Here is a 56910-nt window from a genome sequence, read left to right on the forward strand (position 1 = left end):
TCCTGCAATTTGCGCAGCAGGGTGATCGCCTTCAGCTTTGGCGCAGCGCGTAGCAATGGGACCACTTCGCTCTCCCAGACATCGGCGAACGGATCAGGGCGCGAGCGCCAGTAGCGCCGGGGCTGCTGTGACGGTAGCCCCGCTTCGTGTTCGACACGCCGCGCCGTGCGCTCGCTCATGCCTGACTTCGCCGCAGCGAGCTTCTGCGGATGGTGTTTGCGATGGTTCATGTAGAGGCGGACCTGCTGGTCGGTGATGCGGCTTCCAGACATGGGCTGACCGCCTCTTTTTAGGTTCAGTCAGCCATCCTAAGCCTCGCCGATCCGGCGCCGCCGGCAGTTCGTCGTCTCCGGCGGCTACGCCGCCTCCGACTCCTCACTACCGGCCAAGATGAATGTCGGTACACCGGACGAAATCATTGTCGCCCCCCAGCTGGACAAGACGCCTGATGCGATGACCGTGCGCAGGCGAACCGTCGAACATGTCTTTGGAACGTTCAAGCATTGGATGGGCTACACGCACTTCCTGACGCACAGGCTGCCCAATGTAGGTACCGAGATGAGTTTGAACGTACTCGCCTACAATCTCGCGCGAGTGCTGAGAATCCTGGGGTTCAAGAAAACAATGAAGGCAATGCGGCTGGTGGGTGCGTGAGCACCCCGTAGGTCCTGAAACAAAGCCCTTAAACTCGCCTATAACGCATCAGAGGGGTTCACCTTCTTGTCGGCGCCGTGATAGCCGCAAAGGCAGTCAAACGCGCCGCCGGGGTCAGGGTCACGCGTCGCATTGTTATGCCATCGGGTTTCCACACGACCTGGACCCATTTGCGCCATTCAGACAAGACTCACGACCGTCCGCTTCCCGGCCGATACGAGCCAATCGTCGGTGACGCTTTGACCTGCCGCTCGCCGGCCATCGCGCGCGGAAAACTAAGCGGCGCGTTTCGGCACGGTGGAAGAGAGCGGCGGCTCTGGCGTCCTTAAACGAGATGTGTTGATTTGCCAGCAAATCAACACTCAATGGTTTATGCACTCTCTGCTTGCGAACTCCGGCGCTTACGTGTCGGGACATTTGCTTGTGGCGAACACTGCAATAGAACGCGAACGACGTTTTGCGCGTTCAGCAGGATCGTCTCCTCTGTGCCTGGATCAGGGGCGAGTCGGGACAGCGTCACCGCACCCACCAACGTCGAAACAATCGCATTGGCCACGTCTGCATGCCCCGCGATACCTAGCTGCTGCGTTTGCTGGGCGATCTGTCGGACCAGGCGCTCGTAGCCGTCTACGGTCGTCGCCTTGACCTGTTCGTCGGAGTGCCGAAGTTCACTGCCCAGATTAGCCAAAGGACACAAATACACCGGGTCTTTGCCCTGAAGTTGGTGAAGATAGAGAGAAACGATGGTACCGAGCGCTTCCCTTGGCGGCTTGCCGGCGATGGCACGCTCGAACATGTCCATCAGTTGCCCGAACGCTGCGCCGTTGGCTTCGGCAACCAGTTGCCCCTTCGATCGGAAATGCCGAAAGAAGCCGCCTTGCGTCAGGCCAGCGGCAACCATGATGTCGGCGATGCCTGTTGCGGCGAGACCCCTGGTTAGGAATACCCTGGAAGCCGTTGCGACGATACGCTTCCTCGTTTCGGCCGTTTCAATTCTCGACTTTCTCATTTTGCTGACCCTGGTTCCAGAAAAACGCCTTGCGGTTTTTAGAGTTCTAGTCTACTCTAAATTTAGCGGTCGAGAATGCTCTAAATTCCGACGAACTCGATGTCCCACCTTTAGAATCCGAAATGACACAGCCAGCCATCCAGGCGTTGCCCCTAGTACCGACCGCCAGGATCCTGGCGATCGGCCAGTTCACGTCGGCACCATCGTTAGACCAGCTCAACGCCCATCTACCGTTGGAAGTCCCTCAAACGATACGCCTCTATCTCGACGGCAAGATCGCCCAGTGGTACGCCCGGCAGGATCGCCCCGGCGTTGTCTTCCTGCTCGACGTTACGAGTGTCGAGGAGGCGCATGCACTTCTCGAGGAGTTGCCCCTTGGTCAGGCTGGTCTCATGACGTTTGAGTTCATTCCCCTTGGACCTCTCAAGCAGTTACAAGTCTTGCTTCCGAACTCTTCGTCAACAAGCGGCAGTTGAGCAAATGCCCCGCTAACGGCATCGCCGAACTTCAGTGAACTCCTTGTCCACGGAATACCATCAGGATAACAAAATGAGTAGCGATCTCTATTTGATCACCGGTGCCACCGGCAAAACCGGCAGCACCGCCATTGAGGAACTGCTGTCGCGCGGCGCCAGGGTAAGGGCCTTTGTTCACCGCGACGACGAGCGGGCCGCGGCATTGCGTGCCAGGGGCGTTCAGGTTGTCTGCGGCGAGTTGCTTGACAGCCATGCAGTACGCCATGCATTGCGGGGGGTGACCGGCGCCTACTTCGTCTATCCGGTCATGCAACCGCAACTCGTTGATGCGACCGCGTATTTCGCGGATGCCGCCAGGGACGCAGGTCTTCGCTCGATCGTCAATATGTCGCAGATTTCAGCACGTCCACAGGCCAAGAGTCGCGCATCGCTGTCTCACTGGTACGGTGAGCGGGTGCTCGACTGGGCGGGAACGCCGGTGACGCATCTGCGCCCCACCTTTTTCATGGAATGGCTGACGTATAGATTTCAACTACCGCAGATCGCCAATCATGACCTTCTTAAAGTGCCGGCAGGAAACGGCCGCCACGCCCCCATTGCGGCGTCGGATCAAGGACGCGTCATTGCCAACCTCCTGTTGAATCCGACGCCGCATGCGGGGAAGAGTTATCCGCTGTACGGCGCTGTCGAGATGAGCCACGCCGAACTTGCCAGGACGTTGAGTGAGGTGCTGGGCAGGGAGATCCGCTACGAGGACGAGAGCTTCTCTGCGTGCGAGCAACGCCTGTCGCAGATGGGTCTTTCTGAGCATTTCATCCAGCATGTCGTTTCGGTGTATCGCGACTATCACGACGGCGTCTTTGCCGGCACCAACGACCTGGTTGAAACCATTACGGGTAGAAAGCCAATCACAGTTGGCGAATACGTCAAAGCCAATATCGAGCTCTTTCGGCCGAACACGAAGTAGATCCAGAGTCGCCCCGCCATCGACCACACATTCGGTTAGCGCATCGGATTTGGAACCAGCTACGGGCGTGTTCTTTCAGCGCGAAATCACGTAGCGACCGCGAGCCGCGCGAAAGTTTGGCGTCTCAGTAGCCCCAACCGTCGTGCGCACATCCCAATCGGCGGATTGCGAAAGCACTTCTGGACGGATCCCGACGGGTGATCAAACAGCGTCTTTCACCGGAAATGTGAGCGCAACCAGAATGCTGCCGTGTCACGACGCTGCGGCAGTCGGTCCTCCGCAAATTGCGAGGTAACAACTATGCACCCCTTAGACAATCCAGTATGGCAAGCACTCACAGGCCCTCAACGGCATTTCGGCATCGGCGAGGGTCGAGCGAGGCGCTATCAGCCAGACATTTCGCCAATAGCAGCACTGGAAAATCCTCTGGCCAGCGAGTCGTGGACAGCACTTGCCGATATCGTGGAGGTTGGCGAAACGATCGGTCTGTTCGGCACCAGGAGCGAATCAGTGCCGGACGGCTGGGAAACCGAGTGGCGCGATCCGTTTCTGCAGATGACCTGCACGCAGACGAGTTTCCGCGCACCGATCAGGGGTACGACGGCGCTTGTGATTAGGGAGCTTCATCTGTCCGATGGCGCTGCGATGGTGGCCCTGGCAGGCTTGACGCAGCCCGGACCGATGGAGGAGCGCACGGTAACACTCGGGCGCTATCTCGGCATCTTCGACGGTAACGCTTCCCTCATTGCGATGGCCGGCGAACGCGTTCGCCTTGACGGGTTCACGGAAGTCAGCGGCGTCTGCACGCACCCGGACCATCGGGGTAAAGGCTATGCCAATGTCCTTGTCGCCGCGCTCACGAAGCAGATCGTCGAACGCGGCGATACGGCTTTTCTTCACGTCAAGGACGGAAATAGCGGCGCCGCTAGAGTGTACGAAAAACTTGGATTCTCGGTCCGTGCCGTGCGCGACATCGCTGCATTGAAAAAAGTGGAAGAGATGCAGGCCTGAACTTTCGACCCGATCGCCGCTCATTGAGGAAGCCCGGCGCGATTTGCCCGTCTCGACCAGGATCCTGGCGATCGACCAGTTCACGTCGGCACCAGCGGCAGACCAGCTCAAGGCCCACCTGCCGTTGGAAGTGCCCCAAACGGTACGCCTCTCGTGGCTGCCGTTCTGATTTGCTGTCTCGTATGTTGGAGTGCCGCATGACCCAACACGATACGTTTATCGGCCACGTTTGGCGGCGCGCTTCGGGCAGCGCCGCAAACCTCCAGCCTCGAGGCGGCCGGAGCCGCGCGCACCAGCCGCAGTGCAGTGCCGGCGCGGATGCTTCACTTTTGTAACAGTCGTCGGCCTCCCTTACGCATCCTTGCTTTGCCCCTTTCGATACAGACTGGGTGAATTTCCAGTCCACTTCCTGAACGACCTGCGGAAGCTCGCTGCATCAGAAAATCCGATGCGCTCGGCGACCTGATCAATGGGAAGCCTTGTATTTTCAAGAAACTCGATAGCGAGTGAACGACGAACGTCGTTCAGCACCGTTTGATACGAATAGTGATCATCGGCCAATCGTCGATGCAAGGTTCGGAGTGACATACCTAGCTGGGCAGCCATCTTCTCGGCCGAAGGGAACACGCCCGGCGAGTTTAAGCAGGCCATCCGTATTTGCCGGGGAAGCTCGGGGATTCCGTCCCGTTCCTCAAGAATGCGATCACAAAGTTGCTGACAGATTTGCGCAGTGATCGGATTTGCATTTGGACACGGGCGATCCAGCACGCGAACGTCAAAATGCCATTCCATCGAGTCGGCACCGAACTCCACTGGACAATTAAACATCCTTTCGTAGTTTCGCCAATGCGGAGGCGCCGGATACGCCATGACCATCCGCTTCGACGGAAATGGCGCTTCCAGCACCCGGCTGAATAGAACCGTCATTGAGCTCCGCCAGAATTCCGCGACAAACGGCAACATGTCGCGGAGCGACGCGAGCCCATGGCTCCTCAAGATTCCGGTGTCCCCCTCGGTCGAATAGCTGATTTGCAGAACTGCCCCGGCCATCGTGACATTTTCAACGCTAAATTTCAGGGCGTCTCCAAAGGTCGTACTGCTGACCATGGCATAGCCATATATGCCGAAGTCACTGATCCTCTGACGCGCCCCTGCAAGCAATCCCACATCGGCCCGTGTCGCAAGCCGTTGGGCGTTTCGATAGATTGCGAGGCGTTGCCGGTGTGAGATTCTCGCCTGATGATCCTCCAGCTGTCTCGCATGGACGCCGGTATTCGCGAACAGTTTGTTCACGGAAACCCCTTCTGCCGCCAGCTCGGCCGCGAGCGCGGCCAGCCCCAGAAGACTCTGCGTCGGAGCGTCGAGATCCGGATACAGGGGCGTAATTATTTTCGGTGGTCGCACGATACGTCTCGCTCCAATATGCGGATATGCTCGCACAATTTTCAGGTGCCTGTCGAGGGCGCTTTGGCACACTTTGACGCGGCAATTGGCGTGGTTTGACGTTGCTGCCTATCGATGTCGCTGAGATAGTAACCATCAACGGCACATGCCGAAATTTTAGATGGAGACGAGTCAGTGAAGCCCTATCTGACACTGGTGACAACCCTGATTAGCGCCCGTCGGAAATCCATGGATGGCGCAATCGGCCCCCAGCCGTATTCGCAATTCCCCCATGGCGATATGTCGGAAGCGGGCTGGACAGCGGGTTGCGGATGGCTCGCAAAACCGCGCGCACGTCCGTTCCGCGACGCAACACGCTTCACCCCTTTCAACCCATCGCGGCGGCGTCCGTTTTCGGCGTACCCAATCGGTAACGGACACGCAGGCCGAAATCCCGACCCATTAGCAACGCCGCGGATGCCGCCCAGGCCAGCGGCCTTTCTCCGTCTAACGAACACTGTAGAGAGAACCATGACTACTGTAAAAATTGAAATGGATGGTGCCGTAGGAGTCGTTTCACTGGCAAAGCCACCGCACAACCTGATCGACGACGCGATGATTGCAGATTTACTCGCCGCGTATCGAGACGTAGTGGCCAAAGGCGCCCGCGCGATTGTGCTCAACAGTGAGATGCGTCACTTTTCCGCGGGTGCGGAAATGAGCTCGTTTTCTGACGGCAAGACGGTGATCCAGCATAACCCGGATCAATTCTTCGAGTTCCTCGATGTGCTGGAGAACGCACCGGTCCCGACCCTCGCTGCTGTTCATGGAGCCGCGCTTGGCGGTGGCCTTGAACTGGCGCTCACCTGCGACCTGATCATCGCCGCAGACACGGCCTACTTTGGACAGGTCGAGAACATCGTGGGCCTGATCCCGTTGCTCGGGGGCACTCAACGACTCGTTCAGCGAGCGGGCGTCGTGCGGGCCAAAGAAATTGCGCTGATCGGGCGCCGGCACTCAGCGGAAGCATTTGAACGCTGGGGCATCATCAATCACGTTGTGCTGGAAGCCGAACTCCAGACTGCAGCCAAGTCGCTGGGCAAACAGCTGGCAGCAGGCCCGACCGCAGTCCTCAACGGCATCAAGCAGCAGGCCAATCTCTCGGCCAATGGCGGCGTCCGTAGCGCGGACCTGGAACAGGTCAACCTCAACAACATGATCTGGAAGACGGCCGACCGGGAACGAGGTTTCGCATCGTTCTTTTCGACAGGGCCCGCAACAGCCGAATTCAAGGGAGACTGATCATGTCAGCACCACTCGAAGGCATTCGCGTGATCGATTTCACGCGGGTGCTAGCCGGACCGCATTGCACCAAAACCCTACTGGACCTCGGCGCGACCGTTACCAAGATCGAGCCGCCTTCCGGCGATATCGGCCGCGTGAGCATGCCGCATATCGGAGACATGTCTCTGTACTACGTTCAGCAGAATGCCGGAAAGCGGAACGTCAGCCTCGACCTCAACTTCCCAGAGGCACGGGCGATCGTGATCGACCTGTGCCGGGACGCAGACATCATCGTCGAAAATTTTCGTCCGGGAACGTTGAATCGGTTTGGACTCGGCTATGAGCAGGTACGCGCCTTCAACCCGTCCGTGATTTATGCGTCTTTGAGTGGGTACGGGCAAGCGACGTCCTGGCGAAACCGTCCGGCGTTCGCGCCGACCGTGCAGGCCGAGTCGGGACTGACCGACATCGTCCAGAACCATTTCGGCGATGCGCTCACTGAAGTGCGTAACGACGCGTGCAGCCACGCCGACATGTACACCGGACTTCACGGCGTCATCGGAATCCTGGCTGCCCTCCAGCATCGGTCCCGGACCGGAGAAGGGCAACACGTCGACGTCTCGATGGCCGCCACCATGCTGTCAGTTAACGAACGTTTGGGGGCACAACTTTCGGAGATCGATACAGAAGGCGAGCCGATCATTCTATCGGCGCCTGATTCGCACATCTTCGATCTGCCGGATGGCCGCCGGCTCACCATCGCGGGCAGCCCGATATACACGCCAATGTTTACGCGTTACTGCGCGATGATGCGCCGCAACGATTTGCTAAGTGACCCTCGCTTCGGCACGGCGCTGTCGCGGCGACAAAACATTGCTTATCTGCTGGCCGAGGTCCGCGCGTGGATTGTCACATTCAACGATCTGGATCTACTCCAGACGCAGGTTAGCGAAGCCGGACTGGCGATTGGCGTAGTCCGAAGCGTCAACGAGTTCGCCGACTCCGAGTGGGTACAGGAATGGGGTGCGCTAGTCGATGTGGACGACAGGTCCGGCGGCACGATACGCATGCCAGGTGCGCCGTGGCATTTTAGCCAGTCCGAGTTGCCGCAGCCAGGCAGTCCGGCTTTCCAGGGCGAGCATAACGTCGAGGTGCTCTCAGAGCGCAACCTCAGCGCAGCGCTCATTCAGGATCTGCAGGAGCGCCGAATCCTCCTGAGCAGGCGCAACCCTGCGGGCACGTTCGACTGAGCGCAAGGGTCGCTACCCGTGAATGCGCAGGTTGAACGATCCTGGGCGAATGGTGAAGTCTATCCCGTCGATTTCACATCTTCAGATTCACGGGGCCGGTCGAGCGGCCTCGCCACGTCGTCACCTGCGAGACAGGCTTGCGAGGATCGACGTACTGAACGAGCGGGTCATCTGGCGACCGGCTCGGGCCTCCACCTGATTGAAGCGAGACGAACATGCAACAGACTCTGAATCAGACTCACGATCCCGCTGCGCGCAGCTGGGTTGAGTCTGCCAACGCACAGGCCGGCGACTTTCCCATTCAAAACCTGCCGTTTTCAGTTTTCCGCAGAAAGAATTCCGATGAGGCGTTTCGGGGCGGAGTCGCGATCGGTGATCAGGTCATTGACATGTCCGCGTGGGCGTCTTATGCCGGTCTGAACGAGACGGCGAGAGAAGCTGCGAAGGCGTGCGCGCAGCCCGTTCTCAATATGTTTTTTTCGATGGGTCCGTCTTCGTGGAGCGCATTGCGACACGCACTATTCGAGGCGCTTCACGAGCACGCCAGTTCCGACGATCGCGCAGCGATCAAGGCGTGTCTCGTCCCGCTTTCCGAAGTGGAGTACGGTCTGCCCGCACAGATCGGTGATTACACGGATTTCTACACCTCGATTCACCACGCGACAAACATCAGCAAGCTACTCGGCTTGAGCGGCGTGGGTCCCAACTTCAAATCGATACCCATTGGATACCATGGCCGAGCTTCGAGCATCGGGCTAAGCGGCCAGCAGTTTCGGCGTCCAGCGGGCCAGATCATGCTTCCGGGCGAGGAGACCCCGACCTTCTCGCCATCGCTCAAGCTGGACTACGAACTTGAACTTGGCATTTACATCGGACAAGGCAATGCGGCTGGCGAGTCGATTGAACTGGATCGGGCTGACAGTCATGTGTTTGGGTTATGCCTGCTCAACGACTGGTCTGCCCGCGATATTCAGGCATGGGAGATGCAGCCGCTAGGACCGTTTCTGGCAAAGAATTTTGCCACCACCGTCTCGCCGTGGATCGTGACCCTGGACGCACTGGCTCCGTTCAGACTTGCCCTGCCACGCCCGGACACAGATGGAAGACCGTTGCCTTATCTGGATTCGCACGAGAACAGCGCCACGGGGGCAATCGATATCCAGCTGGAAGTCTGGATGGAGACTGCGCGTCACAGAGCCGGGAACCTCCCGGCGTCGCAACTCTCGCTCACCAGCTTTAAGCATCAGTACTGGACCATCGCTCAGATGGTCGCCCATCACACCGTCGGCGGCTGCAATCTGCGCCCGGGAGACCTGCTTGGAAGCGGCACGATTTCGGGTCCAGAGAAATCAGAAGCCGGGGCCTTGATGGAGCTTGCACGCAACGCAAGCGACCCGGTCACGCTCAGTACGGGTGAGAAGCGCAGCTACGTCGAGGATGGAGACGCGATTATCCTTCGCGGCTACTGTCAGAAACCTGGCTTCGCCCGGATTGGATTTGGAGAGAGCCGCGGCGAGGTCTTGCCGGCGAAGGTCTAGCGAGATTACGTATCAAGACGTCCACCATGGGCATGATGACGGAGGAGACCCGACATGCAATCAATGGAATCAATCAACGCTGAGTTCGAGAGACAAAATGCGATGAAAGTCAGATCATCCAGCCTGTCCCTTGTCGAGAAGACGCAAGGGCTCTCTCGGTTTCGGAACCGTTTCGTATGGTCATTGCTATACGCATCCCTGGGAATCTATTTCGGCCTGTTAATCGCAGTCCTGGAGTTTCCTGGCGTGATGTCCCTGCGTGTCTACGGGGAGCTTAACCTCGGACTGCTGGCGATAGTCGTTCAGTTTGCACTCACGATCGCCACTTTTTGGGGTTACTGCGCATGGGCCGAACGAGCCTACGACCCGAAAGCATCTGAACTCCTTCGCAGCGCTATTGCACAATCGAACGGTGATCGACATGAGTAATCTGATCAGTAATGGCGCGCTCAGAATCATCGCTTTTGTAGGCTTTATCGGTCTCAGCCTCCTTCTGACAGGGTGGAGTACCCGCCGATCACGCGGAACATCCGGATTTTTCGTGGCGGGACGCAATCTGTCTCCTTTTCAGAACGGCCTGGCGCTAGCCGGCGACTTCATGTCCGCCGGATCATTTCTAGGTGTGACGGGACTGGTTTCATTATTCGGATTCGATGGGATCGTATATCAGGTCGGCTTCATTGCCGGCTGGATCATGATCATGCTGATCGTCGCCGAGCCGGTCAGAAACTGCGGCAAATACACGCTCTCCGACGTTGTCGCCCTTCGTTTGCGTAGCCGCGGAGTTCGAGCGGCTACATCGGGTTCTTCGCTGCTCATTTCGTTAGCCTACCTGCTCGCGCAACTCGTTGGAGGCGGGGCGCTGGCCAGTCTGCTACTGCCGATTGGCACTAACGCCGCGATCCTGCTGATCGGCGTACTCATGATCGCGTATGTCTTATTCGGCGGAATGGTGGCTGCTACGTATGTGCAAATCGTCAAGGCTGTTTTGGTCTGGGCTGCCGGCGCCGTCCTTGTACTCCTTGCTCTGGCGCATTTCTCCTTCGACATGGGCGCGTTGTTCAACAAGGCACGCCTGTCATCGCTGCATCCAGCGCGGTACTTTCTGCCAGGCGGCTACTTCAAGGATCCACTGGATACCCTCTCGCTCGCGCTCGCTCTGGTGTTAGGTACGGCAGGCTTGCCGCACGTCATGACCAGGTTTTACACGGTGCCGTCCGCCGTCGCGGCGAGAAAGTCCGCGAAAATCGGATTGATCGTGATGACGTCTTTTGCGGGCATGATGATCATCCTCGGATTTTCCGCCAGTGCGATTGTGGGTCCGGCGGCGATTCTCGCGGCAAACAGGTCCGGAAACAGCGCCATCACACTACTCGCGACGACGCTTGGCGGCGGCGCCGGTTCGCCTGGCGGTGAAGTCCTGCTGGCATGCGTCTCAGCGATTGCCTTTGCGACGATTCTCGCGGTCGTCTCGGGCATCATGATCTCGTCGGCCTCAGCCATTTCTCACGACATCTTTGGTCATCTCTTCTCAGGATCTGGCAACAAGGAGCGTCAGCAGGTCACGACTGCAAAGATCGCAACCATCGTCTTCGGCGCCGTAGCTATGGGTCTCGCGCTGCTCGTCCAGACGTTTAATGTCGCATTCCTCGTTGGGCTCGCGTTCGCCATCGCGGCAAGCGCAAACCTACCTGTGATTCTTTTCTCGATGTACTGGCGGCGTTTCACAGACAGAGGCGCGGTCGCAGCAGTACTTGCCGGAACTCTCTCCTCGATTGGCCTTGTGCTCCTGGGGCCCGCAGTCATCGGTGCGAAAGGCATCATCTTCAAGGATTCCACTCCTCCGTTCTGGCTCTCGAATCCTGGCCTCTTTAGCATTCCGGTGGGTTTTATCGCGGGTTGGGCCGGATCGGTCACGACACGTCAAAAGACTGGCGATGATTCCTTCGACGCCCAGCAACTTCGAATGCTAAGCGGTCTCGGGGCAGAAGCCGCTTCTGAACACTGACGTGAGGCTAGACCAATCGTAGGTAGACGATGCGGCTTCATTTCCGTACGACGCGCATAAAGTGAACAACAACATTTTCCACCGCAAAGACACATGAAACACTCGTTCCAGGTACGCGGAGTTCCTACTTGAAACTGTAGTGCCAGAGGATTCACGAAACATGCCCTGCTTCAATGACTGAAATTTCACGAAGTTCCACGAGCGTTACGGCATGGCAGAGACGCCCTTCCGCTGGAAAACATAAATACGATCCGTATATCGAACCTTTCTCTCCAAGGAGACGCTAAGTGATTAGCTTATGTAACGCCGCTTCACGACTTGCCTTGTCCACGGCGACCGCTCTTGCTGTTGGCATGAATGTGGTCTGCACGCCCGCGATGGCAGCAACCGTCGACGTATCGGAGACGCAGACGATTATTGATCATGTAACCGTCTCGTCCAGCAAACCATACGCTTCCGTCAAGCAGGATCTGGAGAGTCGTCTCGGGCGACTCGATGATCATATCCGCACGCTGCTTAAGCAAGACAAGGTAGAAGAATTACGCGCTGCCCTTCAGAGAGCCGCTGCCAATGATGGCCTCGTAATTCACTACATTGGCGTGCACGGAGACTGGCTCGTCTTAAAAGGACAGCACAAGAACGGTACTGAATATTTCACCGGCAACGTTCTTACTGCCGTTGAGATGACCAACGTCAATATGGCGGCCGGACTTTATGCGCCGTTGCGTATTATGGTCTATGAGAACACACAGGGTGGAACAACCATCGAGTACGACAAACCGTCGACCCAGCTCAGTCAATTCCACAGTGCCCAGATCGACGCTCAAGGCCGTTCACTTGACGACCGGCTAGCGAAACTTTGTGCGTCGGTACTGCAATAACAACCTGCGGATTGCGCTCCTCTGCCTCGATGGTATTGTCAACTTGTTAGCCGGCGTTCAACTTAACATACAGTGCTTAAGGATAGCTAAATTATGCAGTGAAACGCCCCGGCGTCGGAACAGGTCACGGTTTCCCAAGCCTCGAAGGCCCGGGTGCGTAGCGACCGCTTCTGCTTTACGTCGGTGTGGTTACGGCAATGCATGCGGTCGGTCGTTCTGCCCAACCACCCACTTCAGCCGACCAGGCCGCAAAGCCGCTGCGGTCGGCTGAACTTTGGCGCTGAGACTGAAGAAAAAGGGGGGCGCTTAACCGCCAACTTCAGGCAGGGCGCTGGGCTTTCCCACGGCCGCTTAGGTAGCGGGAGCGGCCGCTCAATTCCGGCAAGCGATCGTCTGTTAATAGCCGGCAGTACGCATTCACGCAGCCTGCCGGAAAGCTACCGTTGATGAACCCAACGTCCGCTCAGGAGAGCATTCGTCGAACTGGTGCTTGCGGCCAGTTCCCGCCGTTCGCCCATGCGCAAAGAGAGACACTCAAACGGCGGCTTCACACTCGAAAACAGACGCTCATGAACGGAAGGGCGTACGGCCAGTTCAGCCTCGATACAGAGCTACGGCTAACAGCATGAGTTGGGTATCCGGGTTGGGATGGCCGCCAAGGGATCTGTCTGGCCGTCCCGTTCATGCGTTGATGAAGCGAATTGCATCCGACGTTAGCCGAACAGCTTGTTTGCGGTCTTGGCGATCAGCTCGCCTTGATGACGAGCGCCAGCGAGCTCGATGGCGCTCGGCTGACGCTGACCTTGTCCACCGGCAACGGTCGTGGATCCGTAGGGAGCCCCGCCGACGATCTCATCCAACGTCATCTGCCCCTGGTGGCTGTACGGCAGTCCGACGATAGTCATGCCGAAGTGCAACAGATTGGTGATAATCGAGAACAGCGTTGTTTCCTGTCCTCCGTGCTGGCTGGCAGTCGACGTGAAGGCGCCACCAACCTTGCCATTCAGCGCGCCGCTCATCCACAGACCGCCGGCCTGATCCAGAAACGCCGCCATCTGCGAGGACATACGCCCGAAACGAGTCGGCGTACCGACGACGATCGCGTCGTAGTCGGCCAGCTCTGCGACCGTCGCAACCGGCGCTTGCTGGTCGAGCTTGAAGTAGGCGGCCTTGGCCACTTCCTCTGGCACGGTTTCCGGTACCCGCTTGACGCCGACCGTAGCACCCGTCGAGCGCGCACCTTGGGCAACGGCATCCGCCAGCGCCTCGACATGCCCATACGATGAGTAATACAGAATCAGAATTTTAGACATTTTGAACTCCTATGTATATTTGCGCAGCGATTTCGCTACGAAAAAATGTGCCCGACAACGGCACAGTGCTGCTGCTGAACCTGGACGTCGTCCGCCAGTTTGGGCCCGTACGAGCGCCTGCTTTCGGGAGTTCGGGATGGCCAGTGTCCAGTCGGCGCGCACCACCTGAACGTCACACGTGTGAATCGTCCTGTGGGACTGTCCCGATTCCCAGAATACCGGGAGGCACGTGAGTCACGAACTCTGTGTCACGATGTTTGTGCATCGGAAAGCCAAGTGGATCATGGCGCGGCTATGACGGCACGGAATCCAGAAAGACGTAGAGTGCTTCAATCCTCCCGTCGCGAACGATGATGACATCCACGCCCGTATAGTCGGGTACCTCACCACGCGGACCGGAACCCCATGCGAGGCGACCAGCATTGTGGAGGGCCTGCGCTTCACCGTGCGGCGCATAAACAAAATGCGGGTGCGATGCTCGAAGATCTCCGGCGAATTTGTCGAGAGCGTCATGCCCGACAAACGTACCCGGAGGCACGTAGAGCACACAATCTTCGGTATAAAGCTCCTCGATGGCTGCGCGACGACGCTCTGCGTCACCTTCGCCAAAGACCTCCTGAAGGTTACGATAAAGCAGTTCATGAATACGGTCGTTCACTGCGATTCTCCTTGGTGATTGACTACTGCAAGGTATACGAGGATCGCGGCAGACTCGCTGAGTATCACGTCGCCGCCAGGAACGGATCGGTCGATCAGAACCGGGACTTTCGCGTTGGGATTCATTGCCTTGAAGGCGTCAGTCTTCTGCTCGCCCTGGCGCAGATTGACGGGAACCAGCCGATAGTCGAGCCCCATCTCTTCCAGTGCGATGGGTACTTTGATGCTGTTGGGCGTGGTGAATGCATGAACTTCGAGCATGCTCTGCTGTTGCGCGGCATCGGGGCCGGCGAGATCGACAAGCCCTAGTGTCCTCTTTCGTTCCATGATCTATCTCCTGTGCGACGAGACAAATCTAAGGCAGCGTGCTAACTTTCGAAATAGAAATGATTGAAAACCATCGTTGCAGAATTGCGTGTGTCAAAATTACCGGACTTTGAAGGAATCGCGATGTTCGCGAAGGTCGCTGAAGAAGGATCGTTCGTTCGCAGCCGCGGCGGCAACAATGGGTGTCTCTGTCTCCACGGTTTCCCGGGCGGTCACCCGCCTGGAAGAGCGACTGGGGGGCAGGCTTTTTAACCGTACCTCCCGACGACTTGCACTCACGCTGACTGAGCGCGAGGAGATTTCGCGGGCGCTGGTTGCAGGCCGGTCGATACGTTCGATTGCGGTGCAACTCGAACGAACTCCTTCGACCATCGGCCGGGAGATTGCGCGTAACGGCGGGCAGGAAGGCTACCGTGCGAGCCAGGCCGACCAGCTTGCCTGGGATCGGGGACGGCGCCCGAAAGTCTGTAGACTGGTGGAGAACCGGGCGCTGGCAAACATCGTGGCAGGCAGGCTCAAGGTGCAATGGTCGCCGCAGCAGATTGCCGGGTGGCTGAAGCGCACATACCCGGCCAACGAGGACTTCCAGGTGTCGCACGAGACCATCTATCGCAGCCTCTTCGTCCTGGCCCCTTCTGGGGAAATTACGGGCGGCATTGACACAAGGCACTGATAGGCGAGAAGCAAAGTGAACGTCCTGATCATCGGGTAACCTTCGATTCGGACGCGCACACGTTGATCCACCAGCGAAGCACGACAAAGTGGGTGAAAGCCATCATGCCAGACCTCGTTCACTAGCCGACAATAATCATCATTGCGGTGAGCAATCAGGGTCGGGCATTCCGTGCATCTGCTCACTGCCCGCCGTAGAGCGCGTTCAAGCGATCCAGCGTGCCGTCCTGCTGGGCGCGCTGCAATTCCTGCTTGACCTCCGCGCGAGTCTTGCCATGGTAGGCACCGCTACCGCTACTGCTTACGGACGTACCGCCGACTGCGTCCGACGTCATAGCTGCGTTGCTGTCGGAGGCCGTCGTGGATGTGTCGGCGTTGTCACCCGCATAGGCGAGCGTGGTGCACAACGCCAATGCGGCAATAGGGATCAAAGTCAGAGTTTTCATCATATTCTCCAGCATGGTGCATGACATGCCCGACGCCAATCGAATCACGCGGTTTGCGCCGGGATTTCGTGCCGCTTCGAAAAGCATCAAAGGTTCTTGCAAGGACTCGGCACGCTCTTGCAATACCAGGGCAGAATTTCCCTTATTCCCGAGTTATCTCCTTTTTTGTACCGCGACCGCTCCAGGATAGGACCCGGGCATCCAGCCAGGATCCATTTTTCATCACCTGCAACTTATACCCTTGGTGTTTATGAAAGTTCTGCTGGTTGTTCCAGTTGGAACGATATTGGAATTATTTTTCTGATCTGTAAGCAGAACGTCGGCGTAGCGCACGCGCGCCAGCTCAAGGCTCTGTCGGGATGGGCGAATCCTATTTCCCACGATCCATCCATAGGGCCACGACAGTGCGGAAATCAGAACTACAACGGTTCGCTGGATATTGGTGTTCATGGCGGCGACCGGTGCATTAAAAAAAGACCCCAGGCTATCGGCAAGTGCCGAGCCGGATGGACTACCAAGATTCATATGGTTGCCGCGGATGCTCGATCGGCCATAACACTCGAGCTTTCTCCCGGACAAGCCGGTGATGCACCGCAGGGGTGAGCCTTGCTCCAAAGCCTTGGGCCACCCAATCGGCCACTGCACCTGCGGATGGACAAGGCCTACGAAGGCAATGAGACACGGCAACTGGTGCTGGATCTGGGTTTTATCCCCGTTGTTCCGCCAAAGAGCAATCGCCTTGAACCGTGGGAATACGATCGGGAAATGTACAAACGCCGAAACGAAGTGGAGCGACTGTTCCGCCGTCTTAAAGGCTTCCGGCGCATCTTCTCGCGATTCGACAAACTGGATGTAATGTTCATCGCCTTCATCAATTTCGCGCTCATCGTCGATGGACTCAGGTAGTGTGAACGCGCCCTAGACAAGTTGCTCAGGTGCGCTCGAAATCGCGGCATGCCGCCACATTCGAGCCTCGGGAATAAAGCGGACTCTGGCGTGGTTAGCTCAGTGTACGCAGCATGATCGACAGGTCGCAGCGTTTTGCTACTAGCCGCCGATCGACGTGAGCTGCGGCAGAAATGGAAGGAGGCGGACATGAACAGCGCCGAGAAGTCTCTGCGGTTCCTGGTAGATAAATGGCTTGCCCCGACTCCGACGACGCGGCTCCGCGTAATTCAATTCGGTCGCATCGGTCGCATCGGTTGCGAGAGGAGGCGCTATGTGCGCGTAGAGGCCTTGGCCCCGAGCGGTTCGCGTGCGATTTTCTTCTTTCGCCACGATGACGGCTTCTGGTGCGTCTTTCCGCCCTCGATCGCACGGCCGGCATTGACGGATCACCAGCTTGCAGCGTAGGAGAGCGTCGTACGGATCGAAGGCGTCTACAGCGGTTGTGCTGGCGGTTCCCAGTGGGTAACCTGATCCGGCCGTACGATTACAGCACGACAATTGAGGGGCCCAGAGTTTTTCGACACCTTTTGCGCATACAGAGCACGCCGCCTTGGATCTATTGGAGTTAGCCTAACGCCCGAGCTTGGTTTGTCTGGCCTTCGAAATGATGCAATAAAAGAATCACTAGCTACACGCCGCGCGGAAATGGAAGAGCTTGTTAGGAAGTATAAAAAGGGCGGCAGTCCCCACGCGATTGTTAAAAACGTAATGACGCTACGAAGTGTCAGGTTGTCTCATAGACAAAAGCAACCTAAAGCACCGAGCCGGCCCGACTCAACAGATGAGGAAATTGAAGGGTTCTACAACGACAATCTGGAAATCGTGCGATTGTTAATCCATATCGTGCTGGCACGCGCATTTGATTTAACCGAAGCCGCAGATGTACATCGAACATACGCTAGCTATTTTTGGGCGGCAGCACGCGGAGAAGCAACAGAGGGGCATCCGAGATACCGGCCGCCGCATCAGGCGTAATTCGCGTCACGGATCCTGTAAATCCAACGAATTCGATGCATGCGGAGAGTGAAGCCGACGTTCCAATGTTCGCACATGGCTATTCGACGAATGACGCTCGTCGATCGTGCTAAGAAACAGATAGCGCCTACCATTTTGGACGAAGCGCAACGACAGCGATCGCCTTAACGATTCATGCCCGCGCCGGGCTTGCCGTCTCGATGCCGCTTTCCTGGGATGAACTTCCGGACGTCGCGGCGAGCGACCAGTGGCACATGGAGACGGCCGTTGAGTGCATGCGAGCGCTCAGTCGCGATCCCTGTCACGACATGCATGGCATGCGCCAATTGATTACAGGCGCGATGCGCTGGGCCGTTGGACTCATGATATAGGGCGCCTTGGGCGAAAAAGTCGAACCGCCTGCGAACCAGTCCTGTCGATGGGCGGTACGTGCGCCCCGTGCGTGACGCACGCAAGCTATTTTCCGTTGCCCGCGTGGAACCCCGAAATCGCGAAATAGCGGCGCGGTGCTCTCAGTCCAGGTGGACGATCTCCAGCTCAGCTATTTCGATCGCAACGTGTGCATCCCCCTCGGGGATGCTGGCATTGGGATAGGTGCGCAGGATTTCCTGTCGCAAGTCCTTGTACGTCGCGCACTCGTAGTACAGCTCGCAGACAAAATCTTCGTCGCATCCATAGCCAAAATCGCGGACGCAAGGGAACTCGACCTCGCGATACTCGAACGTGACATGCGCGATGGTGCGCTTCGTTGGATCGGGCTGGTCGTCAGCTTCAATCGGCTCGTCCACTTTCCATCTCCTTTGCGCGGTGGCGTCCCGTCGTCCGATCCGGTTGCCCTGACCCAGAAAGCGCAGCCGCGCTCCGGATGCGCACGTATCTGCACGGCATCCCGGTGCCAACAGATGCCGTTACCCGCCTGGTCGTAGCCGTCGTGGTGCTCGCACCAGAAACAGTCCTAGTCGGATTCCGCGCCTAGTAGCGGAACACGTTCATGGCGGGCTCGATATACCTGTATGGATGTACAGTATAGCCAGGATTTTTTGTTTTGCATCTGGCACTATCACGGGATCACCAAGGAGGCTCCATGTGTACCAGCTACCGGGTCGGCGAGACCGATGAGGCCGACCTGTTCGACGGCTTCACGGACTTCCCACGGCCGGACTTCGACTACAAACGCGAAATCTATAAGGACTACACGGCTCCTATCCTGCGGCCGCTCGACGGCGCACCGGGCACGGACGCCGCGACGTTCGGCCTGGCGCCGCGCAGGCGCATCCCGCAGGGCGTGAAGGTATTCGACACGATGAACGCGCGCAGTGAGTCCGTAGGCGAGAAACGCAGCTTTAGCGGCGCGTGGAAGAAGCTGCAACTCTGCCTGATTCCGTGCTCGAGCTTCTATGAGCCGAACTACGAAACAGGCAAGCCGGTCCGCTGGCGGATCGGTATGGCTTCTGGAGCACCATTCGCGATCGCCGGCTTGTGGCGCGCATGGGAGGAGCCGGACGGATTGCCGGCCCTGTCGTTCACGATGCTGACGGTCAATGCGCAGAACCATCCGCTCATGCAGCGCTTCCACAAGCCAGGCGATGAGAAGCGCTCGGTCGTCATCGTGTCGCCGTCCGCATACGACGACTGGCTGGGTTGTCGAAGCACCGACGAGGCGCGTTCGTTCCTGAACCTGTACCCGGTGGAAGAAATGGCGGCCGAGCCGTATCCGTTGCCGCCACGCAAAACGGTAAGGGAAGCCGCGAACGGGCCAATGCTGGAGTGACACGAGGCGCTTCGGCGGCGCATCTGGACTGCCCGTCGATGCATGCCAGGAAAACCGGCGGCTGGCGATCCTGATCTCCTGTGGGTGGATGCGACCTCGGGTGGGTGGGCGCAAGGCGTCGTTTTTCCGAGGAAGTGAGGTTGTTCAAGGCTGTCAGTGGCGCTTGCCCTTCGGTGTAGGCAAACTTCCTCGTAATACCCGAAAATGCAGCACGAGAACTTCGGGATTACACGATGGCAAAGCCTCCGGTCGTCGAGCTTCATCAGATTCGCCATGCGTTGAAAGTCGCAGCCGTCACGGGGCAAACGCCGGTTCGCGATGTAGCGCTTCTGCTGCTGTTATATGGCACTGGCCTCATGCCGAATGAGGCCGCCAAACTCCTTATTTCGGATTACTTGGAAGCGAATGGCTCGGTGCGCGTTGAATCAACCGTTCGCGCCGAAATCGCGTTTAACAGCAAGGCTCGCCCGTTGATATGGGCGAGCTCCAAGATCTGCCAGGCAATTGACAACTACCTGTCGTACCGGGTCGTGGCGCGGCAGGGCGCTCCGGCGGCGTATCGCGGGCTGGATCCTCACGGTTCGCTATTCAGGGCGAGCGACGGACAGCCATTCACCTTTACGCGGCGCATAACGGGCAGCGGCGTGATTAGCTACTCGTGCGAAACGCTGACGGAGATCGTCCGGCGACTTCATCAGCAAGCCGGGATCGAAGGCGGTAACGCATCGGCCGCACGGCGCACGTTTGCCGTACGGCTGCATCGAGACGGTCGCTCGCTGAAACTGATTCAGGAACTGCTTGGAGTTTCGAGCCTGTCTGCCGTTAAGAACCTCATCCAACGCGATCCGGTTCGTCTTTCGTCCATAGTAAGCGGGGTGATTTGAGCGTGACGAATCGTGTGTGGCGCGTGTTCGCATCGCACTTGCATTTTAATCCGCCTTACCTTAAAGTAAGGAATAATTGGAGGGTCACCATGACAGCAGCAACCATCACATCTAAAGGCCAGGTCACGATCCCGGTGGACGTGCGCAACCAGCTTGGCCTGGAATCCGGCGACCGGATCGAATTCAGTTTCAACGAGGAAACCGGCCGGTACGAGGTCTATCCGGCCACTCGTTCACTCGCGTCGCTCAAGGGTATCGTAAAGAAGCCCGCCAAACCGGTTTCGATTGAGGACATGAACCGCGCCATCGCCGAGCAGGGGGCATCGGCGCGATGATCGGACTGGATACAAACGTGTTGGTCCGCTACTTCGCGCAGGACGACGCGGCGCAGTCGAAGAAGGCGACGACGCTCATGGAGTCTTTTTCAGCCGAGCGGCCGGGCTACGTTTCGCAGATCGCGTTAGTCGAGGTCGTGTGGGTACTCGGGCGCAGCTACGGCGTCGAGCGAGACCAGATGAAGGACATCATCGAATCCATGCTTGGCACGAAGGAACTGGTTATCGAAGGTGCGGACACGGTGCGAAAGGCACTTCGCGTTTTCGCGGCGTCAGACAAGGCGGATTTCGCAGACTGCCTGATCGAGCGGTCGGGGCACGTCGCGCAGTGCGAGTACACCGCGACGTTCGATGTGACCGCCTCGAAGGTCGTCGGAATGATGTTGATTAAGTAACAACGGCGAAAGCCGATAACACGGAAAAGCTATGCGATCACGTGCCTGTATGACATTCGTCGTTGTACTGTCCAAGACCCAAGGCCCGGGTGCGACGGCGGCGGCGGTTTTCGCGTTGGGCGTGTTCGTGGCATCGCCGAGCGCGAAGACGTTTGAGTAGATCCTGTGGCGCAGCGTCGCCGGGTCGACATCGACCCAACCCACCTTGTCCGCTAGCGGACTGACGCTGATGACGTCAGGTGCTTTCTGTGGCGGCACCACGTGGATCATGTTGAACTCCCTGGTGATCGATTCCACGACACCGCCCTCGAGCGTGCGCCGCAACGTCGCGCGCCTGGCCGGCCCGTCTATCGCCGTCAGGTTGAAGCCGAAGTTCAGTGCGATGTCGTAACGGTTGACGTACTCCATTAGGGCCGGCACGTAGTCGGCCACGCCGAACAAAACCGCCCCCGCATTGAAGAACTGGACATCTATCTGCCCGAGCCGGCCCGAGCGCCGCCAGTGATCCGAAGACAGGTACATCGCCTTTTGTGGCGCCCCGGCGCATTTGATCGGAATTTTGCGCACTTAGTGGAAGTATTTTCTATCGGCGGAAGAGGTTGCGGAACCTCGCTGCTACGGTTGCAACGGAATGACTTCTGGTGTCACCGTCGAGTGGCGCAGTGCGCCGGAGGGATCGGGAGCAGGGACGAAAGAGCACTGTGGCGACGTGGCCCTGTAGGTCCGTGCCGAGCGCACAGGCGATGCGTGTCACCCAAAGTAGCCCGGCTACGAACATAATCTCCGACAGCAGTGCGACGATGTCATGCGTCGGCGAATTCTATCGCCGCGACCAGGGCGCAACGTTTCTCACTCCTGCTTCTTCCCACACAACTCATCCTGCGACTGGAGCACATCAACCATCTCGCGCACCGCGGTTTGAAGTTCGGGTACGTAACGCCGTTTGGCCTCCGCGAGCGTGACCGCTCGCGAAAGGAACACCACATTCAGACTTGCCAGTACACGCTCACGCGAGACGATCGCTACGGCTACCGCGCCTATCCTGCTTTGCGCGGCCCAGTCGCCGTGATTGGAGCCGAAGCCGTCCGCGCGTACCCGCTTGACCAGGCTTTTGATCAAAGCGTCATTGGAGGCGAGCGCCTTCTGCTCTTCACCGCCCGCGCCCGAGCGCAACAATTCGAGAATATCCTCACGTTCGCCCTCGGGGCACATCGCGAAGTAAGCACGACCGGCGGCCGTGAGCAGAATCGGTAGGCGCCGCCCAACCATCGAACGGTGAAACGACAGCGGACTGAAACGGTGCGTGGTCTCGCGGATGATCATTGCGTCGCCATCCGGCGTGGTCAGGTCCGAAGGCCAGGCCACGCGCTGCAAAAGCCGTCCCATGATGGGCGGCGCGATCGTCGCGATTCGTTCGTCATCTGTAAAACCTTCGCTCAATGAGCGCACCTGAAGCGTCAAACGAAAGCTGTCGTCCGACGCACTGCGTCGCACGAAACCTTCTTCCGTCAGCGTCTCCAGCAGGCGCCGCACCGTGGTGCGATGCAAGCCAGTGAGGTCGCTGATCTGCTGGCTGGTGGCGCGGCCGCTTTCCATTGAATTGAGCGCCTGCAGTACCTGGAGGCCGCGCGAGAGGCCCCGCACGCTCGTGTATTTGGTCACCGAAAAACCTCATTGAATCAATTATGTGCATTCTATGCACATTTTTCAGAAATTGTTGAGGCGACACGGCGCGAGCCATAGACTGCGAGCAAATCAACGATTCAAGGAGACACGAGATGCCGTATCTCGTGAGCGATTTTTTCGCCATGGCGATACGCAATCGTCACACCGTGCTCTCCGTGGATATTTCAAACAAGTCCACTATCTGAAGCGACGGCGCGCAGCGCCGCTCGCGGGAAAGGAGACAGTATGCTTCCAGCCAATGATCCGGCAGCCGCCTGCGGCCGCTGCGAAACCGTGTCAGCCGATGTGGCGATTATCGGCGCCGGCCCGGTCGGTCTGATGATTGCCAATTACCTGGGCTTGCAAGGCGTGCGCGTCGTGCTGCTGGAAAAGCTCGAACAGATCATCGACTATCCGCGCGCCATCGGTCTCGACGACGAAGCGTTGCGCGTGTTCCAGTCGGTCGGCCTCGCCGACGTCCTGTTGCCGCACACCACACCCGACCACTGGATGCGTTTTGTCACGCACACGGGTCATTGCTTCGCATCGATCGAACCACGCACCGACGAGTTCGGCTGGTCGCGCCGCAATGCATTCATTCAACCGCTCGCCGACCGCGTGTTGTACGAAGGGCTGCGCCGTTTCCCGCATGTCGAGGTGTTGTTCGGCACGAGCGTGAGCGCGTTCACGCAGGACCCGGCCGGCGTGACGATTGAAGCGGAAGATCAGAAAGGCCGCCGCCGCACAGTGCGCGCGTCGTACATGGTCGGCGCGGACGGCGGAAACAGTTTGGTGCGCCGCGTGCTCAACGTGCCGTTCGAGGGGCGCACGAAACCGAATCAATGGATCGTGGTGGACGTACGCAACGATCCGATCGGCTCGCCGCACGTCTACATGCATTGCGATCCGAAACGGCCTTACGTGTCGGCAGCGTTGCCGCATGGCATTCGCCGCTTCGAATTCATGGTGATGCCAGGCGAAACCGAAGAAGAACTGTCGAAGCAGGAGAACATGGCCGCACTGATCCGCAAGGTGGTGGCCGATCCGCAGAAAGTGGACTACATCCGCAAGCGCGTCTACACGCACAATGCGAGGCTCGCGAGCACCTTCCGCATGGACCGCGTGCTGCTGGCCGGCGACGCCGCGCACATCATGCCGGTCTGGCAAGGGCAGGGCTATAACAGCGGGATTCGCGACGCCAGCAATCTCGGCTGGAAGCTGGCGATGGTGGTCAAGCAGCTCGCGAGCGACGCGTTGCTCGACACGTACACGGCGGAGCGCCGAGCGCATGCCCGCTCGATGATTCATCTCTCGGAAGTGGCCGGCGACATCTTCGCGCCGACGAGCCGCTTCGGCATCAAATTCCGAGACGCCTTCGTGCGGACCTTCAATGTGGTGCCCGCCATGAAACGCTACTTCGTGGAGATGCGTTTCAAGCCGATGCCGCGCTACGAAACGGGTGTCGTCTTGCTGACGGAGCGCAATCGCAGGCATGGCGTGCTGGCGCGCGTCCTGGAACGCTCCGGTCATTCCGCACCTGGCCGGCTGCTCGGCCTGATGAGCGAGAAGCGCGAATCTCTGCTCGGCCGCCTCGTGTATGGCCGTGACCCGCAGTGTCATTCGCCGGTCGGCCGCATGTTCATTCAGCCCCGTGTGCGTACGGTGGACGGCAGCGTCGTGCGTCTGGATGACGTGCTCGGCAATCGCTTCGCGATCATCGGCTGGGGTTCGGATCCCACGTTCGGGCTGTCGCCGCTCGCGTGCGAAACGTGGCAGCGCCTCGGTGGATGCTTCGTAATCGCGAAGCCCGATATGCAGCTGGCTTTTCATGACGACGTGCCCGAAGGCGTGATCGCCATCGGCGACGTGCAGGGGCGACTGAAGGAATGGTTCTCGCGTGTGCCGGAGTCCGTCGTGTTGCTGCGGCCAGATCGTTTCGTTGCGGGTATGTGTACGCCGCAGCAGGTGTCTGCAGCGATTGGGGAACTGGCCGTCAAGCTGAGCTTCAAGGCTGCGGGACAGCCCGCCGCAGCGGATACAGCGCGTGAGCCGGCCGTCGCATCCGAAAGCATCACCGCGATCGTAGCCGGAGCCTGACATGCCAATACTGCTCGAATGTCTTTCCCATACGCCGCTCAGCGGCTACTATGACCCGGCGCCGGACATCGTCGCTGAAGTCGAGCGGATTCATGCAGCGGCGCGCGCACGCGTTGCCGCCTTCGATCCGGAACTGGTCGTCGTGTTCGCGCCGGACCACTACAACGGTTTCTTCTACGACGTGATGCCGCCGTTCTGCATCGGCGCGTCGGCAAGCGCGATCGGCGACTTCGGCAGTCTGGCAGGCCAGCTTGCCGTCCCCGCCGACACCGCGCTCGATCTCGCGCAAGCCGCACTCGCGGCCGATGTCGACGTCGCCGTGTCGTATCGGATGCAGGTCGACCACGGCTGCGCGCAGGCGCTGGAGTTTCTCACAGGCGCTCTGGATCGTTATCCGGTCGTGCCGGTGTTCATCAATTCGGTCGCACCACCCATGGCGTCATGCCGCCGCGCGCGTTTGCTCGGCGACGCGCTGGGTCGCCGCCTCGCGCGCGCCAACCAGCGCGTGCTGGTGATCGGCTCCGGCGGCATTTCGCACGAACCTCCAGTGCCTGAACTTGCAGGTGCAACGGACGAAGTCGCCGAGCGGTTGATCTCCGGCCGCAATCCGTCGCCAGAATCACGGGCGGCGCGCCAGGCTCGCACCGTCGCGGCTGCTCGCGCATTCGCGGCGGGCGACAGCCGCCTGCATCCGCTCAATCCCGAGTGGGACCGCGCATTCCTGAAGCTGCTTGAGGGGGGTGAACTGCCCGCGCTCGACGGCTTCACCGACACTGCGATCACACGCGACGCCGGCAAGTCCGCGCACGAGGTGCGGACCTGGATCGCGGCATTCGGCGCGCTGCAGGCGTACGGACCGTACCGTGCGACGCTCGATTACTACCGGCCAATCCCCGAATGGATCGCGGGCTTCGGCGCGATGCACGCGCAACCCGTTGCCGAAACCGTCTAACGCTTTATGGAAGTCACCATGAAACATCGAACCCATGCCGAAGCGCTCGCCCTGCGGCTGCGCGAATCCGAACGCACTCGGCAGACCGTTGCACCGCTGCGGGACGACGAGCTATTCACCCATTTGAGCGCGGCCGACGCCGCCGATCTTGCGTACACCGTGCAACAGATCAACGTCGACGCACGCGTGGCCGCTGGCGAACGCATCGTCGGACGCAAGATCGGGCTGACCTCGCCTGCGGTGCAACGCCAGCTTGGCGTCGATCAACCCGACTTCGGCGCGTTGTTCGCGTCGATGGCTCACGGCGACAACCAGCCCATCGCGCTTGGTGAACTGATCCAGCCGAAAGTCGAAGCGGAAATCGCGCTCGTGCTCGAGCACGACCTCACGCATGAAAAGCATACCTACGCCGACCTGATTCGCGCGACGGCCTACGCGGTCGCCGCGATCGAAGTGGTGGACAGCCGCATCGAGGGCTGGAATATCCGCTTCGTCGATACCGTCGCGGACAACGCGTCGAGCGCGCGCTTCGTATTGGGCAGCCGGCCAGTGTTGCTGCGCGATGTCGATCTCGCGGCCTGCGCGATGACGCTTTCGAACGATTCCGAAACGCTTTCGCGCGGCAACGGCGCGGCGTGTCTGGGCAATCCGCTGAACGCCGCCGTGTGGCTCGCGGACCGGATGCAGCAACTCGGCACGCCGCTGCGAGCGGGCGACGTCCTTATGACAGGCGCGCTCGGCCCAATGGTTGCCGTCACGCAGCCCCGCACTTTCAGCGCACAGATTGAGGGTCTTGGCAGCGTTCGCGCAATTTTCTCCGCATAAGCATTCACCCGATTGAGGACTGACATGGCAAGCGAAAAACTCAAGGCCGCGATCATCGGCTCCGGCAACATCGGCACCGATCTGATGATCAAGATCATGCGGCACAGCGAGCATCTGGAAATGGCGGCGATGGTCGGCATCGATGCGGCATCCGACGGTCTGGCGCGCGCCGCGCGGCTCGGCGTCGCGATCACGCACGAAGGCGTGGAGGGACTGACGCGTCTGCCGGTGTTCAACGACATCGACTTCGTGTTCGACGCCACTTCGGCCGGCGCGCACGTGAAGAACGACGCGTTCCTGCGCGCGCTGAAACCGAGCATCCGCCTGATCGACCTGACGCCCGCGGCGATCGGTCCGTACTGCGTGCCGGTTGTCAATCTCGACACGCACCTCGACAGCCTCAACGTCAACATGGTGACGTGCGGCGGCCAGGCCACTATTCCTATGGTCGCAGCGGTGTCTCGCGTCGCGAAGGTGCATTACGCGGAAATCGTCGCGGCGATCAGCAGCAAGTCGGCTGGCCCCGGCACGCGCGCAAACATTGACGAGTTCACCGAAACCACGTCGAAGGCGATTGAAGTCGTCGGCGGTGCCGCGAAGGGCAAGGCGATCATCGTGCTCAATCCGGCCGAGCCGCCGGTGATGATGCGCGACACGGTCTACGTGCTGTCCGAACTCGTCGATCAGGCGCGCGTGGAAGCATCGATCGAAGCGATGGCCGCCGCCGTGCATGCATACGTGCCGGGCTATCGTTTGAAGCAGAAGGTGCAGTTCGATGTCATCTCCGCCGATGCACCGCTGAATATTCCGGGCATTGGCCGCTTTAGCGGCCTGAAAACCTCGGTATTCATCGAGGTCGAAGGCGCCGCGCATTATCTGCCGGCGTACGCGGGCAATCTCGACATCATGACCTCGGCCGCGCTCGCGACCGCGGAGCGCATGGCGCAATCCCTCGTGCAGGCCTAAGGAGACTCTTCGCATGGACAAGAAACTCTATATCTCCGACGTGACGCTGCGCGACGGCAGCCACGCGATCCGTCATCAGTACTCGATCGACAACGTGCAGCAGATCGCGCGCGCACTCGACAAGGCGAAGGTGGACAGCATCGAGGTCGCGCATGGCGACGGGCTGCAAGGCTCGAGTTTCAACTACGGCTTTGGTGCGCATAGCGATCTCGAATGGATCGCAGCGGTCGCGGACGTGGTCGAGCACGCGCAGATCGCCACGCTGCTGTTGCCCGGCATCGGCACCATTCACGATCTGAAGGCCGCGTACCAGGCGGGCGCACGCATCGTGCGGGTCGCCACGCATTGCACCGAGGCGGACATCTCGAAGCAGCACATCGAATACGCACGCGAACTCGGCATGGACACGGTCGGCTTCCTGATGATGAGCCACATGACTACGCCGGGGAACCTCGCAGTCGAAGCGAAAAAGATGGAGAGCTATGGCGCGACGTGCATCTACGTGGTCGACTCGGGCGGCGCGATGAACATGAACGACGTGCGCGCGCGCTTTCGCGCGTTGAAAACGGTGCTGAAACCCGAGACGAAAACCGGCATGCACGCGCATCACAACCTGAGCCTCGGCGTCGCGAACTCGCTCGTCGCAGTGGAGGAGGGCTGCGATCGTGTCGATGCGAGCCTCGCCGGAATGGGCGCGGGCGCGGGCAACGCGCCGCTGGAAGTATTCATCGCTGCGGCCGAGCGCGCCGGCTGGCATCACGGCACCGATCTCTACACGTTGATGGACGCCGCCGACGACATCGTGCGCCCCTTGCAGGACCGTCCGGTACGCGTGGATCGCGAAACATTGGCACTTGGCTATGCGGGTGTGTATTCAAGCTTCTTGCGTCATTCGGAAGTGGCCGCGAAGAAGTACGGCCTGAAAGCCGTCGACATTCTGGTCGAGCTTGGCAAGCGGCGCATGGTCGGCGGCCAGGAAGACATGATCGTCGATGTGGCGCTCGATCTGAAACGCGCGGCCAGCGTCTAGCGATTTTTAGAAACCTGCCGGCGGCCCGTGCCGCCGTTGACACCACCCAGCGTTATCGCCGCCAAGAGCGATGCTGAAAAGATATTGGAGACCTTTTATGCATCGATCAACCAACACCCGCATCAGCGGCGCCGTCACGATCGGCCTATGCCTGATTGTCGCCTTACTCGAAGGGCTGGATCTGCAATCGACCGGCGTCGCCGCACCGCGTATGGCGCGCGAATTTCAACTCGCTGTCGCGCAGATGGGCTGGGCTTTCAGCATCGGCGCACTCGGCCTGTTGCCCGGTGCGGCGATCGGCGGACGGCTCGCCGACAAGCTCGGCCGCAAGCACGTGCTGATGCTGTCGGTGGCGCTGTTCGGCATCTTTTCGATTGCCACCACGCAGGTGTGGGACCTGAACAGTCTGCTGGCCGCGCGTTTTTTGACGGGGCTCGGTCTGGGCGCGGCAATGCCGAACCTGATCGCGCTGTGCTCGGAAGCCGCGTCGCCGGATCAACGCAACACGGCGGTGGGCGCGATGTATTGCGGCATGCCGTTCGGTGCGGCGCTCGCGGCAGCGATCGGCATCGTGAGTCCGGGTGATGCGAGCTGGCGGCATATCTTTTATGTCGGTGGCGTTGGACCGCTGCTGGTGTTGCCGTTGCTGGCGATCTTCATGCGTGAGTCGGCGCACTTCATTGCCGCGCGCTCGGCAGTGGGCGGCTCGCGTGGTTTGGGCGAAGCGCAGTCCGGCATCGCGCTGGCATTGTGGAAGGAAGGGCGGGCCGGGACGACCGTCGCGTTGTGGATCAGCTATCTGGGCACGCTGATCGTGCTGTACTTCCTGATCAACTGGCTGCCGTCGCTGGTGCTTAGCCGTGGACTCTCACGCGTGCAATCGAGCGTCGTGCAGATGATGTTCAACATCGGCGGTGGCATCGGCGCGATCGTGATCGCAAGCCTGATGGACCGGATCGGCCGGCGTCGCACGGTGACCGGCATGTATCTGGGCATCGCGGCGGCATTGGCGGCGCTCGTCGCGGCGAACGGCGGCGCGTCGATGGCGTGCGGCGGCTTGCTCGCGGGGCTGTTTCTGGTCGGTGGACAGTCGGTGTTGTATGCGCTCGCAAGCAGCATCTATCCAACCCACGTGCGTGGCACCGGCGTGGGCGCCGCGGTGGCGGTGGGGCGCATGGGCTCGATTCTCGGACCGTTGATCGCCGGGCAGTTGCTGGCGATCGGGCAGAGCGCATCCGTGCTGCTGAGCGCGAGCATTCCGTTGATCGCCATTGCGGCGATCGCGGCGTGGCTCGTCGTCGGCAAGTCGGCGTCTGCCTATGCGCCGGCTACTGCGCAATAGCGCTGGTACGCCGCCGAATGCTAATCGCGCGCGACAGAGCGGCGTGCGCGGTCAATCAACTCTCGTCAGATAAAGGAAAGCAACATGACCTCAAATGTATCGGCCATCACCGAAGCGTCGACCAGCAAATTCGTGCGTATCAAGGAAGGTGATCGCGAAGTGCAGTTGCACTACAACGACGCAGGACATGGCGGAGAAACCGTGGTGATGCTGCACGGCTCGGGCCCCGGCGCGAGCGGCTGGGCGAACTTCAACCGCAATGTCGAGCCGCTCGTCGCAGCGGGGTATCGGGTCATCCTGATGGACTGCCTGGGCTGGAGCAAAAGCGATCCGGTCGTATGTGACGGCTCGCGCTCCGAACTCAACGCGCGATCGCTCAAGGGACTGCTCGACGCGCTCGACATTGAACGAGTGCACATCATTGGTAATTCGATGGGCGGTCATAGCGCCGTGGCGTTCGCGCTCGCCAATCCGCAGCGGGTCGGCAAACTGATCCTGATGGGCGGCGGCACCGGCGGCCCCAGTCAGTTCGTGCCGATGCCGACGGAAGGCATCAAGCTGCTGCAAGGCCTGTATCGCGAACCGACGATTGAAAACCTCAAGCGGATGATGAACGTCTTCGTTTTCGACACCAGCGCGCTGACCGACGATCTGATGCAGGCGCGGCTCGACAATATGCTGGCACGTCGTGATCATCTGGAGAATTTCGTGAAGAGTCTCGCGGCCAATCCGAAGCAGTTCAACGATTACGGCCCGCGGCTTGGCGAGATCGCGGCGCCGACGCTGGTGATCTGGGGACGCGACGATCGCTTCGTGCCGATGGATGTGGGTTTGCGTCTGGTTGCCGGCATGCAGAATGCCGAGATGCATATTTTCGGCCGCTGCGGGCATTGGGCGCAGTGGGAACATGCGGAGAAATTCAATCGCATGGTGATGGACTTTCTGGGGCTTTGAGGCGCGACTTACGTCATCCGTAGATCCTTCGCTCAACGAGGACACCTGCAGTCAGCCGAAAGCTATCGCCTGACGCACTACGCTGCACGAAGCCTTCCTCCGTCGACGTTTCCGCTCACAGTCGTGGCCGACGGTCATGCGTGCGAGCGCACCTGACCGATCTTGTCGAGCCCTGCTTCACGGCCTTTCTGTTCGGCGAGCGCTGCACGGCGCCGCCCGAGTTTAGCGGCTCGCCGAAACCTCACGCGGCTGGGGGCTGCTCGCGATGCAATTGAACGCGGAACATGGACGCGGCCGGTGCCGCATTGCAGATGATTGACGACGCGCGCGAAGGGATGACGGAGCGGCGCGTGCGCCGGTTTCTTGCGCGATTCGTCTGCACGATCCCAGTAGGTGAAAACGATGACGTGATTGCTGCACGTTATTCTTGCGCGCCTCAAAATTATGCTAGAAAATCCATTAAAAATCCCACAGACCGTTTTGTGGCATACAAAATTGGCGTGGCGACATTCACAATCCGTATCGGAGACAACGAAATGAAGGAACTGACAGCCCGGAACGTCGGAGCTGGAACTGGCGCCAGCTGGTATCGGAGCTGGTTCCTGCTGCTTCTGGTGCTCATCTATGCATCGAGCTTCGTCGACCGCATCATCATCGCGGTGGTCGGGCAGGCGGTGAAGCTCGAGATGAACCTGAGCGACCTGCAGCTCGGTCTGCTTGGCGGGCTCGCGTTTTCGATTTTCTACTCCCTGCTTGGGCTTCCGATCGCGCGGCTCGCCGATCGCTTCAACCGCGTCACGCTGATAGCGCTGTCGATTGCGGCGTGGTCGGTGATGACCGCGCTGTGCGGCACAGCCGGTGCGTACTGGCAGTTGCTTGCCTATCGTCTCGGCGTTGGCATTGGCGAGGCGGGCAGCACGCCGACCGCGCACTCGCTGATTGCCGACCAGTTCGGCCCGCGCCGCCGCGCGAGCGCGCTCGCGATCTACGCGCTCGGGCCTCCCCTCGGCGTGCTCGCCGGCGCGCTCGGCGGCGGCTGGATGGTACAGCACATGGGCTGGCGGCCGGTGTTCTATGTGGTCGGCCTGCCGGGGCTGGTGTTCGGCCTGATCGCCTGGATCACGCTGCGGGAGCCGAAGCGCGGCGCGGCCGAAGAAAGTGGCGCGCTCACGAGCGCGCTGGTGCCCTCACTGCGCGAAGTGCTCACGGTGCTGATGAAAAGCCGGGCATTCGTGCAGATGCTGCTCGGCACCGCGATCGGCGCGTTCGCGCAGTTCGGCATCAACCTGTTCATCCCGGTCTACCTGACGCGCGTCTACGGGATGGGCTATGCCCAGGCCGGTCTTGTCTTTGGCCTCGTGATTGGTGTCGGTGGCATCGTCGGCAATATGCTCGGCGGCCTGTCAGCCGACTGGGCGAGCGCTAAAGACCGCCGCTGGTATGCGTGGATACCCGCGCTCGGCACGGCGATCGGCTTCCCGCTGATCGTGACCGCATTCATGGTGAACCAGTGGCCGGTTGCCGTGGGGCTGCTCTTCGCCGCCACGATCGCGCTCAACACGTGGAACGGTCCCACCTTTGCAATCGTGCACGGCATCGTCGAGCCGCGCATGCGCGCCACGGCCACGGCTTTCGTGTTCCTGCTCATGAATCTCGTCGGCCAGGGGCTCGGCCCGGCGGCGATCGGCTTCCTGAGCGATCGCTTCACCGACCACCTGTTCACGCTGGGCAAGTTCCATCTGGTTTGCGCGGCGACCGGTGCGCATGGCGCGCATGGTCCGACAGTGGCCCCGCCGGGCCAGTTCGCGGCTGCCTGCCATGACGCGTCGGCCTATGGCATCCGCTACGCAATGCTCGCCGTGAGCGTGGTGCTGATCTGGTCGTCGGTGCACTACTTCCTCGCGTCGCGTCACATGCGTCGCGGCAATTGACGCAAACAGTTTTGAGCAAACGGGAACGCAGCGGGTGGGAATACCTGCAATACATCAAGGAGACGGTAGTGAAAAAGAAGCTGATTATCGGTGCGGTGGCCGCGGCATTAGCGGGCACGGCGCAGGCGCAAAGCAGTGTGACCCTGTACGGGATCATCGACGACGGCATCACGTACGTAAGCAACGCGGGCGGACATTCGCTCTGGAAGCTCGATGACGGCATCAACCAGGCATCGCGCTGGGGCTTGCGCGGCGCCGAGGACCTGGGCGGCGGCCTGAAGGCGGTCTTCACGCTCGAAAACGGCTTCTCGCTCAATACCGGCACGGCAAGCCACGGCGGCGCGCTATTCGGGCGGCGTGCGTACGTCGGCCTGTCGAGTACGACCTTCGGTACGCTGCTCGCCGGGTACGACTACGATTTCATCTACGACTACGTCTCGTACTACACGAATGTCGCGCGGTTTGCGCCTTCGTACGCGTTCCACGGCGCCTATGACATCGATCGTCTCGCGGGCGAGCCGGTCAGCAACATGGTGCGCTATGAAACGCCGAACTGGCACGGCTTCGGCGCGGGCGTGATGTACGGCTTCAGCAACGTCCCGAACGGTTTCGGAGGCACGCCCACGGGTAATCCCCGCGTAATCAGTGCTGGCATCAAATACAGCCCGACAGGCACGTTCGACGCGCCGTACTCGATGGCAGCCGTGATCACCAAGACCGACGGCGGGAACGCCGCGCGCGGTGTCGGCACGATGGCCCAGGTCGCACTGAACGCGAAGTCGATCTATACGGTCGCGGTTGGCGGCCAGGCGAAGGTGACTGACGCGATCTCGCTCAATGGCCTATACACCTACACGAATGCGTCGCAGAGCCCGCGCGGTGTGGTCACCGTGGGCGCCTACGAGCTCGGTGCAAGTTACCGGTTCTCGCCGTTCCTGACCTTGGGTGGAGGTTTCACCTACGTCGACCAGCACAAGCTCGGCAAGTACGACCTCTACAGCCTGGGCCTCGACTACCACTTGTCCAAGCGGACCGATGTGTACCTGTTCGGGACCATGCAGCATGCATTCGCGGGCCAGAAGTATGCGGACAACTTTCTCGTCTCTACGCCTTACTCGGTGCCGGGGGCGGGCGGTTCGCTGTATGGCAACCTCGCGTCCACCAGCTCGAACCAGCTAGCCGTGCAAGCCGGTATTCGCCACCTTTTCTGACGGATGTCCTCGGCGGCGCACAGCGGGAGGCCTCTGCTGTGCCGCCGGCTCCCAGCGGCATCGCGCGTCAGCGCGGCGCCGTTTTTCTCTAGTGCGGTGGACCTGACTAGGCGTGTGGTATACCTGCGAGGTATCATATCGAACTCACGCGATGATGCCGTTCTCCGGTCGCATCGCGGCCCTCGACAACCCATTGCATCCCATCCAATGAGTCAGCCCCCAAAACCGAGCCGCTCGACCGAAGTCAAGGCGATCCTGGAAGCGGAAATCGAGCGAGGCGAGCTCGTACCCGGCGCGGCGCTCGACGAGCGCGCGCTTGCCGCTCGCTTCAACGTGTCACGCACCCCGATCCGCGAGGCACTGCAGCAGCTCGCTGCCCAGCAGTACGTGCAGATCGTGCCGCGCCAGGGCGTGTTCGTCACCAAGATGACGGTGCCTCAATTGCGCGACATGCTTGAACTGCTCAGCGAGCTTGAGGTCGTTTCGGCGCGGCTTGCTGCGCGTCGCATGAACGATGCGCAGCGCGCCGAACTGCAACGCACAATCGACGAAGGTGTCGATGCGCTGAATCAGGGCGACGCGCGCCGTTTCGCGCGCATCAACGTGGATTTTCATGAAGTGATCTGCGCGGCCTGTCATAACGACTATCTTGCCGACCAGATCCGCTCGATTCGCCGTCTGATTTCACGTTACCGCCCCAAGCCGTTCCTTGCGCCGAGCCGGCGCGAGAAGGTGATCGCCGATCACCAGGCGCTCGCGCAGGCGCTGCTTTTGGGCGACGAGATCGCCGCCGGCGATATCATGGCGCAGCATTCGCCAGGTGGCGAGGCAGGTTTCTCCGAGTTTCTTGCGACTTTGCCGGCGGAGTTTTTCAACGATACGCCGGTCGTGCTGTCGCGCGACGCGTCCGCTGCCGAGCTGGCGGATAACACGCAGGGCACCGATTAACCGGACGGATTGCGGGCAATCAATCGGGAATGGGCCGCGGCATTGCGGTGGCCCATCTGCGTTTCGGGCCTGCACCGTCGGTTGCAGGCGCCTGGTCGAGCCTAGAGATCGGCGAAACGCCCGTTCGTGGCGGCAAGCTTTTCCAGCAGCGGTGCCGGCTTCCACCAGTATCCGTACTCCTCGTAAAAGCGCTGCACGTCGCGGTAGACGTTTGCGACACCGATCTGGTCCGCGTAGTACATCGGGCCGCCGCGATGCGCCGGGAAGCCATAGCCTGTCACGTAGACGACGTCGATGTCGCTCGCGCGCAGTGCAATTCCCGCTTCGAGCAGCTTCGCGCCTTCGTTGATCATTCCGTACACGCAACGCTTGATGATTTCTTCGGCCGTAATGGGGCGACGGGTGAGGCCGAGGCGGCCCGATTCCTCGACGATGAACTGCTCCAGTTCGGGATCGCGCTGCGGTTCGCGGCTGCCTGGCTCGTAGCGGTACCAGCCCTTGCCGCTCTTCTGGCCGAGACGGCTCATCTCGACGAGCTTCATGATCAGGTCGCTCCAGCGGCGGTCGGTGGGGCGCGTCGCCATCTGCGCCTTGCGCGTCTGGTAGCCGACGTCGTTGCCCGCCATGTCGTGCACCGCGAAGATGCCCATCGCGTAGCCAAAGTCCCTGAGCGCCGAGTCCACCTCATGCGGTAGCGCGCCGTCTTCCACGAGGAAGTGCGCCTCGCGGTTGTAGCTGCGAAATAGCGCGTTGCCGATGAAGCCTGGATAGATGCGTGCGAGGACCGACACCTTCCCCATGCTGCGGCCAAGATCCATCAGCGTGACGATGACATCGTCGGCAGTCTGCGCTGCGCGTACCACTTCGAGCAGGCGCATCACGTGCGCGGGGCTGAAGAAGTGCGCGCCGACTACGTCGGCGGGGCGCTTCGTGACAGCTGCGATCTCGTCGATGTCGAGGCCCGAGGTGTTGGTGGCGAGGACAGCGCCCGGCTTCGCATACTGGTCGAGTTCGCGGAAAATTCCCTGCTTGAGCGCGAGGTCCTCGAACACCGCCTCGATCACGATATCGGCGTTCTTCACGTCGGCAATCGAGAGCGAGCCCGTGATGCGCGCGAGCCGCTCGTCAGGCACGGCAGGGTCGAGCCTGCCGCGCCTGACGCTGTTTTCATAGTTGTCGCGGATGCGGGCGAGACCCCGCGTCAGGCCGCCTTCATCCGCATCGATCAGGGTGACGGGGATGCCGGCAGCGGCGAGCGCCATTGCGATGCCGCCGCCCATCGTGCCGGCGCCGATCACGGCCGACTGCCCGATCGGGCGCGGCTGGGCGTCGCCGACGGGAATCTGGGCGGCGGTCTTTTCCGCTGCCTTCACGTGTGCGAGCGCCTGCTCGCGCGCGGCCGCTTCCTGCGGGTTCAGTTCGTTTGTTGCATTCATGGTTCGTTGCACCTCAAGCTGGGCTCTTAGGCTGGTCCGGACGGTCGAGCGGCTTCGCCTTGCCGTCCACGAATTCCTGCAGGCGTTTCGCGGTCTCAGGCGAGCGTGCCATGTTCGAGCTCATGTACTCGAGAAACAGACCATCCTCGTGCGAGAGATCGTTCACGCGCGGCAGCAGATTGGTGATGCGCCAGTTCGTGTCGGGCGCGTTCTGCGCGATTTTCGCCGCGAGCTCTTTCGCCTTGGCGAGCGCCTCGCCAGCCGGAGTCAGATAGGTAATCACGTGCTCACGCAGACCTTCCTCGGCTGAGAGCAGGCGGCCCGTCAGCATGAGATCGGCCATCACGCTGTAGCCGATCACGCGCTGGATTCGTACGGTGCCGCCACCGCCCACGAAAATACCGCGCTGGCCTTCGGGCAGGCCGAAAAACGCCGTCGCGTCGCCGACGCGTACGTGCGCGGCGGTCGCGAGTTCCAGTCCGCCGCCGACCACCGCGCCGTGCAGTGCCGCGACAAACGGGATCGGACCGCGTGCGATGATATCGAACACTTCATGCCAGGAGTGGCGGCGACGCTTGCGCGGCGGCGCGCTCTGGGCGGTGGCGCGCGAAAGCGCCTCGCGCAGGTCGAGACCCGCGCTGAAATTGCCTCCGTGCCCGAATAGCACACCGACATCGGCTTCGTCGCCAGCGCGCATGACAGCGTCGCGCAGTTGCACGATCACGTCCTCGTTGATTGCGTTGCGCTTGTCGGCCCGGTTCAGCCCGATCAGCGCGACCGCGCCGTCGAGTTCGTAAGTAACGAGGGTTTGGCTCATTGTGGGTTCCGTTTGTTGAATGTGTAGGTCGCCGCGGCAGCGCGTTACAGGTCGAGCACGAGGCGGCCGCTCGTGCAGCGCGACACACAGACCTGCATGACCTTGCCGCTGGTCTTGTCCGCATCGGACAGGTAAGTGTCGCGGTGATTGATCTCGCCACCGCAGACGCGGGTCGAGCACAATCCGCAGTAGCCGGCGCGGCAGTCATACATGACGTCGACGCCGTTTTCGATAAGGGTGTCGAGCAACGACCGGTCGGCTGGTACGGTGAGCCGTGTGCCCGACTGTTTGAGTTCGACCTCGAAGGCGACGTCGCCTTCCTGAGATGCGGTCTCGGTGAACAGCTCGTAGTGCAGGTCGCACTCGTGCCAGCCGCGCTTGCGCGCGACGGCGAGCACCGCGTTGACCATGCCCGCCGGGCCGCACACATAGATCGGCTGGTTCACCTGCGCGTTTTCAAGCAGCGCGTCGACCGACAGGCGCGCGTTTGGGTCGTCGTCGCTCCACAGCACAAGGCGTTTGCCTGCAAGCGCCCGCAGTTCGTCGACGAACGGCAGTGAGTCACGCGTGCGTCCGCTGAAATGCAATTCGAAGTCGCGTTGCTGCGCGGCAAGCTCGGCGGCCATCGAGGCGATCGGCGTAATGCCGATGCCGCCTGCAATGAGCAGCACAGGCGCTGGTGCGGCGAGCGGGAAGTGGTTGGCCGGGGCGCGCGCGTTGAGTGTCTGCCCGACTTCGAGTGCGTGCATGTGACGCGAGCCGCCGCGGCCCTCGTCCTCCCGCCGGATGCCGAGCCGGTACGCCGGTACGCCGGCGCGCGGATCGACAGACGGGTCCAGGTTGATCAGCGAATAGGAGCGCCATTGCGGCGCGCCAACTCCCGAAAACGGAATTTCGACCTGGATGTGTGCGCCCGGCTCGTAACCGGGCAGCAGCACACCGTCCGCCGCGTCTAGCGTGAACGACCTGATCAGCGGGGTGAGCGTGTCGACCGCGGCGACGCGCAGTGTAAGCAGCGAGGGGGCAAGCATCGAAGTCATTCCGTATTACGTGGTTTCGGTGAGAACTCGCCAATCGGCGCCGGTCGGCAACACACCGCCGACTGAAATGGCGCGCGAGTAATCGAGCTCAGGATTGTCAGCGAGCGTCGGCGTCTTGCCTGCCATGAACTCGCGCGCCGATTTGAGCAGCAGCGTGCGAACGCGCAGCACCGCGCCGTCGGCTGAGCAGAGCTGCTCGTTGGTGCGGTCCGCGATCGGTCCCTGACCGAGGAACATCGCGAAGTCTTCGGTGCCGAGATGCTGGTGGAAGCCGGTCGCGTGACCACGCTTCATGAGATCGCGGTTCTGACCGAAACCGTCGTTGCGCGTGCCCGGCGGCAACGGCGGGAAATTCCACACGTCTGGCGTGGCCGACATGACGGTCATGCCAAGCTTGCGGGTCGGATTGAAGTGCACGAACCACGCACGGTGGGTGACGTCGTCGACGGGCGTCGAAAAGAACACCGTGCTCGGACCAGTTGCGTCTGGCGCGCAGATGATGCCGTACCACGGCATCACGAAGTTGTTCACGCGCGCATAGACCTTCTCGTCGGGCAGGTCGCGCAGCGCGGCGTAGCGGTAGCCATAGGGACGCTCCTCGAATTCGAGACGCGGGGCGAGCGCTCTATTCATGTGCAAACGCTCATTGCCGCCGCCCGCCGTGATCTGCGTGGTCGATTCGTGCAGCACGCCGACGTGCGAAGAATCCATCGAGGCTTCCACACCTTGAACCCAATTGGTCGGCACTTCGGCGCTCGTGACCGAGCGCTGGTCGGCGGCCAGATTCGTGAACGGCAGGTCGGGGAACCGGGGTGGCGTGTCGCCCTTGCCGAGCCAGACCCAGACGATGCCGCCGCGTTCCTCGACGCGGTACTGGCCGGTCTTCACCCGCTTGCAGAACTGAGCCTGATCGCCGACCTGGTTTGGGGCTTCGACGACTTTGCCCTGGACGTCCGTCTTCCAGCCATGGAAGATGCAGCGCAGGCCGTTGTCCTCGTTGCGCGCCATCATCATGGACGTCCTGCGGTGCGGGCAGAGCTCGTCGATCAGGCCGGCTCGCCCGTCGGTGGTGCGAAACGCCACGTAGTTCGTACCAAGCAGGCGCACCAGCACCGGGGCGCCGTCAGCCACGAGGGTGGCCGACGGCACGGCCGGCATCCAGTAGTGCTGGCGGATCATTTCGCCCATCGGCGCACCGTTTTCGACGCGCGTGAGCAGTTCATTTTCTTCGGCGGTCATGGCCATGATCAGGCTTCCTTATAGTTTCGGAAGGCGCGCGGGTAGACGCGCGCGCAGTTGCACTCGAACACGTTCTTGCGCTGCTCATCGGTAAGCCATTCGATGCTTTCGATCACCGGCTTCATGTCGTCGTAGTCGCGTCCGGAGATGGGGTCGCGCGCGCTGCCCGTGCCGGGTTTTTCCGTGCCGAACAACACGTTGTCGGTCCCCGCTACTTTGAGCAGCAGTTCGATCGATTCCTTAGAGTAATTGCAGGTGTCGAAGTAGAGCTTCCTGAGTTGCTGGTCAAAGGTTTCAGGATGGTTGCGGCGCACCGCCCACGAGCGGAAACGTCCCATCTGGTAGGGAATGGCGCCGCCGCCGTGACCAACCACGATCTTCAGGGTCGGATACTTCTTGAACACGTCCGAGTCGAGCAGGGAGATGACCGCGATGTTCTCTTCGTTGATGAACTTCAGTGTGTACGACTCGCGCGGACTGCAGCTGCCGGCTGAGTGGATCAGTGCGGGCACGTCAAGCGCGGTCATCGCTTCATAGAGCGGATGCCAGAATGGGTCGCCGAGCCCTGGCGGCGTCGGGCCTTCCGATTCGGTCGGGTCCGGGTTCAGCAGACAGCCCACGAAACCCAGTTCGTTCACGCAGCGCTCGAGCTCCGCCACAACGCGTACCTCCGGCGACTCGTTCATGAACTGCGGCAGGCCCGCCACGCCGCGAAAGCGGTCCGGGAACATCGCGACGTAGCGCGCGATCAGGTCATTGCAGTGGCGCGACCAGAGTTCGGTCACGCGCGCGGGCTTGACCGAATGCATCTGAAGATAGGGGCGCGGCGAGATGAACTGCACGTCCGTGCCGACCGAGTCCATGCTACGCACAAGTTCTTCAGCGACCTTGCGCAACGACGCGTCCGGCACGTTGGGTTTGGTCGAAGGGTTGGCGCGTCCGCCGATCAGTTCCGCCATGTAGCGGAAGCTTTCGGGCGGCATGACGACGTGGGCGTGGGAATCGATAATCACGTTGGGGCCTTTGTGAATGAGGGGAAGCACTGCGTTGAAGGGATCCGCCGGGCGTTCAGGAGGCCACGGCGATGGTTTCTAGCTGCAGCGCCATGTTGTGCTGCAGGTCGTGCACGACGATATGGCGTGCTGGCCGCTGTGCTGGGTCAGGCCAGCACGCGAGCCAGTGCGCGTTGATGTGCTCGCGGACCGAATCATCTTTCACGTACACCGTGAGTTTCACGACGTCTGCGAGCGTCGCGCCGCCTGCGTCGAGAAAACGCCGGAGGTTGTCGAACGCGAGTCGGGTCTGATCGGCGGGATCGGCGGCGAGGCGACCGGTCGCCGGATCCTTGCCGGCGATCGCCGACGAGCAAAGCACGTTGGCGACGCGCGCGCCGACCGGGATTGGCGCATTGTGTGCGAGACCGGGGACGTCGATGGAACGGGGCATGATTTCTCCGTAGGGCTGGTTGAGGACGGCTCGGTTCAGTCCGTGCCGACATCGAAAAAGTGGCGTGGTACCGCCGCAAGGAACTCCGAGAAGCCTGTCGTGCCTGCCGGTACGTGACGCCGCATGGCCTCGGCGGCTTTCGCTTCGTCACCGGCCCGGATCGCGCGGGCGATCTCGAAGTGCTCCTGCAGCGAGCGGCTGATCTGGGCGCGGTGGCGCAGGTCGGCCACGCGATAGCGAGCCGACTGGCGGCGCGCGGCGCGAATCTGCTCGGCGAGGCACTCATTGCGGCTGCCGTTATAGATCGTGTCGTGGAATAGCGCATTGGCGTGCGCGTACTCAGCTGTGTCGCCCTCGACGGCCGCCTGCTGGCAGGCCAGCAGCGCGCGGTCGAGCGCTTCGTGTAACGCATCGCCCGCACGCCGCGCGCAAAAGCGCGCGCACAGCGCCTCCAGCTCGCCGATGTACTCGAGCATCGAGCGCACTTTGGCGATCGACAGCCGCGCCACGGTAATGCCCTGGCGCGGCGAGATCACAACCAGATCGCGCGCTGCGAGATGCTGAAGCGCCTCGCGGACGGGGGTGCGCGAGACGTTAAAGCGCGCGGCGAGCGCGCGCTCGTCGATCGTTGCGCCCGGGGCGAGGTCGCCCGCCTCGATCTCGGCCTGCAGCGTCGCGCGAATGTCGTTCGCAAGGCTGGCCCGCAGGCGCGGCGCCGCTTCCGGCATGCTGGGCATTCCGCCTTCGCGCTCAACGGACAGGTCGACGACAGATTTCATGGCAGGGACGGTCGCTGTTCAGGTGCCTTAAATATACCAATAGTTTGTTGTGGTATTCAAGATGAGGTTATTTTTATGCCTCGTTGCCCGACGGCAGACGTGCCGTGAGTTTTGAAAAATATTATTTAAAATCAATATATTGGAAGCATTGAATTCCTCCGCCTGGTCTTCGGTAGGGGAAAACACCAACACAATAAAACTGCCTGTGGTGTATTGAATGGCCGCTTTTGGTATGCCAGAATGCACACATCCGACATGATCCCGGTGCACAAGCAGGGATCTCAATCAAGAAGAGGCATGACCTGATGAGTAAGTCACTCTCCGACGCCGCCGGCGTGCTGTCCGTCGAGCGCGTGCTCAAGCCGAGATCGATCGTGATCGTCGGTGCTTCTGCCGACCCGCGAGCGTTTGGCAATTTCGTGCTGCAAAACCTTGAACGGTTCGGCTATGCGGGCGAGATCCATCTCGTTTCGCGCAGTAGCCAGGAAATCAACGGCCGCCGGTGCGTCAACAGCGTCGACGCGCTGCCCGAGGGCATCGATCTCGCGGTGCTCGCGATACCGGAATCAGGCGTGCTCGATGCGGTCCGTACGCTCGGTGCTCGCAAGACCGGAGCGACGGTGATCTTCGCTTCGGGCTATGCCGAAGCGGGCGAGGAAGGCCGTGCCAGGCAGGAGGTCTTGATCGAAGCGGCGAACTCGATGGGCATGGCGCTGATCGGCCCGAACTGCATGGGCTTCACCAACTTTGAGGCAGGCGTGCCGGTCACCTTTGAGGCGATCGCGCCGTATCCGTGCGCGGGCCGCAAGGGCGTCGGCGTGGTCGCGCAAAGCGGCGCGATGGCCGCGAACCTGCGTGATGCGTTCATGGGGCGCGGGCAGCCGATCACGGCGGCTGTGTCGACGGGCAATGAAGCCGTCCTCGGTATCGAGGACTACCTGGCCTGGTTCATTGGCGACGCGCAAACGAGCGCGATCGCGGTGTACGCCGAACAGATCCGCCGTCCGCAAACCTTTATCAAGCTGGCGCGTGAGGCGCGCGCGGCCGGCAAGCCGATCGTGATGCTCATGCCGGGCAAGAGCGCCCGAGCACGCGAAGCAGCGCAGTCGCACACCGGCGCGCTGGCCGGTGATCACGCGACCACGAGTGTGCTGCTCTCGCGGGAAGGCGTGGTGATGGTGGACACGCTCGACGAGCTGTTCGACACCACGACGATCCTCGCGCGTTTCCCGGTGCCGCCCGCAGCGGGTACGGCCGTGATGACCGCGTCGGGCGCCGTGAAGAATATCGTGCTGGACTTCGCCGACGACATCGGCCTCACCTTGCCGGCCTTGACCGGGCCGACAATTGAGAAACTGACAGCGTTGCTGCCGGACTTTGCGGTGGCCGACAATCCGCTCGACTACACGACGATCGGTGTGCGTAACCCCGGCCTGATCGGAGAGCTTATCGACACGGTGCTTGCCGATCCGAACGTCGGCAGCCTCGTGCTCGCGATCATGGGCGGCCCGCCGATCGCGCAGCGAGACAAGGCGGATCACCTGGTGCCGGCGCTCGCGCGCGCCACCAAGCCGGCTGTGCTGGCGGTGTTGGGCGACAACAACGTGCTCGAGCCATTTTTTGTCGAAGCGATCGCCGCGAGCGGCGTTCCGTTCTTCCGCTCACCGGACCGAGCGCTGCGTGCCTGTGCGCGCGTGGCTACCTACGGCGAATCGCTACAGCGTGCGCAGCGCGCACAAACGGCAGATCCGGTCGCGATCCCGCTGCCGGGTCCCGTGCCGGCAAATGGCATCTTTGCGGAGTATCAGGGCAAACAATGGCTCGCGGCGGCCGGCTTGCCGGTGCCTGCAGGGCGTCTTGCGAAGTCGCTCGACGACGCGTTGAGGATTGCTGACGAAATCGGCTACCCGGTAGTACTCAAGGCCCAGGCGAGCGAGCTGCCGCACAAGAGCGACGTGGGAGGCGTGGTGGTTGGCCTCGCGGATGCAAACGCGCTGCGCGCGGGCTGGGACAAGCTGCACGCGAGCGTGGCGTCGCATCGGCCCGGCGTGGTGCTCGATGGCGCGCTCGTCGAGGCGATGGGACCGCGCGGCCTCGAACTCGTGGTTGGCGCCAAGCGTGACGCGGAGTGGGGGCCGGTCGTGCTGATCGGTCTCGGCGGGATCTGGATCGAGGTGCTCAAGGATGTGCGCCTGATTCCGGCCGACATGACCGAGGCTGACATCGTGGTCGAACTACGCCGCCTCAAGGCCGCCGCGCTGCTCGACGGCGTGCGCGGTGCGGAAGGTGTGGACGTGGATGCAATCGCGAAGGCCGTGGCCGCGATCGGCGCACAGATGCGCGCGAACCCGCAGATCACGGAGATCGACGTCAACCCGCTCGTGGCGTACCCGGACCGCGTCCTGGCGCTCGACGCACTGGTCGTGTGCGGCGCGCGCGACAGCGCGCACTAATCATAAGGATGATGAATCAATGAGACTGGAATTCTCCGCAGAGGACGACGCATTTCGCGCCGAGGTGCGCGAGTTCGTCAGGCAGAACCTGTCGCCCGAACTCAGGCGCAAGGCCGAACTCGGCCTGCGTCTCGAGCGTACCGACTATGTCGAATGGTTCACGCGGCTTTACGAGCGTGGCTGGATCACGCCATCCTGGCCGCAGGAGGCCGGTGGCCCGGGCTGGACCCCGCTGCAACGGTACATTTTCGACGAGGAAACGCTGGTTGGTGGCGCGCCGCGCATTATCGCAAGCGGCATCAACATGCTCGGTCCCGTGCTCCACGCGTTCGGTACGCCCGAGCAGAAGGAACGCTATCTGCCCGCGATCCGCCGCAGTGAAACGTGGTGGGCACAGGGCTTTTCGGAACCCGGCGCGGGTTCGGACCTCGCGAGCGTGCGCACCACAGCGGTGCTGACCAGGGACAAGGACGGCGATCATTTTGTCGTCAACGGCCACAAGGTCTGGACCTCGTATGCGCACTGGTGCGAGATGATGTTCGCGCTCGTGCGCACCGATCCCGATGCGAAGCCGCAGGAAGGCATTTCGTTCCTCCTTATCGACATGAAGTCGCCGGGCGTCGAGCTGCGCCCGATCCGGATGCTCGAAGGCGGCACCGACCTCAACGAGGTCTATCTCGACAACGTGCGTGTGCCGGTCGAGAACCTCGTCGGCGAGCTCAACAAGGGCTGGTCCTACGGCAAGTATCTGCTCGGTCACGAGCGCACCGGCATCGCTGGGATCGGCTCGTGCAAGCAGCAACTCGCACGTGTCAAGGCTCTCGGCAAGCAGCAGGACCTCGCGGGCGATCCGCTGTTCGAGGCGCGCGTGAGCCGCTTCGAGATCGAACTGATGGCGCTCGAATTCACTGGCCTGCGCATGCTGAGCGCGAACCAGCAGAGCCGCGTGCCGGCAGTCGAGGCATCGATGCTCAAGGTGCGCGGCACTGAACTGCGCCAGTCGATCTACGCGCTGCTCACAGAAATCGCAGGACCGCACGGCGTGCCATTCGACGAAGCGGCGCTGCTCGACCAGGCTGGCCATGAGCTGCCAGGCCCCGACGACCTCATCGCCGTAGCGGCCAATTACTTCGACGCGCGCAAGCTGTCGATCTACGGTGGCACCAACGAAGTGCAGCGCAATCTGATTAGCCGCGCGTTCTTCAATGCCTGAACCTGGACACGATAAAACATGGACTTTTCTCTCACTGAAGATCACATCGCGCTCCAGGATGCGGTACGCCGCTTCTGCGACGGCGAATATCCCGCGCATCAGCGCGGCAATGCCGAGGACGCGGCGCTCGCCGCCCGTCGCCGCCGCGGGCTCGCCGAACTCGGCGTGACCGGGCTCACCATCGATGCGGAACACGGCGGCAGCGGCTATGGCGCAGTTGAAACGATGCTCGTCGCCCAGCAACTGGGCCGCGCGCTCGGCGGCGCGGGTTGGCTTGCGAGCGGTCTGCCGGCCGCGGCGTTGATCGGCGCGGCCGGCAGCGTCGAGCAGTGCGTCCCATGGCTCGAAGCGGCCGCCACCGGCGAGAAGGTGCTCGCGTTTGCGGTCGGCGAAGCCGATGCGCGCTACGACATCGCGCGGCTCGCGGTGCCTGCGAAGGAAACCGGTATCGGCTGGCGCATCGACGGCACCAAGACGCTGGTATTCGACGGTGCAATCGCGGACGCATTCGTGGTCGCTGTGCGCACCTCGGGCGAGCGCGGCGATCAGCATGGCCTCTCCCTGTTCCTCATCGACGCGAAGACAGCAGGCATCGCGCTGCGGAGCTTTGCGACGATCGATGCACGCGAAGCGGCACACGTCACGTTCTCGAACGTGGTCGTGAACAAGGACGATCTGATCGGCGAAGCCGGCGAAGGCTACGGACTGATCGAAGCGGCGCTCGACCGCGCGAACGCTGCGTTGTGCGCGGAATCGGTCGGTGCGCTGGAAGCACTGCTCGAGTTGACCGCAGAGCATCTCAGGACACGCACGCAGTTCGGCGCGCCGCTCGCGAAGTTCCAGGCGCTGCAACACCGCGTCGCCGACCTGCTGATCGCGCTCGAACAGGCGAAGTCGATGGCGTGCGCGGCCGCAGTGGCGGTCGACGAGAACGACCCGCAGCGCCGAGCCCGTTTCGTGTCGGCTGCAAAGGCCTTCATTGGCGACGCGTGCCGTACCGCCGGGGAGTGGGCAATCCAGCTGCACGGCGCGATGGGCATGACCGAGGAATGCCGCGCGGGCCATTACGCGAAGCGCATGTTTGCGATCAACATGACCTACGGCGACGCCAGCTGGAACCTGAATCGTTTCACGGCCCAGCGCCTCAGCAAGGAGGCCGCATGAGCCTGAATGGACAAGCGTACATCGTGGGTGCCTATGAGCACCCGACACGAAGGGCCGACGACCTTTCCGTGGCGCGTCTGCATGCCGACGTCGCAAAGGGCGCGCTTGAGGACGCGGGCCTGACGAAGGACGACATCGACGGCTACTTCTGCGCGGGCGACGCGCCGGGCCTCGGCACGACCACCATCGCCGAATACCTCGGCCTGAAGCTGCGCCACGTTGATTCGACCGAGTGCGGCGGGTCCGCGCCGATCCTGCACGTCGCGCACGCGGCCGAGGCGATCGCAGCCGGCCGCTGCAATGTCGCGCTGATCACGCTGGCCGGCCGCCCGCGTGCGGCAGGTGCCGCGCTCTCGCTCAGGGCGCCGGACCCGGATGCACCCGAAGTCCAGTTCGAGTTGCCGTTCGGCCCAGCCACGCAGAATCTGTACGGGATGGTCGCCAGGCGGCACATGTACGAATACGGAACCACGAGCGAGCAGCTCGCGTGGATCAAGGTCGCGGCGTCGCACCACGCACAGTACAACCCGAACGCGATGCTGCGCAACGTCGTGACCGTCGAGGACGTGGTCAATTCGCCATTGGTCGCCGATCCGCTGCATCGTCTCGACTGCTGCGTGATGAGCGACGGCGGTGGTGCGCTCATCGTCGCGCGTCCTGAAATTGCGCGGCAACTCAAGCGCCCGCTCGTCAAGGTGCGTGGCGCGGGCGAGGCCCCGAAACATGCTGCGGGCGGCAAGATCGACCTGACCTGGTCGGCGGCGAAGTGGTCGGGCGCGGCAGCGTTCGCGGAAGCGGGCGTGACACCGGCCGACATCAGGTATGCGTCGCTCTACGACAGCTTCACCATCACCGTGCTCATGCAGCTGGAAGATCTCGGCTTCTGCAAGAAGGGCGAGGGCGGCAAGTTCGTGCAGGACGGCGGTCTGATCTCCGGCGTCGGCAAATTGCCGTTCAACACCGACGGCGGCGGGTTGTGCAATAACCATCCGGCGAACCGCGGTGGGGTCACGAAAGTGATCGAGGCGGTACGCCAGCTGCGTGGCGAGGCGCATTCCGCCGTGCAGGTGCAGAACTGCCACCTCGCGCTCGCGAGCGGCATCGGTGGTGCACTCGCGTCACGTCATACGGCCGCTACGCTCATTCTGGAACGGGTATAACGATGACGACTATTCAGAATCCGGCGGCCGACAAGGCCGCGAACAAACCCCCGAAGCCCACCGGTCCGCGTCGCATTGCCGCACCACGCGCGCTGCCGGAGGCACTGCCGTTCTGGGACGCGGCCAGCAAAGGCCGCCTGCTCGTGAAACGCTGCACGGACTGCGGCGAAACACACTACTACCCACGTGACATCTGTCCGCACTGCCTTAGCGCGAACACCGAATGGATCGAATCGACGGGCAAGGGCACGATTTACTCGTTCAGCACAATGGGCAAGGACGAAGCGCGCTACACGCTCGCCTACGTGACGCTCGACGAGGGCGTGACGATGCTTACCGATCTCGTCGACTGCGATCCTGCCGCGCTTGAAATCGGCCATCGCGTTCAGGTGATCTTCAAACCGAGCGACGGCGGCTATCCGGTTCCGATGTTCACTCCGGCCTGAGGCATAACACATGACTAACGAATCCAACGGCGACTGGACGGCGGGCACCCCGCGTAAAGGCGCCCTGTCGCGCTTCACGATCATCGACGCAACGCGTGTACGCGCCGGCCCGACCGCCATGCGTCTGTTCGCCGACATGGGCGCGCGCGTGATCAAGGTTGAGATTCCGCCGGGCGCGCCGGGCGGCGACGACATGATCGGCGGACGCGATCACAATCGCGCCGATTACGAAAATCTGCATCGCAACAAGGAAAGCCTCACGCTGAACATGAAGGACCCTGCCGGCCGCGAAATTCTTCACGAGCTGATCCGGCGTGCCGACGTGTTCATCGAGAATTACCGTCCCGATGTGAAGCACCGCCTCGGCATCGGTCCCGACGCGCTGTGCGCAATCAATCCGCGGCTCGTGTACGCGAGTATCTCGGGCTTCGGCCAGGACGGTCCGTATGCGAACTGGCCCGGCTTCGACTCCATCGCGCAGGGCATGGGCGGCCTCATGAGCGTGACGGGCAAGCCAGGCGAAGGTCCGATGCGCGTCGGCATTCCGATTGCGGACCTGTGCGCAGGCCACTTCTGCGCGATGGCGATTCTGACCGCATTGCTCGAGCGGGAAGCATCGGGCGAGGGGCAGTGGGTACAGACATCGCTACTCGAAGCGCAGCTCGCCATGCTCGACTTCCAGGCGGCGCAATGGCTCGTGGACAGGAAAGTGCCGGAGCAGGTGGGCAATGAGCATCCGCTCACGGTGCCGACCGGCGTATTTGCGACTCAGGACGGCTACCTCAACCTCGCCGCGATCGGCCAGACGATGTGGATGCGTTTGTGCGACGCGCTCGGTCTCGAGGATCTTGCACGGGCACCGGGCTACGACTCGGACCCGGCCCGCGTCGCGAACCGTGACGCGGTGAACCAAGCGGTCAGCGAGGTGTTCAAGACGCGCACGACGAAGGAATGGACCGAAATCCTGCTTAAGGCCGGTGTGCCGTGCGGCCCAATCTATGGGATCGATGAAGTGTTCGACGACCCGCAGGTCAGGCATCTCGGCATTACCTGGCCCGTCGATCTGCCGGGTAAAACCGGAGCCGCGTTGGTCGGGCAGCCGTTCCGGCTGTCGCGCTACCCGCGCGAAGCGGCGCCACGCCTTGCGCCCGAACAGGGCGAGCACAGCCAGGCAATCCTGCAGGAGCTCGGCTACTCAGACGAGCAGATCGAACAATGGCGCAAAGCGTCCGTAGTCTGAACGTCGCGCAACTCACGAGAGAACGGAAGGACAAGATATGGCACGTTTGGTGGCCGCATTCGGTTCATCGCACAGCATCATGCTGGTGTCGCAGCGCGAAGATTGGCAGCATGGCTTCCGCGCAGTTGACCCGAAGAACCCGCATTACTTCGACAGGGCGGGCGATCACGTCACTTATAACGATTTGCTCGAACGCGCGCCGGCTGACGCCGAGACGATGGTCACGCCTGAAAAGATGGGTGAGCGCTACGATCAGGCTGAAGCAGCGATGGACGAGTTGCGCGAGCGCATTCGTGCCGCCCGGCTCGATGTGCTGATCGTCGTCGGCGACGACCAGACCGAGTTGTTCCGGACAACGAATAACCCGGCGTTCGCGATCTACTACGGCGAGACGATCCGCAACGCGAAACGTGTGACTGGCGAGAACGACAGCTGGTACGCACGGGCGCGGACCATGCGGCAGGAGCCCGATGTCGACGTCGACTATCCCGTCAGATCGGACATGGCACGCTGGATGATTCGCGAACTCTGTGAACGCGACTTCGACATGGCGGCAATGGACGGTCTCGAGCGCAACCAGTACGAAGGCCACGCGTTCTCGTTCATTCATCGCCGCTATCTGCAGGGCCTCGACCTGCCGGTCATTCCGGTGATCGTGAATACCTTTGATCCGCCCAATCAGCCCACGCCGCGTCGCTGTATCCAGCTCGGCGCTGCGTTGCGGGAGCTGATCGAGGCGTACCCCGAAGACCTGCGCGTGGGTGTGCTCGCCTCGGGCGGCCTGTCACACTTCGTGGTCGACGAGGAACTCGACAACGGCATCATCGACGCAATCCGCCGCAAGGACAGTGCCTGGCTCGCCGCGCTCGATCCGAAGCAGCTGCAGGCGGGCAGCTCGGAGATCCGCAACTGGATCATCGCAGTCGAAGCGGTCAAATCGCTCGACCTCGAATGGGTCTCGTACACGCCGGGATATCGCAGCCCCGCACTGACCGGCACCGGACTGTGTTTCGCCGCATGGCGCACGCTGGCCTGACCTGGCTTCCTGCCGCAGTGAAATCTACGGAAAACAACCAACATGACTGACCTGAATGTACAGCGCCTGCGCCGGCTCGATTGCTGCGCCGTGTCGGACGCACTCGACAAACTCAAACTGCCCGGTGTCGTGAGCGGACTGCCGCAGCGCTCGGGCCAGGGGCGGATCGCGGGCCGCGCAATCACCGTGAAGCTTGGCACCGGCGAAGCGACGCCGGGACCGCCAGTGCACCTCGGCTGCACGGCAATCGAACAGGCCAATGGCGAGAATGTGATCGTGGTCGAACAGCGCAGCGGTGTCGAAGCCGGCTGCTGGGGCGGTCTCCTCTCGCTCGCGGCGAAAGTGCGCGAGGTCGCGGGCGTGGTGGCCGACGGCCCGGTGCGCGATATCGACGAAGCCATCGCCTATGAACTGCCGGTGTTCAGCCGCGCAACCACGGCGCGCACGGCGCGCGGCCGCGTGGTCGAGAAGGGCACCAACGTGCCGGTGCAGATCGGCGAAGTGCAGGTGGAGGCAGGCGACTATGTCGTGGCCGACAACAGCGCCGTGATCTTCATCCGCGCCGGTGACATCGGCATCGTGCTCGACACTGCCGAGACGATTGTCGCGAAGGAAGCCGCGATGGCCAAGGCGATCCTGTCTGGCTCGCCGGTCGGGAAAGTGATGGGTGGCAACTACGAACACATGCTCAAGTGAGCACATTCACAATCCACAAGGATACGTAACATGACGAATGACAATCGCAACGTCGAACGCGCGGGCAAACTCGATACGGCCACCCTCTCGGATGCACTCGACAAACTCGGCATCACGGGGCAGTGCTACAGGATCAAGGCCCGCAGTACGCACTTCAGGCTCGCCGGGCGCGCCTGGACACTCAAGTACGGTCCTGCCTCGAACCCGCCTGGGACGGTCGGCGACTACATCGACGACGTGCCGCCCGGCGCGATCGTCGTGCTTGACAACGGTGGGCGCGCAGACGCGACCGTCTGGGGCGACATCCTGACCGAGATCGCACACCGTCGCGGCCTGGGCGGCACGGTGATCAATGGCGTGTGCCGCGACGTCGCCCTGTGTCTGAAGCTCGGCTATCCCGTGTTCAGCCGCGATCACTGGATGCGTACAGGCAAGGATCGCGTGCAGGTCGAAGCGACCAACATTCCGGTCAATATCGGCGAGGCACGCGTTCAGCCTGGTGACATCCTGCGCGGGGATGCCGACGGTGTGATCGTGATCCCGCGCGAGCATGAGGACGCTGTGCTCGACGCGGCCGAGACCGTCCAGCATGCAGAGGACGCAATCCGCGAAGCCTGTCGCGGCGGCATGCGTCTGGACGAGGCGCGCAAACAGTTCAAGTATCACCAGTTGCAGACTCGGGGGAAATAAACATGAAAGAACACGATTCGGCAACGACGGTGCGCACCGCGATTGAACGCGTCGAGGCGAGCGTGGTCGAGACCGCGCGCACGTTGCCTGCGGCGACGCTGCACGAAGCCGGCGGCAAGGTCGGTGCGCTGCCGGCGGCGATCAGGCCTGTGGCGCCGGGCTTCAGAATCTGTGGCGCGGCAATTACCGTGCATTCGCCCGGCGGCGACAACCTATGGCTACATCGCGCGCTTGTGCTCGCGCAACCGGGCGATGTGCTGGTGGTCTACACCAGCGGCATCTACGAGCATGGCTACTGGGGTGAAGTCATGACAACCGCGGCAAAGGTGCGCGGTCTCGCCGGTCTCGTGATCGACGCTGCTGTGCGCGACGCGGACCTGCTCGAGCAGATCGGCTTCCCGGTGTTTTCGCGCGGCCTGTCGATTCGTGGGACGGGCAAGGATTATGGTGCGATTGGCTGGATCAACGAACCGGTGTTGATCGGTAACGTAACGGTCAACGCGGGCGACCTGATTGTCGGCGACCGGGACGGCGTCGTTGCCATCCCGCGTGCGCGTGCGGCGGACGTAGTCGAGATGGCCGCGAAGCGCGAGGCCGATGAGGCCACGATCTGCAAGCGCATTGAGTCGGGCGAGACGACCATGCAGATCTACAACTTCCATTGATCTCTAGATGACCCCGAAGCCCGTCACCCATTCGTCCGGCTTTGCGCCGGAACTCACCGTCGCCGGTCCGATAGCGACGATCACGCTGCGTCGCCCCGAGATGGCGAACCGTCTCGAACCGGAAGACCTCGCGACGCTGCGCAGCTTCATCCGCGACGTAGACGCGCGGCGCGACGTGCTCGTACTGCGGCTATGCGCCGAAGGCCGGCACTTTTGCGCTGGCTTCAACATTGGCAGCATTGGCGACGGCGACGCGGGCGCGAGCTTCGAGGTGCTCGCCAACGAGCTGGAGCGCGCGCGGCCGGTGACGATCGCAGCGATCAACGGTGGCGTGTACGGCGGCGCAACCGATCTCGCGCTCGCCTGCGACTTTCGGATCGGCATTGAAACGAGCCAGATGTTCGTGCCGGCTGCGCGGCTTGGCCTGCTGTTCTATCGCGACGGCCTGCAGCGCTATGTTTCGAGGCTCGGACTGAATACGGCAAAGAAGCTGCTGCTTGCGGCCGCGACGTTCGATGCCGCGCAGATGCAGGCCTGCGGGTTTCTCGATGCGGTGGTGGCGCCAGCCGCGCTGCGCGACGAAGTCGAACGCCTAAGCGGCGACCTGGCCGGGATGGCGCCGCTGGCGCTGCTCGGCATGAAGAAGCACCTGAACCGGATTGCATGCGGCACGCTAGACGAAGACGAGTTCTGGCGCGACGTCACGCAGGCGGACGCATCGCAGGACCTGCGTGAAGGCGCGCTGGCGTGGCAGGAGAAGCGCAAACCGGTGTTTCGCGGCGAATAGGCTTCGAAGCAATGCGAAAAGCGCTTGGGCTTCGAACCCCAAGCTGCCTCGAAAATAGGAGACCATCAATGGAAATCGACGAGAAACAGACTCTCGCGCGCCTGTACGGCACGAACGGCTCGCTGCCGGCGGTGACGACAACGCTTGGCGGGAGATTCCTGTCACTTGTAGACGGCACGCTTGAGGCGCAGTACGTGGGCGCGCCGGCGTTCCTTAACCCGGCGGGTCAGGTGCAGGGCGGCATGCTGTGCGCCATGCTCGACGACGTGACGGCGACGCTCGTGACGTCGACACTGGCTGAAGGCGAACAGTGCGCCACGCTTAGCCTGAACAGCTCGTTCCTGCGGCCCGCGAAGCCCGGCAGCCTGGTTGGCCGGGCGACGCTGGTGCGCAGGGGGCGCGGTGTGTGCAACGTGAACGGAGAGCTGTGGCAGGACGATAAGCTCGTTGCAACGGCGTCGGCCGTATGCATGATCGTCGCGCGTTGAGTTCGGCGCGCGCGTCGGGCCGAACTGTATTGCCTTCCTCATCTATGAAGATGACATTGAACCGCAAGCTTCTTTCGATGATCGCCTTGCTGTGGATCGGCCTCGTGCTGATCGGCGCGTTTGGCGCGTGGCAGGCGCGCTCGTCCATGCTCGCCGATCGCAGCGAGCAGTTGCGGGCGCTCGTGCAGCAGGCCCAGAGCCTCGCCGGCCACTACTATGGGCTCGCGCAGCAGGGTGCGCTGAGCGACGCGGACGCGCGCAGGCAGGCGTTGGCGGTGTTGGCCGACCTGCGCTATGGTGAGGACGGCTATGTGGCGATCATCGATTCGCATCTCGTGATCGTGATGAATCCGTTCCTGCCGCAGATGACCGGCAAGGATGCCAGCCGGATGATGGATGGAGCCGGACAGCCGTTGTTTCCAAAGCTGGTCGCTGCCGGCGATCGGCCTGGCGGCGGCTTTGCCGACTACGTGGGCCGCAAGCCCGACAGCGACCTTCGCGCAGTCAAGACCAACTACGTGGCGCACTTCGCACCGTGGGACTGGTACATCGCGACTGGCATGTACATGGACGATATCGATCACGAGTTCTACGCCAGTCTGGCGCGCTGGCTCGCCGTCACTGCGGTCCTTGCCGGCGTCTCCACGCTGGTGATGGGCTTCGTGGTGCGTAGCGTTCTTGGTGCGCTTGGTGGCGAAATGGAAGTGGCGGTCGCCGCGGCGCAGCGGATTGCGCAGGGCGACCTCGGCGCCAACGTCCCGGTGCGTAACGGCGAACGGCCGAGCCTGATGCTGGCGCTTGCCACCATGCGCGACGGGATCGTCGAAACGGTAGCGCGCGTGCAGGCCGGCGCGGAGAACGTCAACGTCGGTGCGCACGAAATCGCTTCCGGCAATGCCGACCTTTCCAGCCGCACGGAAAAGCAGGCCGCCGCGCTGGTGCAAACGGCGTCGAGCATGGACGAGATGACCGCCAACGTGAAACGCAACGCCCAGAGCGCCGAGCAGGCAGCGCGCCTCGCGAGCGAGGCCGCCGATGTTGCGAGACAAGGCAGCCGGGCCGTCGACGGCGTGGTGCATACCATGGGCGATATCACCAGCACTTCCCGGGAGATCGGCCACATTATTGGCGTGATCGACGGCATTGCGTTCCAGACCAACATCCTCGCGCTGAACGCCGCGGTCGAGGCGGCGCGCGCTGGCGAGCAAGGGCGCGGCTTTGCGGTGGTCGCTTCGGAAGTTCGCGGCCTCGCACAGCGCTCGGCGGCGGCAGCGCGGGACATCAAGGATCTGATCAGTGCATCGACGCAGGCTGTTGAGGCGGGCGCCGAGCAGGTATCGAACGCGGGCGCGACGATGGGTGACATCGTGAAGGCGGTCACGCGCGTCCATGCAATCCTCGACGAAATCAGCTGCGCGTCGCTGGAACAGAGCGCCGGTATCGAGCAGGTGAATCGTGCGATCGGCGAGATGGACGAGGTGACGCAGCAGAACGCAGCGCTGGTCGAACAGGCTGCGGCTGCCGCGCACTCGTTGCGCGATCAGGTCGCCAGCCTGCGCGATGCAATTGGCCGTTTCACATTACCAGGCTAGCAACGGGGAAGGGAGTGAGATCCGCCATGTGAATTGAACGGTTGGACGTTTGATGAGCGAGTCTGCGAAAGACAACTAATGGTGGTCGTATCCCCGGTGAGCGGTGCAGGCATGGCAGCTCTAGCTTTGCAGGGCGGGATAGTCTCGCTTTTATCGTCCCACCGTCAGGTAGCGTTCGCATCGCCAGGTTTCGCAGGCGCATAAGCAAGATAGTAAATTCAGTAGGTCCATGAGAGTCAAGGAACAGACATGAAGATTCTAGTCGCGGTCAAACGCGTAGTCGACTACAACGTGAAGGTTCGTGTGAAGTCGGACGGCGCGGGCGTCGACATCGCGAACGTGAAGATGTCGATGAATCCGTTCGACGAAATCGCGGTTGAAGAAGCCGTTCGTCTGCGCGAAGCGGGCGTGGCGACCGAAGTGATCGCCGTGTCGGCCGGTGTGACGCAAGCGCAGGAAACGCTGCGCACGGCGCTGGCAATCGGCGCGGACCGCGCGATCCTGATCGAGTCGGGCGAAGACCTGCAGCCGCTGGCGGTCGCCAAGTTGCTCAAGGCGCTGGTCGACAAGGAACAGCCGCAACTGGTCATCCTCGGCAAGCAGGCGATCGACGACGATTCGAACCAGACCGGCCAGATGCTGGCTGCGCTGGCGAACCTGCCGCAAGCTACCTTCGCGTCGAAGGTTGTTGTGGCGGACGGCAAGGCTACGGTGTCGCGCGAAGTGGATGGTGGTGCTGAAACGCTGTCGCTGACGCTGCCCGCTGTGATCACGACCGATCTGCGCCTGAACGAGCCGCGCTACGTGACGCTGCCGAACATCATGAAGGCGAAGAAGAAGCCGCTGGAAATCATCAAGCCGGAAGACCTCGGCGTTGATGTGACGCCGCGCCTGAAGACGCTGAAAGTCGTCGAGCCGCCGAAGCGCTCCGCCGGTGTGATGGTGCCGGATGTGAAGACGCTGGTCGAGAAGCTGAAGACCGAAACCAAGGTGCTGTGAGGAGACGGACGAAATGACGAATCTGGTAATTGCTGAACACGACAATGCATCGATCAAGGCTGCGACGCTGAATACGATTGCAGCCGCGCAGAAGATTGGTGGCGATATTCACGTGCTGGTCGCAGGTCACAACGCACAGGCTGCAGCGGATGCGGCAGCGAAGATTGCAGGTGTTTCGAAGGTACTGCTGGCCGACGCGGCGCAACTCGAAGCGGGCCTGGCGGAAAACGTCCAGGCAACCGTGATGAATATTGCGAAGGACTACACGCACATCCTGACGTCGGCGACTGCCTACGGCAAGAACATCGCGCCGCGCATCGCCGCGAAGCTCGACGTCGCACAGATCAGCGACATCACCGCGGTGGATTCGGCCGACACGTTCGAGCGCCCGATCTACGCAGGCAACGCAATCGCTACGG

55 protein-coding genes and 6 pseudogenes (1 of these 61 only partly in view) are annotated in these 56910 nt (G+C 61.8%); 44 read left to right on the top strand and 17 right to left on the bottom strand.

Translation table 11 applies throughout. The annotated features are described in order from the left end of the window. Window positions 1–272 (bottom strand): annotated as a pseudogene (locus P3T16_RS19495) (IS21 family transposase); the annotation flags it as partial. 157 nt (window positions 273–429) lie between these two features. Here P3T16_RS19495 and P3T16_RS19500 point away from each other — a divergent pair. Next, window positions 430–654: pseudogene (locus P3T16_RS19500) on the top strand (IS5/IS1182 family transposase); the annotation flags it as partial. A gap of 370 nt (window positions 655–1024) precedes the next feature. Here the strand turns inward: P3T16_RS19500 and P3T16_RS19505 are convergent. Next, a complete protein-coding gene (locus tag P3T16_RS19505) occupies window positions 1025–1663 on the bottom strand; it encodes a TetR/AcrR family transcriptional regulator (RefSeq protein ID WP_429260428.1) in 639 nt (212 codons plus the stop codon). 122 nt (window positions 1664–1785) lie between these two features. Between P3T16_RS19505 and P3T16_RS19510 the strand changes: the two genes are divergently transcribed. The 3 genes from P3T16_RS19510 (at window position 1786) to P3T16_RS19520 (ending at window position 4117) form a co-directional block, all read left to right on the top strand. Then, window positions 1786–2139 carry a hypothetical protein gene (locus P3T16_RS19510; RefSeq protein ID WP_429343489.1) on the top strand — a complete coding sequence of 118 codons (354 nt, stop codon included), beginning with the start codon at window positions 1786–1788 and terminating at the stop codon, window positions 2137–2139. A 73-nt stretch (window positions 2140–2212) separates the two neighbouring features. Further along, window positions 2213–3106, top strand: coding sequence for an NmrA family NAD(P)-binding protein (locus tag P3T16_RS19515; protein ID WP_429343490.1), 894 nt, complete (start codon window positions 2213–2215; stop codon window positions 3104–3106). A gap of 300 nt (window positions 3107–3406) precedes the next feature. Then, window positions 3407–4117 carry a GNAT family N-acetyltransferase gene (locus tag P3T16_RS19520; protein WP_429343491.1) on the top strand — a complete coding sequence of 237 codons (711 nt, stop codon included), beginning with the start codon at window positions 3407–3409 and terminating at the stop codon, window positions 4115–4117. A gap of 351 nt (window positions 4118–4468) precedes the next feature. Here P3T16_RS19520 and P3T16_RS19525 read toward each other — a convergent pair whose 3' ends face one another. Further along, a complete protein-coding gene (locus P3T16_RS19525; protein ID WP_429343492.1) occupies window positions 4469–5521 on the bottom strand; it encodes an AraC family transcriptional regulator in 1053 nt (350 codons plus the stop codon). 174 nt (window positions 5522–5695) lie between these two features. On the opposite strand from P3T16_RS19525, the gene P3T16_RS19530 reads away from it, so the two are divergent. The 6 genes from P3T16_RS19530 (at window position 5696) to P3T16_RS19555 (ending at window position 12461) form a co-directional block, all read left to right on the top strand. Next, window positions 5696–6802, top strand: a complete 1107-nt coding sequence (locus P3T16_RS19530; RefSeq protein WP_429343493.1) for an enoyl-CoA hydratase/isomerase family protein — start codon at window positions 5696–5698, stop codon at window positions 6800–6802. 2 nt (window positions 6803–6804) lie between these two features. Beyond that, a complete protein-coding gene (locus tag P3T16_RS19535; RefSeq protein WP_429260435.1) occupies window positions 6805–8034 on the top strand; it encodes a CaiB/BaiF CoA transferase family protein in 1230 nt (409 codons plus the stop codon). 215 nt (window positions 8035–8249) lie between these two features. Continuing rightward, entirely contained in the window at window positions 8250–9572 is a 1323-nt protein-coding gene (fahA, locus tag P3T16_RS19540; RefSeq protein WP_429343494.1) for a fumarylacetoacetase, read from the top strand. 54 nt (window positions 9573–9626) lie between these two features. Beyond that, the gene (locus P3T16_RS19545; protein ID WP_429343495.1) at window positions 9627–10001 is read left to right on the top strand and encodes a DUF485 domain-containing protein; all 375 of its coding nucleotides are present in this window, start codon (window positions 9627–9629) and stop codon (window positions 9999–10001) included. After that, complete coding sequence (locus tag P3T16_RS19550; RefSeq protein WP_429343496.1) at window positions 9994–11580, top strand: solute symporter family protein; 1587 nt, start codon at window positions 9994–9996, stop codon at window positions 11578–11580. Before P3T16_RS19545 ends, P3T16_RS19550 begins: the two co-directional genes overlap by 8 nt. Window positions 11581–11903: 323 nt before the next feature. Further along, window positions 11904–12461 (top strand): DUF302 domain-containing protein, encoded by a 558-nt coding sequence (locus P3T16_RS19555; protein WP_429343497.1) that lies wholly within the window; start codon window positions 11904–11906, stop codon window positions 12459–12461. A gap of 713 nt (window positions 12462–13174) precedes the next feature. Here the strand turns inward: P3T16_RS19555 and wrbA are convergent. The 3 genes from wrbA to P3T16_RS19570 form a co-directional block, all read right to left on the bottom strand. Further along, the gene (gene wrbA / locus P3T16_RS19560) at window positions 13175–13774 is read right to left on the bottom strand and encodes an NAD(P)H:quinone oxidoreductase (protein WP_429343498.1); all 600 of its coding nucleotides are present in this window, start codon (window positions 13772–13774) and stop codon (window positions 13175–13177) included. Between the two features lie 292 nt (window positions 13775–14066). Beyond that, window positions 14067–14432: a nuclear transport factor 2 family protein gene (locus tag P3T16_RS19565; RefSeq protein ID WP_301786463.1), complete on the bottom strand. Its 366-nt coding sequence runs from the start codon at window positions 14430–14432 to the stop codon at window positions 14067–14069. Beyond that, window positions 14429–14758, bottom strand: a complete 330-nt coding sequence (locus P3T16_RS19570; RefSeq protein ID WP_429343499.1) for a glutathione S-transferase N-terminal domain-containing protein — start codon at window positions 14756–14758, stop codon at window positions 14429–14431. Before P3T16_RS19570 ends, P3T16_RS19565 begins: the two co-directional genes overlap by 4 nt. 178 nt (window positions 14759–14936) lie before the next feature. Here P3T16_RS19570 and P3T16_RS19575 point away from each other — a divergent pair. Then, window positions 14937–15389: pseudogene (locus tag P3T16_RS19575) on the top strand (helix-turn-helix domain-containing protein); the annotation flags it as partial. A 223-nt stretch (window positions 15390–15612) separates the two neighbouring features. On the opposite strand, the gene P3T16_RS19580 reads toward P3T16_RS19575, so the two are convergent. Continuing rightward, window positions 15613–15963, bottom strand: a complete 351-nt coding sequence (locus P3T16_RS19580; protein ID WP_429343500.1) for a DUF4148 domain-containing protein — start codon at window positions 15961–15963, stop codon at window positions 15613–15615. Between the two features lie 342 nt (window positions 15964–16305). Here P3T16_RS19580 and P3T16_RS19585 point away from each other — a divergent pair. From P3T16_RS19585 to P3T16_RS19600, 4 genes and pseudogenes are all read left to right on the top strand, one after another. Continuing rightward, window positions 16306–16782: pseudogene (locus P3T16_RS19585) on the top strand (IS5 family transposase); the annotation flags it as partial. Window positions 16783–16971: 189 nt separating this feature from the next. Further along, complete coding sequence (locus P3T16_RS19590; protein ID WP_429260442.1) at window positions 16972–17229, top strand: hypothetical protein; 258 nt, start codon at window positions 16972–16974, stop codon at window positions 17227–17229. A gap of 240 nt (window positions 17230–17469) precedes the next feature. Then, the gene (locus P3T16_RS19595; RefSeq protein ID WP_429343501.1) at window positions 17470–17799 is read left to right on the top strand and encodes a hypothetical protein; all 330 of its coding nucleotides are present in this window, start codon (window positions 17470–17472) and stop codon (window positions 17797–17799) included. Between the two features lie 149 nt (window positions 17800–17948). After that, a pseudogene (locus P3T16_RS19600) lies at window positions 17949–18170 on the top strand (DNA ligase D); the annotation flags it as partial. A gap of 141 nt (window positions 18171–18311) precedes the next feature. Here P3T16_RS19600 and P3T16_RS19605 read toward each other — a convergent pair. Continuing rightward, window positions 18312–18587 carry a hypothetical protein gene (locus tag P3T16_RS19605; protein WP_429260444.1) on the bottom strand — a complete coding sequence of 92 codons (276 nt, stop codon included), beginning with the start codon at window positions 18585–18587 and terminating at the stop codon, window positions 18312–18314. A gap of 296 nt (window positions 18588–18883) precedes the next feature. Here P3T16_RS19605 and P3T16_RS19610 point away from each other — a divergent pair, with 296 nt between their 5' ends. The 4 genes from P3T16_RS19610 to P3T16_RS19625 all read left to right on the top strand — a co-directional run bounded on the left by P3T16_RS19610 (window position 18884) and on the right by P3T16_RS19625 (window position 21184). After that, entirely contained in the window at window positions 18884–19570 is a 687-nt protein-coding gene (locus P3T16_RS19610; RefSeq protein ID WP_429343502.1) for an SOS response-associated peptidase, read from the top strand. Window positions 19571–19803: 233 nt separating this feature from the next. Further along, window positions 19804–20454: a tyrosine-type recombinase/integrase gene (locus P3T16_RS19615; RefSeq protein WP_429343503.1), complete on the top strand. Its 651-nt coding sequence runs from the start codon at window positions 19804–19806 to the stop codon at window positions 20452–20454. An 89-nt stretch (window positions 20455–20543) separates the two neighbouring features. Then, window positions 20544–20789, top strand: a complete 246-nt coding sequence (locus P3T16_RS19620) for an AbrB/MazE/SpoVT family DNA-binding domain-containing protein (protein ID WP_133661564.1) — start codon at window positions 20544–20546, stop codon at window positions 20787–20789. Further along, a complete protein-coding gene (locus P3T16_RS19625; RefSeq protein ID WP_429343504.1) occupies window positions 20786–21184 on the top strand; it encodes a PIN domain-containing protein in 399 nt (132 codons plus the stop codon). The genes P3T16_RS19620 and P3T16_RS19625 overlap by 4 nt, the downstream gene beginning before the upstream one ends. A 96-nt stretch (window positions 21185–21280) precedes the next feature. On the opposite strand, the pseudogene P3T16_RS19630 reads toward P3T16_RS19625, so the two are convergent. Both P3T16_RS19630 and P3T16_RS19635 read right to left on the bottom strand, forming a co-directional pair. After that, window positions 21281–21742, bottom strand: a pseudogene (locus P3T16_RS19630) (NAD(P)/FAD-dependent oxidoreductase); the annotation flags it as partial. A gap of 291 nt (window positions 21743–22033) precedes the next feature. After that, window positions 22034–22846 (bottom strand): DNA-binding transcriptional regulator, encoded by an 813-nt coding sequence (locus tag P3T16_RS19635; protein ID WP_429343505.1) that lies wholly within the window; start codon window positions 22844–22846, stop codon window positions 22034–22036. Between the two features lie 249 nt (window positions 22847–23095). On the opposite strand from P3T16_RS19635, the gene P3T16_RS19640 reads away from it, so the two are divergent. From P3T16_RS19640 to P3T16_RS19685, 10 genes are all read left to right on the top strand, one after another. Beyond that, window positions 23096–24946, top strand: a complete 1851-nt coding sequence (locus P3T16_RS19640; RefSeq protein ID WP_429343506.1) for a bifunctional 3-(3-hydroxy-phenyl)propionate/3-hydroxycinnamic acid hydroxylase — start codon at window positions 23096–23098, stop codon at window positions 24944–24946. A 1-nt stretch (window position 24947) separates the two neighbouring features. Next, window positions 24948–25898, top strand: coding sequence for a 3-carboxyethylcatechol 2,3-dioxygenase (locus tag P3T16_RS19645; RefSeq protein ID WP_429343507.1), 951 nt, complete (start codon window positions 24948–24950; stop codon window positions 25896–25898). Between the two features lie 18 nt (window positions 25899–25916). Continuing rightward, complete coding sequence (locus tag P3T16_RS19650; protein ID WP_429343508.1) at window positions 25917–26723, top strand: fumarylacetoacetate hydrolase family protein; 807 nt, start codon at window positions 25917–25919, stop codon at window positions 26721–26723. Window positions 26724–26747: 24 nt separating this feature from the next. Next, window positions 26748–27689 (top strand): acetaldehyde dehydrogenase (acetylating), encoded by a 942-nt coding sequence (locus P3T16_RS19655; RefSeq protein ID WP_429343509.1) that lies wholly within the window; start codon window positions 26748–26750, stop codon window positions 27687–27689. Between the two features lie 13 nt (window positions 27690–27702). Continuing rightward, the gene (dmpG, locus tag P3T16_RS19660) at window positions 27703–28719 is read left to right on the top strand and encodes a 4-hydroxy-2-oxovalerate aldolase (protein WP_429343510.1); all 1017 of its coding nucleotides are present in this window, start codon (window positions 27703–27705) and stop codon (window positions 28717–28719) included. Between the two features lie 97 nt (window positions 28720–28816). Continuing rightward, a complete protein-coding gene (gene mhpT, locus P3T16_RS19665; protein WP_429343511.1) occupies window positions 28817–30061 on the top strand; it encodes a 3-(3-hydroxy-phenyl)propionate transporter MhpT in 1245 nt (414 codons plus the stop codon). A gap of 84 nt (window positions 30062–30145) precedes the next feature. Continuing rightward, the gene (locus tag P3T16_RS19670; protein ID WP_429343512.1) at window positions 30146–31015 is read left to right on the top strand and encodes an alpha/beta fold hydrolase; all 870 of its coding nucleotides are present in this window, start codon (window positions 30146–30148) and stop codon (window positions 31013–31015) included. A 536-nt stretch (window positions 31016–31551) separates the two neighbouring features. After that, window positions 31552–32946 (top strand): spinster family MFS transporter, encoded by a 1395-nt coding sequence (locus P3T16_RS19675; RefSeq protein WP_429343513.1) that lies wholly within the window; start codon window positions 31552–31554, stop codon window positions 32944–32946. Between the two features lie 68 nt (window positions 32947–33014). Then, window positions 33015–34157: a porin gene (locus P3T16_RS19680; protein ID WP_429343514.1), complete on the top strand. Its 1143-nt coding sequence runs from the start codon at window positions 33015–33017 to the stop codon at window positions 34155–34157. Between the two features lie 207 nt (window positions 34158–34364). Beyond that, complete coding sequence (locus P3T16_RS19685) at window positions 34365–35105, top strand: GntR family transcriptional regulator (protein WP_429343515.1); 741 nt, start codon at window positions 34365–34367, stop codon at window positions 35103–35105. Window positions 35106–35206: 101 nt separating this feature from the next. On the opposite strand, the gene P3T16_RS19690 is transcribed toward P3T16_RS19685, so the two are convergent. The 7 genes from P3T16_RS19690 to P3T16_RS19720 are packed head-to-tail and all read right to left on the bottom strand — an operon-like array spanning window position 35207 to window position 41862. Then, complete coding sequence (locus P3T16_RS19690; protein WP_429343516.1) at window positions 35207–36541, bottom strand: 3-hydroxyacyl-CoA dehydrogenase NAD-binding domain-containing protein; 1335 nt, start codon at window positions 36539–36541, stop codon at window positions 35207–35209. 13 nt (window positions 36542–36554) lie between these two features. After that, window positions 36555–37358: a crotonase/enoyl-CoA hydratase family protein gene (locus P3T16_RS19695; protein ID WP_429343517.1), complete on the bottom strand. Its 804-nt coding sequence runs from the start codon at window positions 37356–37358 to the stop codon at window positions 36555–36557. 44 nt (window positions 37359–37402) lie between these two features. After that, complete coding sequence (locus P3T16_RS19700; protein ID WP_429343518.1) at window positions 37403–38389, bottom strand: PDR/VanB family oxidoreductase; 987 nt, start codon at window positions 38387–38389, stop codon at window positions 37403–37405. A 15-nt stretch (window positions 38390–38404) separates the two neighbouring features. Further along, the gene (locus P3T16_RS19705) at window positions 38405–39643 is read right to left on the bottom strand and encodes an aromatic ring-hydroxylating dioxygenase subunit alpha (RefSeq protein WP_172312076.1); all 1239 of its coding nucleotides are present in this window, start codon (window positions 39641–39643) and stop codon (window positions 38405–38407) included. A 2-nt stretch (window positions 39644–39645) separates the two neighbouring features. Continuing rightward, the gene (locus tag P3T16_RS19710) at window positions 39646–40650 is read right to left on the bottom strand and encodes an amidohydrolase family protein (RefSeq protein WP_429343519.1); all 1005 of its coding nucleotides are present in this window, start codon (window positions 40648–40650) and stop codon (window positions 39646–39648) included. A 55-nt stretch (window positions 40651–40705) separates the two neighbouring features. Further along, window positions 40706–41083 (bottom strand): RidA family protein, encoded by a 378-nt coding sequence (locus P3T16_RS19715; RefSeq protein ID WP_429343520.1) that lies wholly within the window; start codon window positions 41081–41083, stop codon window positions 40706–40708. Window positions 41084–41118: 35 nt separating this feature from the next. Further along, window positions 41119–41862 (bottom strand): GntR family transcriptional regulator, encoded by a 744-nt coding sequence (locus P3T16_RS19720; RefSeq protein WP_429343521.1) that lies wholly within the window; start codon window positions 41860–41862, stop codon window positions 41119–41121. Window positions 41863–42167: 305 nt separating this feature from the next. Here P3T16_RS19720 and P3T16_RS19725 point away from each other — a divergent pair, with 305 nt between their 5' ends. From P3T16_RS19725 to P3T16_RS19795, 15 genes are all read left to right on the top strand, one after another. Beyond that, window positions 42168–44315: an acetate--CoA ligase family protein gene (locus tag P3T16_RS19725; RefSeq protein WP_429343522.1), complete on the top strand. Its 2148-nt coding sequence runs from the start codon at window positions 42168–42170 to the stop codon at window positions 44313–44315. A 19-nt stretch (window positions 44316–44334) separates the two neighbouring features. After that, window positions 44335–45528, top strand: a complete 1194-nt coding sequence (locus P3T16_RS19730; RefSeq protein WP_429343523.1) for an acyl-CoA dehydrogenase family protein — start codon at window positions 44335–44337, stop codon at window positions 45526–45528. 18 nt (window positions 45529–45546) lie between these two features. Then, a complete protein-coding gene (locus tag P3T16_RS19735) occupies window positions 45547–46692 on the top strand; it encodes an acyl-CoA dehydrogenase family protein (RefSeq protein WP_429343524.1) in 1146 nt (381 codons plus the stop codon). After that, window positions 46689–47852 (top strand): thiolase domain-containing protein, encoded by a 1164-nt coding sequence (locus P3T16_RS19740; protein ID WP_429343525.1) that lies wholly within the window; start codon window positions 46689–46691, stop codon window positions 47850–47852. The genes P3T16_RS19735 and P3T16_RS19740 overlap by 4 nt, the downstream gene beginning before the upstream one ends. A 2-nt stretch (window positions 47853–47854) precedes the next feature. Then, window positions 47855–48298 (top strand): Zn-ribbon domain-containing OB-fold protein, encoded by a 444-nt coding sequence (locus tag P3T16_RS19745; protein WP_429343526.1) that lies wholly within the window; start codon window positions 47855–47857, stop codon window positions 48296–48298. A 10-nt stretch (window positions 48299–48308) separates the two neighbouring features. Beyond that, the gene (locus tag P3T16_RS19750) at window positions 48309–49538 is read left to right on the top strand and encodes a CaiB/BaiF CoA transferase family protein (RefSeq protein WP_429343527.1); all 1230 of its coding nucleotides are present in this window, start codon (window positions 48309–48311) and stop codon (window positions 49536–49538) included. A 37-nt stretch (window positions 49539–49575) separates the two neighbouring features. Next, window positions 49576–50574, top strand: a complete 999-nt coding sequence (locus P3T16_RS19755) for a protocatechuate 3,4-dioxygenase (RefSeq protein WP_429343528.1) — start codon at window positions 49576–49578, stop codon at window positions 50572–50574. 42 nt (window positions 50575–50616) lie between these two features. After that, window positions 50617–51270: an RraA family protein gene (locus tag P3T16_RS19760; RefSeq protein WP_429343529.1), complete on the top strand. Its 654-nt coding sequence runs from the start codon at window positions 50617–50619 to the stop codon at window positions 51268–51270. Window positions 51271–51300: 30 nt separating this feature from the next. Beyond that, complete coding sequence (locus P3T16_RS19765; protein ID WP_429343530.1) at window positions 51301–51960, top strand: RraA family protein; 660 nt, start codon at window positions 51301–51303, stop codon at window positions 51958–51960. Between the two features lie 2 nt (window positions 51961–51962). Continuing rightward, window positions 51963–52625, top strand: coding sequence for a 4-carboxy-4-hydroxy-2-oxoadipate aldolase/oxaloacetate decarboxylase (locus P3T16_RS19770; RefSeq protein ID WP_429343531.1), 663 nt, complete (start codon window positions 51963–51965; stop codon window positions 52623–52625). 7 nt (window positions 52626–52632) lie between these two features. Further along, complete coding sequence (locus P3T16_RS19775; protein WP_429343532.1) at window positions 52633–53412, top strand: enoyl-CoA hydratase/isomerase family protein; 780 nt, start codon at window positions 52633–52635, stop codon at window positions 53410–53412. A gap of 68 nt (window positions 53413–53480) precedes the next feature. Beyond that, entirely contained in the window at window positions 53481–53900 is a 420-nt protein-coding gene (locus P3T16_RS19780) for a PaaI family thioesterase (RefSeq protein WP_429343533.1), read from the top strand. A gap of 50 nt (window positions 53901–53950) precedes the next feature. Further along, window positions 53951–55492 (top strand): methyl-accepting chemotaxis protein, encoded by a 1542-nt coding sequence (locus P3T16_RS19785; protein WP_429343635.1) that lies wholly within the window; start codon window positions 53951–53953, stop codon window positions 55490–55492. Between the two features lie 249 nt (window positions 55493–55741). Then, window positions 55742–56491, top strand: a complete 750-nt coding sequence (locus P3T16_RS19790) for an electron transfer flavoprotein subunit beta/FixA family protein (RefSeq protein WP_429343534.1) — start codon at window positions 55742–55744, stop codon at window positions 56489–56491. A gap of 13 nt (window positions 56492–56504) precedes the next feature. Next, on the top strand, window positions 56505–56910 hold the 5' end (the start) of the coding sequence (locus tag P3T16_RS19795) for an electron transfer flavoprotein subunit alpha/FixB family protein (protein WP_429343535.1). It continues 530 nt past the right edge of the window; the window shows 406 of its 936 coding nt (coding positions 1–406); it begins with the start codon at window positions 56505–56507; its stop codon lies beyond the right edge, outside the window.

It is taken from the genome of Paraburkholderia sp. GAS42, assembly GCF_050436565.1.
Classification (GTDB): domain Bacteria; phylum Pseudomonadota; class Gammaproteobacteria; order Burkholderiales; family Burkholderiaceae; genus Paraburkholderia.

Coding starts and splice junctions, on each gene's coding strand:
- P3T16_RS19505 (WP_429260428.1), bottom strand. CDS start 1,663: ATGAGAAAGTCGAGAATTGAAACGGCCGAAACGAGGAAGCGTATCGTC.
- P3T16_RS19510 (WP_429343489.1), top strand. CDS start 1,786: ATGACACAGCCAGCCATCCAGGCGTTGCCCCTAGTACCGACCGCCAGG.
- P3T16_RS19515 (WP_429343490.1), top strand. CDS start 2,213: ATGAGTAGCGATCTCTATTTGATCACCGGTGCCACCGGCAAAACCGGC.
- P3T16_RS19520 (WP_429343491.1), top strand. CDS start 3,407: ATGCACCCCTTAGACAATCCAGTATGGCAAGCACTCACAGGCCCTCAA.
- P3T16_RS19535 (WP_429260435.1), top strand. CDS start 6,805: ATGTCAGCACCACTCGAAGGCATTCGCGTGATCGATTTCACGCGGGTG.
- fahA (WP_429343494.1), top strand. CDS start 8,250: ATGCAACAGACTCTGAATCAGACTCACGATCCCGCTGCGCGCAGCTGG.
- P3T16_RS19545 (WP_429343495.1), top strand. CDS start 9,627: ATGCAATCAATGGAATCAATCAACGCTGAGTTCGAGAGACAAAATGCG.
- P3T16_RS19550 (WP_429343496.1), top strand. CDS start 9,994: ATGAGTAATCTGATCAGTAATGGCGCGCTCAGAATCATCGCTTTTGTA.
- wrbA (WP_429343498.1), bottom strand. CDS start 13,774: ATGTCTAAAATTCTGATTCTGTATTACTCATCGTATGGGCATGTCGAG.
- P3T16_RS19570 (WP_429343499.1), bottom strand. CDS start 14,758: ATGGAACGAAAGAGGACACTAGGGCTTGTCGATCTCGCCGGCCCCGAT.
- P3T16_RS19580 (WP_429343500.1), bottom strand. CDS start 15,963: ATGCTTTTCGAAGCGGCACGAAATCCCGGCGCAAACCGCGTGATTCGA.
- P3T16_RS19590 (WP_429260442.1), top strand. CDS start 16,972: ATGAACAGCGCCGAGAAGTCTCTGCGGTTCCTGGTAGATAAATGGCTT.
- P3T16_RS19595 (WP_429343501.1), top strand. CDS start 17,470: ATGGAAGAGCTTGTTAGGAAGTATAAAAAGGGCGGCAGTCCCCACGCG.
- P3T16_RS19610 (WP_429343502.1), top strand. CDS start 18,884: ATGTGTACCAGCTACCGGGTCGGCGAGACCGATGAGGCCGACCTGTTC.
- P3T16_RS19615 (WP_429343503.1), top strand. CDS start 19,804: ATGGCAAAGCCTCCGGTCGTCGAGCTTCATCAGATTCGCCATGCGTTG.
- P3T16_RS19620 (WP_133661564.1), top strand. CDS start 20,544: ATGACAGCAGCAACCATCACATCTAAAGGCCAGGTCACGATCCCGGTG.
- P3T16_RS19625 (WP_429343504.1), top strand. CDS start 20,786: ATGATCGGACTGGATACAAACGTGTTGGTCCGCTACTTCGCGCAGGAC.
- P3T16_RS19640 (WP_429343506.1), top strand. CDS start 23,096: ATGCTTCCAGCCAATGATCCGGCAGCCGCCTGCGGCCGCTGCGAAACC.
- P3T16_RS19645 (WP_429343507.1), top strand. CDS start 24,948: ATGCCAATACTGCTCGAATGTCTTTCCCATACGCCGCTCAGCGGCTAC.
- P3T16_RS19650 (WP_429343508.1), top strand. CDS start 25,917: ATGAAACATCGAACCCATGCCGAAGCGCTCGCCCTGCGGCTGCGCGAA.
- P3T16_RS19655 (WP_429343509.1), top strand. CDS start 26,748: ATGGCAAGCGAAAAACTCAAGGCCGCGATCATCGGCTCCGGCAACATC.
- dmpG (WP_429343510.1), top strand. CDS start 27,703: ATGGACAAGAAACTCTATATCTCCGACGTGACGCTGCGCGACGGCAGC.
- mhpT (WP_429343511.1), top strand. CDS start 28,817: ATGCATCGATCAACCAACACCCGCATCAGCGGCGCCGTCACGATCGGC.
- P3T16_RS19670 (WP_429343512.1), top strand. CDS start 30,146: ATGACCTCAAATGTATCGGCCATCACCGAAGCGTCGACCAGCAAATTC.
- P3T16_RS19675 (WP_429343513.1), top strand. CDS start 31,552: ATGAAGGAACTGACAGCCCGGAACGTCGGAGCTGGAACTGGCGCCAGC.
- P3T16_RS19685 (WP_429343515.1), top strand. CDS start 34,365: ATGAGTCAGCCCCCAAAACCGAGCCGCTCGACCGAAGTCAAGGCGATC.
- P3T16_RS19690 (WP_429343516.1), bottom strand. CDS start 36,541: ATGAATGCAACAAACGAACTGAACCCGCAGGAAGCGGCCGCGCGCGAG.
- P3T16_RS19695 (WP_429343517.1), bottom strand. CDS start 37,358: ATGAGCCAAACCCTCGTTACTTACGAACTCGACGGCGCGGTCGCGCTG.
- P3T16_RS19700 (WP_429343518.1), bottom strand. CDS start 38,389: ATGCTTGCCCCCTCGCTGCTTACACTGCGCGTCGCCGCGGTCGACACG.
- P3T16_RS19705 (WP_172312076.1), bottom strand. CDS start 39,643: ATGGCCATGACCGCCGAAGAAAATGAACTGCTCACGCGCGTCGAAAAC.
- P3T16_RS19715 (WP_429343520.1), bottom strand. CDS start 41,083: ATGCCCCGTTCCATCGACGTCCCCGGTCTCGCACACAATGCGCCAATC.
- P3T16_RS19720 (WP_429343521.1), bottom strand. CDS start 41,862: ATGAAATCTGTCGTCGACCTGTCCGTTGAGCGCGAAGGCGGAATGCCC.
- P3T16_RS19725 (WP_429343522.1), top strand. CDS start 42,168: ATGAGTAAGTCACTCTCCGACGCCGCCGGCGTGCTGTCCGTCGAGCGC.
- P3T16_RS19730 (WP_429343523.1), top strand. CDS start 44,335: ATGAGACTGGAATTCTCCGCAGAGGACGACGCATTTCGCGCCGAGGTG.
- P3T16_RS19735 (WP_429343524.1), top strand. CDS start 45,547: ATGGACTTTTCTCTCACTGAAGATCACATCGCGCTCCAGGATGCGGTA.
- P3T16_RS19740 (WP_429343525.1), top strand. CDS start 46,689: ATGAGCCTGAATGGACAAGCGTACATCGTGGGTGCCTATGAGCACCCG.
- P3T16_RS19745 (WP_429343526.1), top strand. CDS start 47,855: ATGACGACTATTCAGAATCCGGCGGCCGACAAGGCCGCGAACAAACCC.
- P3T16_RS19750 (WP_429343527.1), top strand. CDS start 48,309: ATGACTAACGAATCCAACGGCGACTGGACGGCGGGCACCCCGCGTAAA.
- P3T16_RS19755 (WP_429343528.1), top strand. CDS start 49,576: ATGGCACGTTTGGTGGCCGCATTCGGTTCATCGCACAGCATCATGCTG.
- P3T16_RS19760 (WP_429343529.1), top strand. CDS start 50,617: ATGACTGACCTGAATGTACAGCGCCTGCGCCGGCTCGATTGCTGCGCC.
- P3T16_RS19765 (WP_429343530.1), top strand. CDS start 51,301: ATGACGAATGACAATCGCAACGTCGAACGCGCGGGCAAACTCGATACG.
- P3T16_RS19770 (WP_429343531.1), top strand. CDS start 51,963: ATGAAAGAACACGATTCGGCAACGACGGTGCGCACCGCGATTGAACGC.
- P3T16_RS19775 (WP_429343532.1), top strand. CDS start 52,633: ATGACCCCGAAGCCCGTCACCCATTCGTCCGGCTTTGCGCCGGAACTC.
- P3T16_RS19780 (WP_429343533.1), top strand. CDS start 53,481: ATGGAAATCGACGAGAAACAGACTCTCGCGCGCCTGTACGGCACGAAC.
- P3T16_RS19785 (WP_429343635.1), top strand. CDS start 53,951: ATGACATTGAACCGCAAGCTTCTTTCGATGATCGCCTTGCTGTGGATC.
- P3T16_RS19790 (WP_429343534.1), top strand. CDS start 55,742: ATGAAGATTCTAGTCGCGGTCAAACGCGTAGTCGACTACAACGTGAAG.